Origin of the sequence: Citrobacter rodentium NBRC 105723 = DSM 16636 (assembly GCF_021278985.1) — a bacterium.
GTDB lineage: Bacteria > Pseudomonadota > Gammaproteobacteria > Enterobacterales > Enterobacteriaceae > Citrobacter_A > Citrobacter_A rodentium.
Genome location: NZ_CP082833.1, coordinates 5,106,624 through 5,164,294, shown reverse-complemented (window position 1 = coordinate 5,164,294; position 57,671 = coordinate 5,106,624). Strand labels below are relative to the sequence as shown.

The 57,671-nt window shown below is 57.2% G+C and carries 50 protein-coding genes (2 of these 50 cut by a window edge); 29 read left to right on the top strand and 21 right to left on the bottom strand.

Annotated elements, in window-relative coordinates; genetic code table 11:
- The 3 genes in view from K7R23_RS24570 to K7R23_RS24560 are tightly spaced (each overlapping or abutting the next) and all read left to right on the top strand, a layout consistent with a single transcriptional unit that may run on beyond the window.
- Positions 1-768 carry the 3' portion of a cytochrome ubiquinol oxidase subunit I gene (locus K7R23_RS24570; RefSeq protein ID WP_012904748.1) on the top strand. The gene continues 633 nt to the left of window position 1, outside the view, so 768 of the gene's 1,401 nt are visible here — the last part of the coding sequence; its start codon lies off the left edge, out of view; its stop codon occupies positions 766-768.
- On the top strand, positions 768-1,778 hold the full coding sequence (gene cydB, locus K7R23_RS24565) for a cytochrome d ubiquinol oxidase subunit II (RefSeq protein ID WP_012904749.1): 1,011 nt from the start codon (positions 768-770) through the stop codon (positions 1,776-1,778). Before K7R23_RS24570 ends, cydB begins: the two co-directional genes overlap by 1 nt.
- Complete coding sequence (locus K7R23_RS24560) at positions 1,778-1,909, top strand: DUF2474 domain-containing protein (protein WP_042622937.1); 132 nt, start codon at positions 1,778-1,780, stop codon at positions 1,907-1,909. Before cydB ends, K7R23_RS24560 begins: the two co-directional genes overlap by 1 nt.
- 53 nt (positions 1,910-1,962) lie before the next feature.
- Here K7R23_RS24560 and K7R23_RS24555 read toward each other — a convergent pair whose 3' ends face one another.
- Both K7R23_RS24555 and prpR read right to left on the bottom strand, forming a co-directional pair.
- Positions 1,963-4,617: an autotransporter outer membrane beta-barrel domain-containing protein gene (locus tag K7R23_RS24555; protein ID WP_012904750.1), complete on the bottom strand. Its 2,655-nt coding sequence runs from the start codon at positions 4,615-4,617 to the stop codon at positions 1,963-1,965.
- A gap of 505 nt (positions 4,618-5,122) precedes the next feature.
- Entirely contained in the window at positions 5,123-6,718 is a 1,596-nt protein-coding gene (gene prpR / locus K7R23_RS24550) for a propionate catabolism operon regulatory protein PrpR (RefSeq protein WP_024132505.1), read from the bottom strand.
- Positions 6,719-6,964: 246 nt separating this feature from the next.
- On the opposite strand from prpR, the gene prpB reads away from it, so the two are divergent.
- The 4 genes from prpB (at position 6,965) to prpE (ending at position 12,494) form a co-directional block, all read left to right on the top strand.
- Positions 6,965-7,849 carry a methylisocitrate lyase gene (gene prpB / locus K7R23_RS24545; protein ID WP_012904752.1) on the top strand — a complete coding sequence of 295 codons (885 nt, stop codon included), beginning with the start codon at positions 6,965-6,967 and terminating at the stop codon, positions 7,847-7,849.
- An 82-nt stretch (positions 7,850-7,931) separates the two neighbouring features.
- Positions 7,932-9,101, top strand: a complete 1,170-nt coding sequence (prpC, locus tag K7R23_RS24540) for a bifunctional 2-methylcitrate synthase/citrate synthase (protein ID WP_012904753.1) — start codon at positions 7,932-7,934, stop codon at positions 9,099-9,101.
- A gap of 36 nt (positions 9,102-9,137) precedes the next feature.
- Positions 9,138-10,589, top strand: coding sequence for a bifunctional 2-methylcitrate dehydratase/aconitate hydratase (locus tag K7R23_RS24535; RefSeq protein ID WP_012904754.1), 1,452 nt, complete (start codon positions 9,138-9,140; stop codon positions 10,587-10,589).
- Between the two features lie 18 nt (positions 10,590-10,607).
- The gene (prpE, locus tag K7R23_RS24530; RefSeq protein WP_012904755.1) at positions 10,608-12,494 is read left to right on the top strand and encodes a propionate--CoA ligase; all 1,887 of its coding nucleotides are present in this window, start codon (positions 10,608-10,610) and stop codon (positions 12,492-12,494) included.
- 271 nt (positions 12,495-12,765) lie between these two features.
- Here the strand turns inward: prpE and K7R23_RS24525 are convergent, their stop codons facing one another.
- From K7R23_RS24525 to K7R23_RS24505, 5 genes are all read right to left on the bottom strand, one after another.
- A complete protein-coding gene (locus K7R23_RS24525) occupies positions 12,766-14,019 on the bottom strand; it encodes an MFS transporter (protein WP_012904756.1) in 1,254 nt (417 codons plus the stop codon).
- Between the two features lie 51 nt (positions 14,020-14,070).
- Positions 14,071-17,154, bottom strand: a complete 3,084-nt coding sequence (locus K7R23_RS24520) for a beta-galactosidase (protein WP_012904757.1) — start codon at positions 17,152-17,154, stop codon at positions 14,071-14,073.
- 121 nt (positions 17,155-17,275) lie between these two features.
- Positions 17,276-18,358, bottom strand: a complete 1,083-nt coding sequence (locus tag K7R23_RS24515; RefSeq protein ID WP_024132507.1) for a LacI family DNA-binding transcriptional regulator — start codon at positions 18,356-18,358, stop codon at positions 17,276-17,278.
- 33 nt (positions 18,359-18,391) lie between these two features.
- On the bottom strand, positions 18,392-19,348 hold the full coding sequence (locus K7R23_RS24510) for a GlxA family transcriptional regulator (RefSeq protein ID WP_012904759.1): 957 nt from the start codon (positions 19,346-19,348) through the stop codon (positions 18,392-18,394).
- An 11-nt stretch (positions 19,349-19,359) separates the two neighbouring features.
- Complete coding sequence (locus K7R23_RS24505; protein WP_012904760.1) at positions 19,360-20,136, bottom strand: MBL fold metallo-hydrolase; 777 nt, start codon at positions 20,134-20,136, stop codon at positions 19,360-19,362.
- Between the two features lie 214 nt (positions 20,137-20,350).
- On the opposite strand from K7R23_RS24505, the gene K7R23_RS24500 reads away from it, so the two are divergent.
- Positions 20,351-20,857, top strand: coding sequence for a DUF2569 domain-containing protein (locus K7R23_RS24500; protein WP_012904761.1), 507 nt, complete (start codon positions 20,351-20,353; stop codon positions 20,855-20,857).
- A 298-nt stretch (positions 20,858-21,155) separates the two neighbouring features.
- Here the strand turns inward: K7R23_RS24500 and fbpC are convergent, their stop codons facing one another.
- From fbpC to K7R23_RS24470, 6 genes are all read right to left on the bottom strand, one after another.
- Entirely contained in the window at positions 21,156-22,202 is a 1,047-nt protein-coding gene (fbpC, locus tag K7R23_RS24495; RefSeq protein WP_012904762.1) for a ferric ABC transporter ATP-binding protein, read from the bottom strand.
- 11 nt (positions 22,203-22,213) lie between these two features.
- Positions 22,214-24,292, bottom strand: a complete 2,079-nt coding sequence (locus K7R23_RS24490) for an ABC transporter permease (RefSeq protein WP_012904763.1) — start codon at positions 24,290-24,292, stop codon at positions 22,214-22,216.
- Between the two features lie 77 nt (positions 24,293-24,369).
- Positions 24,370-25,401, bottom strand: coding sequence for an ABC transporter substrate-binding protein (locus K7R23_RS24485; RefSeq protein WP_012904764.1), 1,032 nt, complete (start codon positions 25,399-25,401; stop codon positions 24,370-24,372).
- Positions 25,398-26,726, bottom strand: coding sequence for an MFS transporter family glucose-6-phosphate receptor UhpC (gene uhpC / locus K7R23_RS24480; RefSeq protein ID WP_255201144.1), 1,329 nt, complete (start codon positions 26,724-26,726; stop codon positions 25,398-25,400). Before uhpC ends, K7R23_RS24485 begins: the two co-directional genes overlap by 4 nt.
- A 60-nt stretch (positions 26,727-26,786) precedes the next feature.
- Complete coding sequence (locus tag K7R23_RS24475) at positions 26,787-28,334, bottom strand: MASE1 domain-containing sensor histidine kinase (RefSeq protein WP_012904766.1); 1,548 nt, start codon at positions 28,332-28,334, stop codon at positions 26,787-26,789.
- Positions 28,334-28,963, bottom strand: coding sequence for a response regulator transcription factor (locus tag K7R23_RS24470; RefSeq protein ID WP_012904767.1), 630 nt, complete (start codon positions 28,961-28,963; stop codon positions 28,334-28,336). The genes K7R23_RS24475 and K7R23_RS24470 overlap by 1 nt, the downstream gene beginning before the upstream one ends.
- A 253-nt stretch (positions 28,964-29,216) precedes the next feature.
- On the opposite strand from K7R23_RS24470, the gene tauA reads away from it, so the two are divergent.
- Genes tauA through tauD form a run of 4 tightly spaced genes read left to right on the top strand, consistent with a single transcriptional unit; the run spans position 29,217 to position 32,635 of the window.
- Positions 29,217-30,179 (top strand): taurine ABC transporter substrate-binding protein, encoded by a 963-nt coding sequence (gene tauA, locus K7R23_RS24465; protein ID WP_012904768.1) that lies wholly within the window; start codon positions 29,217-29,219, stop codon positions 30,177-30,179.
- Between the two features lie 10 nt (positions 30,180-30,189).
- Complete coding sequence (gene tauB / locus K7R23_RS24460) at positions 30,190-30,957, top strand: taurine ABC transporter ATP-binding subunit (protein WP_012904769.1); 768 nt, start codon at positions 30,190-30,192, stop codon at positions 30,955-30,957.
- Entirely contained in the window at positions 30,954-31,787 is an 834-nt protein-coding gene (tauC, locus tag K7R23_RS24455) for a taurine ABC transporter permease TauC (protein ID WP_012904770.1), read from the top strand. The genes tauB and tauC overlap by 4 nt, the downstream gene beginning before the upstream one ends.
- Positions 31,784-32,635 carry a taurine dioxygenase gene (tauD, locus tag K7R23_RS24450; RefSeq protein WP_012904771.1) on the top strand — a complete coding sequence of 284 codons (852 nt, stop codon included), beginning with the start codon at positions 31,784-31,786 and terminating at the stop codon, positions 32,633-32,635. Before tauC ends, tauD begins: the two co-directional genes overlap by 4 nt.
- 69 nt (positions 32,636-32,704) lie before the next feature.
- Here tauD and hemB read toward each other — a convergent pair whose 3' ends face one another.
- On the bottom strand, positions 32,705-33,679 hold the full coding sequence (gene hemB / locus K7R23_RS24445; protein WP_012904772.1) for a porphobilinogen synthase: 975 nt from the start codon (positions 33,677-33,679) through the stop codon (positions 32,705-32,707).
- A 291-nt stretch (positions 33,680-33,970) separates the two neighbouring features.
- Between hemB and ehaB the strand changes: the two genes are divergently transcribed.
- Positions 33,971-36,892: an autotransporter adhesin EhaB gene (gene ehaB / locus K7R23_RS24440; RefSeq protein ID WP_012904773.1), complete on the top strand. Its 2,922-nt coding sequence runs from the start codon at positions 33,971-33,973 to the stop codon at positions 36,890-36,892.
- Positions 36,893-36,983: 91 nt separating this feature from the next.
- Positions 36,984-37,607, top strand: coding sequence for a helix-turn-helix domain-containing protein (locus K7R23_RS24435; RefSeq protein ID WP_024132508.1), 624 nt, complete (start codon positions 36,984-36,986; stop codon positions 37,605-37,607).
- Here K7R23_RS24435 and ampH read toward each other — a convergent pair whose 3' ends face one another.
- Positions 37,608-38,765 carry a D-alanyl-D-alanine-carboxypeptidase/endopeptidase AmpH gene (gene ampH, locus K7R23_RS24430; RefSeq protein ID WP_012904775.1) on the bottom strand — a complete coding sequence of 386 codons (1,158 nt, stop codon included), beginning with the start codon at positions 38,763-38,765 and terminating at the stop codon, positions 37,608-37,610.
- A gap of 341 nt (positions 38,766-39,106) precedes the next feature.
- Between ampH and sbmA the strand changes: the two genes are divergently transcribed.
- Positions 39,107-40,327: a peptide antibiotic transporter SbmA gene (gene sbmA / locus K7R23_RS24425; protein WP_012904776.1), complete on the top strand. Its 1,221-nt coding sequence runs from the start codon at positions 39,107-39,109 to the stop codon at positions 40,325-40,327.
- 14 nt (positions 40,328-40,341) lie between these two features.
- The gene (locus tag K7R23_RS24420; RefSeq protein WP_012904777.1) at positions 40,342-41,436 is read left to right on the top strand and encodes a DUF1615 domain-containing protein; all 1,095 of its coding nucleotides are present in this window, start codon (positions 40,342-40,344) and stop codon (positions 41,434-41,436) included.
- A gap of 39 nt (positions 41,437-41,475) precedes the next feature.
- On the opposite strand, the gene K7R23_RS24415 is transcribed toward K7R23_RS24420, so the two are convergent.
- Entirely contained in the window at positions 41,476-41,784 is a 309-nt protein-coding gene (locus K7R23_RS24415) for a YaiY family protein (protein ID WP_012904778.1), read from the bottom strand.
- A gap of 257 nt (positions 41,785-42,041) precedes the next feature.
- On the opposite strand from K7R23_RS24415, the gene K7R23_RS24410 reads away from it, so the two are divergent.
- Positions 42,042-42,257 (top strand): DUF2754 domain-containing protein, encoded by a 216-nt coding sequence (locus K7R23_RS24410; RefSeq protein ID WP_024132509.1) that lies wholly within the window; start codon positions 42,042-42,044, stop codon positions 42,255-42,257.
- A 254-nt stretch (positions 42,258-42,511) separates the two neighbouring features.
- Here the strand turns inward: K7R23_RS24410 and ddlA are convergent, their stop codons facing one another.
- Positions 42,512-43,606 (bottom strand): D-alanine--D-alanine ligase, encoded by a 1,095-nt coding sequence (gene ddlA, locus K7R23_RS24405; RefSeq protein WP_012904780.1) that lies wholly within the window; start codon positions 43,604-43,606, stop codon positions 42,512-42,514.
- Between the two features lie 86 nt (positions 43,607-43,692).
- Here ddlA and K7R23_RS24400 point away from each other — a divergent pair, with 86 nt between their 5' ends.
- The 6 genes from K7R23_RS24400 to adrA all read left to right on the top strand — a co-directional run bounded on the left by K7R23_RS24400 (position 43,693) and on the right by adrA (position 49,649).
- Positions 43,693-44,397: an extensin-like domain-containing protein gene (locus tag K7R23_RS24400; protein ID WP_012904781.1), complete on the top strand. Its 705-nt coding sequence runs from the start codon at positions 43,693-43,695 to the stop codon at positions 44,395-44,397.
- A 168-nt stretch (positions 44,398-44,565) separates the two neighbouring features.
- Entirely contained in the window at positions 44,566-45,771 is a 1,206-nt protein-coding gene (locus K7R23_RS24395) for a multidrug efflux MFS transporter (protein ID WP_012904782.1), read from the top strand.
- 253 nt (positions 45,772-46,024) lie between these two features.
- Entirely contained in the window at positions 46,025-46,285 is a 261-nt protein-coding gene (gene iraP, locus K7R23_RS24390; RefSeq protein ID WP_024132512.1) for an anti-adapter protein IraP, read from the top strand.
- A gap of 211 nt (positions 46,286-46,496) precedes the next feature.
- Positions 46,497-47,912, top strand: a complete 1,416-nt coding sequence (gene phoA / locus K7R23_RS24385; protein WP_012904784.1) for an alkaline phosphatase — start codon at positions 46,497-46,499, stop codon at positions 47,910-47,912.
- 177 nt (positions 47,913-48,089) lie between these two features.
- Positions 48,090-48,410 carry a phosphate starvation-inducible protein PsiF gene (gene psiF / locus K7R23_RS24380; RefSeq protein ID WP_012904785.1) on the top strand — a complete coding sequence of 107 codons (321 nt, stop codon included), beginning with the start codon at positions 48,090-48,092 and terminating at the stop codon, positions 48,408-48,410.
- Positions 48,411-48,548: 138 nt separating this feature from the next.
- On the top strand, positions 48,549-49,649 hold the full coding sequence (adrA, locus tag K7R23_RS24375; RefSeq protein ID WP_012904786.1) for a diguanylate cyclase AdrA: 1,101 nt from the start codon (positions 48,549-48,551) through the stop codon (positions 49,647-49,649).
- Between the two features lie 15 nt (positions 49,650-49,664).
- Here adrA and proC read toward each other — a convergent pair whose 3' ends face one another.
- A complete protein-coding gene (proC, locus tag K7R23_RS24370) occupies positions 49,665-50,474 on the bottom strand; it encodes a pyrroline-5-carboxylate reductase (RefSeq protein ID WP_012904787.1) in 810 nt (269 codons plus the stop codon).
- A gap of 148 nt (positions 50,475-50,622) precedes the next feature.
- Between proC and K7R23_RS24365 the strand changes: the two genes are divergently transcribed.
- The 5 genes from K7R23_RS24365 (at position 50,623) to ppnP (ending at position 53,318) form a co-directional block, all read left to right on the top strand.
- Positions 50,623-51,087, top strand: coding sequence for a YaiI/YqxD family protein (locus K7R23_RS24365; RefSeq protein WP_012904788.1), 465 nt, complete (start codon positions 50,623-50,625; stop codon positions 51,085-51,087).
- A 175-nt stretch (positions 51,088-51,262) separates the two neighbouring features.
- Positions 51,263-51,808: a shikimate kinase AroL gene (gene aroL / locus K7R23_RS24360; RefSeq protein ID WP_024132513.1), complete on the top strand. Its 546-nt coding sequence runs from the start codon at positions 51,263-51,265 to the stop codon at positions 51,806-51,808.
- Positions 51,809-51,835: 27 nt separating this feature from the next.
- Positions 51,836-52,027 carry a protein YaiA gene (yaiA, locus tag K7R23_RS24355; protein ID WP_012904790.1) on the top strand — a complete coding sequence of 64 codons (192 nt, stop codon included), beginning with the start codon at positions 51,836-51,838 and terminating at the stop codon, positions 52,025-52,027.
- A 258-nt stretch (positions 52,028-52,285) separates the two neighbouring features.
- Positions 52,286-52,963 (top strand): AroM family protein, encoded by a 678-nt coding sequence (locus K7R23_RS24350; protein WP_012904791.1) that lies wholly within the window; start codon positions 52,286-52,288, stop codon positions 52,961-52,963.
- 70 nt (positions 52,964-53,033) lie between these two features.
- Positions 53,034-53,318, top strand: coding sequence for a pyrimidine/purine nucleoside phosphorylase (gene ppnP / locus K7R23_RS24345; RefSeq protein WP_024132514.1), 285 nt, complete (start codon positions 53,034-53,036; stop codon positions 53,316-53,318).
- 53 nt (positions 53,319-53,371) lie between these two features.
- Here the strand turns inward: ppnP and rdgC are convergent, their stop codons facing one another.
- Positions 53,372-54,283: a recombination-associated protein RdgC gene (gene rdgC, locus K7R23_RS24340; protein WP_012904793.1), complete on the bottom strand. Its 912-nt coding sequence runs from the start codon at positions 54,281-54,283 to the stop codon at positions 53,372-53,374.
- A gap of 127 nt (positions 54,284-54,410) precedes the next feature.
- Between rdgC and mak the strand changes: the two genes are divergently transcribed.
- On the top strand, positions 54,411-55,319 hold the full coding sequence (gene mak, locus K7R23_RS24335; protein ID WP_012904794.1) for a fructokinase: 909 nt from the start codon (positions 54,411-54,413) through the stop codon (positions 55,317-55,319).
- Between the two features lie 33 nt (positions 55,320-55,352).
- Here mak and araJ read toward each other — a convergent pair whose 3' ends face one another.
- Together araJ and K7R23_RS24325 are read right to left on the bottom strand one after the other, a co-directional pair.
- Positions 55,353-56,501, bottom strand: a complete 1,149-nt coding sequence (gene araJ / locus K7R23_RS24330; RefSeq protein WP_012904795.1) for an MFS transporter AraJ — start codon at positions 56,499-56,501, stop codon at positions 55,353-55,355.
- Between the two features lie 482 nt (positions 56,502-56,983).
- Positions 56,984-57,671 carry the 3' portion of an IS110-like element ISCro5 family transposase gene (locus K7R23_RS24325; RefSeq protein WP_012904517.1) on the bottom strand. 323 nt of this gene lie beyond the right edge of the window, so 688 of the gene's 1,011 nt are visible here — the last part of the coding sequence; its start codon lies off the right edge, out of view; it ends in the stop codon at positions 56,984-56,986.

The following is a 57,671-nucleotide window of genomic DNA, read 5'->3' as shown; positions in this document are numbered from 1 at the left end:
ACGCCCGCCATCCGTAAAATGTTTTCGATGGCGCTGTGGATGGCCATGCTGGTGGCGCCGGTACAGGCGTTGATTGGCGATATGCACGGGCTGAATACCCTTGAGCATCAGCCGGTGAAAATCGCCGCCATTGAAGGGCACTGGGAAAACAGGCCGGACGAACCGACGCCGCTCACGCTGGTGGGCTGGCCGGATATGGAGGCTGAAGAAACGCGCTATGCGCTGGAGATCCCCGCCTTAGGCAGCCTGATCCTCACTCACAGCCTCGATAAACAGGTGCCTGCGCTGAAAGATTACCCGAAAGATGAACGCCCCAACTCAACCATTGTGTTCTGGTCGTTCCGCCTGATGGTCGGGATGGGCGTGCTGATGATTCTGCTGGGGCTCGCCAGCCTGTGGCTGCGCTATAAAAACCGGCTCTATCAGTCGCGTCCGTTTATGCATTTTGCCCTGTGGATGGGGCCATCGGGGCTTATCGCCATTCTTGCCGGTTGGGTGACGACGGAGGTCGGGCGGCAGCCGTGGGTGGTGTACGGCCTGCAGCGCACCCGCGACGCCGTATCGGCGCACAGCACCTTACAGATGAGCATCAGCCTGCTGGCCTTCTTCGTGGTCTATTCGCTGGTGTTCGGCGTCGGCTACCTTTATATGATCCGCCTGATCCAGAAGGGGCCGCAGCCGTTTGAGCCGCCGACTTCGGAAACCGATGGCCGACCGGCACGACCCATCTCCGCGGTAGGAGAACCGCTCGATCAGGAGAAACGCTGATGACACTCGATCTTTCTGTAATCTGGTTCGCCATCATCGTCTTCGCCACGCTGATGTATATCGTGATGGATGGCTTCGATCTGGGGATTGGCATCCTGTTTCCGTTTATTCGCGATAAGCACGACCGCGACGTGATGGTTAATTCGGTCGCCCCGGTCTGGGACGGCAACGAAACCTGGCTGGTGATGGGCGGCGCGGGGCTGTTTGGCGCCTTCCCGCTGGCCTACGCGGTTATTGCCGATGCGCTCACCATCCCGCTGCTGCTGATGCTGCTCGGGCTGATTTTTCGCGGCGTGGCCTTTGAGTTTCGCTTTAAGGCCACCGAGTCGCACCGCGATTTCTGGGATAAGTCGTTTATCGTCGGCTCCATCCTCGCCACCTTCTGTCAGGGGGTGGTGGTCGGGGCGGTAGTCAGCGGTTTTCAGGTGAGCGGCCGCGCCTTCAGCGGAACGCAGCTGGACTGGCTGACGCCGTTTAACCTGTTCTGCGGCCTGGGGCTGGTTATCACCTACGCCTTGCTGGGCGCCACCTGGTTGATTATTAAAAGCGAAGATCCGTTGCAAAGCCGGATGCGGCAGCTGTCCCGTCCGCTGCTGATTGTCCTGCTGCTGGTGATGGCGGTGGTCAGCCTGTGGACGCCGCTGACCCAGAGCGCGATCGCCGAACGCTGGTTCTCGTTACCGAACCTGTATTACTTCCTGCCGGTTCCGCTGTTAGTGATTGTTTTCAGCCTGTGGCTCTGGCGCAGCCTGCAACGTCCGGACACCCATACCCGCGCGTTTGTGCTGACGCTGGGGCTTATCTTCCTCGGCTTTAGCGGACTGGGAATCAGCATCTGGCCGCATATTATTCCGCCGGATATCACCCTGCATGAAGCCGCCGCGCCGCCGCAAAGCCAGGGCTTTATGCTGGTAGGGGCGCTGATTATCATCCCGATCATTCTGGCGTATACGTTCTGGAGCTACTACGTTTTCCGCGGGAAAGTCAGGCATGGGGAGGGCTATCACTGATGGCGAAAATCAGGAAATGGTCGCATCGCGTGGCGTGGCTGATTGCTATCTGGTGCGCCAGCGTCCTGCTGCTGGCGGTGGTCGGCGCGCTGTTCAGGCTGCTGATGACTTCAGCGGGCTTGCGCGCCTGAAGCGCAGGGACGAGGAAAGAAAAACCACCCGCGTTGCCGCGGGTGGCGTCGGTTCAGAAGGTATATTTCACACCCAGCATTCCCAGCGTATCGCTGTAACCCTCATCGCCAATCTGTTGGGCGACGTTGCCCCACAGCTGCAGGCGCGGGTTGATCTGGCCTTCAACGCCGACTTTCAGTTCGCCAACGTTACGTAAGCCTTTCACCTCTTCGTGGATATCATCCATCTTCACGCTGTAGTTATGGCTGTTGTAGATCCAGTTGGCTTCGACAAACGGCTGGAAGGTGCGCTGTTTGCCGTCATCAATCGCGTTATGACCCTGCATGTACGCTTTTACCCCAAGACGCGTTTGCAGGTTACCGTGAGTATCATCAACGACGCGGGTTCCATTTTTCTCGGTGTGGTTATCCGCCTTCACGTCCATCCAGGTGAGCTGGACTTTCGGTTGCAGCCAGTAACGGGTACGGCCATCGCTGCTGGCGCCGAGGCTGAAGGTATACCCGGTCTCTACAGAGGCGGTGATGCCGTCAGAATCATATTTTTCCGACGCCAGCGCCTCTCCGGAAACGGTGTTCTTGAACCAGTTGTACAGCATCCAGCTGTCGACGTAAGCGCCGGATTTATCCGCATCGTTGGCGTACCAGGTGCCGTAAACCCCGACGCTGTATCCGCTGATCTCCCCACGCGAGGTATAACCGGTCAGGCTGGCGCGGCTGCGGCTTTTGCCGTTGGCGTAGCCTGCCATCAGCCCCAGATGCCAGCGATCCAGACCGTCGAGGCTCCACTGCGCGATATCGCCGCCGAGCTGCATCACATAGCGGTTGCTCTGAGTGCTCACCTGGCCGGAACCGCCTTTGAAGCGATTATGTCCGCCAGTATGACGCATCCACAGGCTGGTCACTTTTTTCTCGCCGGTCAGCATATCGGTATACTGGGTTTCCCCCAGACGATCATGCAGCCGGGTGGTAAAGAGCGTGTTGGCGACAAGGGTGTTCGCCAGATAGCTGCCCGTTTCCGGGCGATACTGATGCGTATCATCCGCAGACGGCGGGAGCGGCGTATCGGGCTCTTCAGGCGGTAATGGCTCAGGCTGTAGCGGCTCAGGCTGTACGGGCTCCTCTGGCGGCAAAGGTTCCTCTGGTTTTACCGGTCCATGAGGCTGCTCAGGTTCAGTTGGCGGTACAACCGTTTTTAAGCTGCTCAGATACCAGTTCTGGTTATCACTCTTCTTAATATCATAATCATAAGCGCCCGCGACGATACGCCCCTCTTTGACAAAGCTGCCGTTGGACGCGCCTTCCACGTCGATAATGCGGATACCTTCAACCGTCTGCGCGCCGCCGCCGCCGGCGTTGGCGACGCTGACGCGGGTGACGCCCGCCGTATCGCCTTTCACCACCAGCTTATCGGTAGCGGAAGCGTCATCATCCAGCACGGTACGCATCGCCAGCAGAGCGTTATCACCGCTGTAATCGCCGTTAATGGTCAGCGTGGTGGGCGTAAACGGGCTGCCGTCCTGCGTATCACCTGAAAGCGTCGCGGTTCCCGCCAGCGAAAGCGAGTTGATGGTTTGCGAATAGCCATTGAGATCGAGATGCGCGCCGCTGTCCACCTGATAATCCGAATTCGCGCTCAGCGTATTATTCACGCCAGCGCGCAGCGTACCGTTGGCGACGTGGGTGGTTCCCCGGTAATTACTCGCTCCGGTAAGGGTGGTGGTGCCCGAACCGATATGGTTCACTTCGCCAGTACCGGTAATATTCGCGCCGAGCAGGAAATCGTCGCTGGAATGGTTGAAATTGAGCACCGCTGTGCTGACGCCATCGGTATTGCCAAGATGGATCCGCGGCGCGTTAATCGTTCCCGCCGCCTGTTCTGTCTCTCCCTGCGCGGCGCCAACGTTTAGAATACCGGTGCTGCCTGCTCCTACCGCCAGCCAGATCAGGTTGCCGGAATTGATCGTCGCACCGTTGCTGACGGTCAGAATACCGGTGGCGTCGTTTTTCGTGGTGGCGAATCCGCCAAGATAGATCCCCTGCGTGACGTCCAGCAGCGCATTTTCGCCAGCGACCAGCGTTTCGCCATAGCCCTTATAATTGGACAATTCGGTCACACCGACATAGCCAATGTTCATATGCTCGTTCAGGTACAGCGCGCCGCCGTTGGTGATGGTCAACTTTCCGTGTCCCTGATCGCCCACTACCGACCAGTTGGAGGAAACCGAAGAACCCGTTCCCTCGATTATCACTTCGCCTTCTGCGCCTGCGGCATGTTCACCAATGCGTAATTCATCAATTCCGCTGATGTGGCTACCGCTATTCACGAACAGCTTGCCGGAGCCGTTGTCAGTTCCCAGTACCAGATTCAGCCCTTTCAGTGTCCAGGACGCGCCGTTGACGAGGGTAACGTTACCCGACGCGGCATTGCCAATAATTCCCGCTCTGGTGGTTATACTCCGATTGTCGATAAGCAGCGTTCCGTTGCCGTTATAACCTACCCGCAGGCTGCTGAATTCATTCCATTTTGCATCTGTATTCTCATGCTCTGAAAGAGTGACATCCTCGTTAATGGTAACCGTATCAGTTATGCTCGCAGGTGGAGAAAAAGAGAGCAGATTGCCGTTATTTGCCGCTGCGCCTGCAGATAATGCCGCTGAAATTGCGATGGCTAACAGAGATGAGCGAAAAGAGATGAGCTGACTTTTCATATGACTCTTCCTTAAGTTTATCCGTCATGCTGATACATAAATAACCGTGACCAATCCTCTGGCTTTAGCCCTTAAGGCGTTATTTATGTCTGTTTGTTTCCGTCTTTTTCAATATTATGTATTGCGTAAAAAAGCGGTAATCGTTTTAATTGTGGGTTGAATAATGAATTGATAGTCAGAGTCTATTAAGATTTTTCTTAACTGAAAATACCTTAATCTTCGCTAATAAGTTTCGCTGCGGTGTTAAAATAAAACAGCTTAAGGCTGGCGCTATTTTTTTAAATTAATGGTCAAAAACAATAGGGTGAAATTTTAGTTAAGTTAATTAAGCGGCATAGTGTTGGTTTTTTATATAAAATAAATTTTTATTTTCCGGGGCGTGGATTAAGTAAAAGAACATTTATTTTTAAGATTTTTAGGGTCGTTATTTGAAGGCGAGTTGATAAAAATCAAATTTACATTTTGCGGTCGCTTAAGGGATCGCCTGATGCCTGGCAAAATTGCTTCACTGTTTTAACCGTCGCCAGAAAGTGGTCCTGCTGATCCCCAGATAGCGGGCGGCGGCGCGTTTATCGCCATTGAACTGCGCCAGCACCTCCTGCGGCGTGGCCGACGACGCCAGCGCGGGCGCGGTTTCCACCGCCGCCAGTTCCGGCAGCAGTTGGCGTAATAGATCCGCATCCAGCGGCGGCATGGGCTCAACGCTTAAAAACAGCGCCAGCCGTTCCATCATATTGCGCAGCTCGCGGATATTCCCCGGCCAGCGATAGCGCAGCAGCAGGGAGATATTCTGCGCCAGCCCCAGGCGTACGGATTCGGTAAACGGGACGTTGAGGAGGGCCAGCGACTGTTTTAAGTAGCCTTCCGCCAGCGAAGCGATATCCCCCGGACGCTCGCGCAGGGCGGGCAGGTTGAGGCGCAGTACGCTCAGGCGATAGAACAGATCGCGGCGGAACTGCCCCTGACTGACGGCCTCTTCCAGATTGCAGTGGGTGGCGCTGATCACCCGCACGTCAACCGCAACCGGGTGGTGACCGCCCACGCGGGTGACCTCTTTTTCTTCCAGCACGCGCAGCAGGCGGGTCTGCAAGGGCAGGGGCATTTCGCCAATCTCATCAAGGAACAGCGTCCCGCCGTGGGCGATTTCGAACAGTCCGGCGCGACCGCCGCGCCGGGAGCCGGTGAATGCCCCTTCCTCATAGCCAAACAGTTCCGCCTCAAGTAAGGATTCGGTAATTGCGCCACAGTTCACGGCGACGAACGGGGGAGAGGTTTGGTCGCTGCGCGGCTGCGAGCGGGGCGCGCACTCCCGGTGAATGGCCTGGGCCGCCAGCTCCTTGCCGGTGCCGGTTTCTCCCTGAATCAGTACGGCGGCGCGGGAGCGGGCGTACAGCATAATGGTATGGCGAATCTGCTCCATCTGCGCGGATTGCCCGGCAATATCACCCAGCCCGTAGCGGGTGCGAAGCGCCTGCGTCGGGGCGAAAGCGCCGTGGCGGCGCTGCGTCAGGCGGGATATATCCAGCGCATCGATAAATCCCTGCCGCACGCTGGCCGCCGAATAGATAAAAATTCCCTTCATTCCGGCTTCTTCCGCCAGTCCGGTGATAAGCCCCGCGCCGACCACCGCCTCAATACCGTTTGCTTTAAGTTCGTTAATTTGTCCGCGCGCGTCCTCTTCAGTGACGTAGCTGCGCTGCTCCAGCCGTAACCCAAACGTTTTTTGAAAGGCGACGAGAGCAGGTAGCGTTTCCTGATAGGTGATGACGCCAATCGACGCCGTCAGTTTTCCGGCCTTCGCCAGCGCGTGCAGCACGTCAAAACCGCTGGGCTTGATCAGAATCACCGGAATCGACAGGCGGCTTTTCAGATAGGCGCCGTTCGATCCCGCGGCGATGATGGCGTCGCAGCGCTCGGTCGCCAGCTTTTTGCGAATGTAGGTTACCGCCTTCTCAAAACCGAGCTGGATAGGGGTGATCGTCGCCAGGTGATCGAACTCGAGGCTGATATCGCGAAACAGATCGAACAGCCGCGTCACTGAGACGGTCCAGATCACCGGTTTGTCGTCACTCCCGCGCGGGGGAAGCTGCGAAGCCGCCATAACATCTCCACACGTGAACAGAGAGAATAATGGGTTTAGCCGTGTTTCAAAAATGTTGCAATGAAACGCCATGAAACCCTGTTTGAAACGTTAGCTGACACGCTTTTGTGGCGATTTCGCCAGTCCATCTTTGTATCTGTTTGTCGGCAAAGGTTTTTTGTAATTAAGCGCTTTAACGCTGCCGTTGGCACGGCCCTTGCTAAATAGCAGTTACCTAAGCAACAAATTGATAACAAGAGGATGGATATGTCTCTGGACTCTCCGGGTCAGGCGTTTCGCGCCGCCCTCAGCAAAGAAAACCCGTTACAGATTGTCGGCACGATCAACGCCAACCATGCGCTCCTGGCGCAGCGCGCCGGGTATCAGGCGATCTACCTTTCCGGCGGCGGCGTCGCGGCGGGGTCGCTCGGTCTGCCGGATCTGGGCATTTCCACTCTTGACGACGTGCTGACCGATATTCGCCGTATCACCGACGTCTGCCCGCTGCCGCTGCCGCTGCTGGTGGATGCCGACATTGGCTTTGGCGCCTCGGCGTTTAACGTTGCGCGCACCGTAAGGTCGATGATCAAAGCGGGCGCGGCGGCGTTGCATATCGAAGATCAGATCGGCGCCAAGCGCTGCGGCCATCGACCGAACAAAGCGATCGTTTCAAAAGAGGAGATGGTGGATCGCATCCGGGCGGCGGTGGATGCCCGTACCGATCCCCACTTCGTGATTATGGCGCGTACCGACGCGCTGGCGGTGGAAGGTCTGGAGGCGGCGCTCGACCGTGCGCAGGCCTACGTGGAAGCGGGAGCCGACATGCTGTTTCCGGAAGCCATCACTGAGCTGGCCATGTACCGCCAGTTTGCCGACGCGGTGAACGTACCGATTCTCGCCAATATCACCGAATTTGGCGCGACGCCGCTGTTTACCACCGACGAACTGCGCAGCGCCGGCGTGGCGATGGCGCTCTATCCGCTGTCGGCATTTCGCGCCATGAACCGCGCGGCGGAGAGGGTCTACAACGTGCTGCGTGAAGAAGGGACGCAAAAGAGCGTGATCGACATGATGCAGACCCGCAACGAGCTGTACGAGAGCATCAATTATTACCAGTACGAGGAGAGGCTGGACGCCTTGTATAAAAAATAGTCCCCAGGCATTGCCTGATGGCGGCTTCGCCTTATCAGGCCTACGACCATACCCTACACATGACAATAATGACGAGGACAATATGACAGACACGACGATCCTGCAAAACAACGCGCATGTCATTAAGCCTAAAAAATCCGTCGCGCTTTCCGGCGTTCCGGCTGGCAATACCGCGCTGTGTACCGTCGGCAAAAGCGGTAACGATCTCCACTACCGCGGCTACGATATTCTCGATCTCGCCCAACACTGCGAATTTGAGGAAGTGGCGTACCTGCTGATCCACGGCAAGTTACCCACCCGCGATGAGCTTCAGGCATATAAAGTCAAACTGAAAGCGCTGCGGGGATTACCGGCCAATGTGCGTACGGTGCTGGAAGCGCTGCCTGCCGCCTCGCATCCGATGGACGTGATACGCACCGGCGTATCGGCGCTGGGCTGCACGCTGCCGGAAAAAGAGGGGCACACCGTCTCCGGCGCGCGCGATATTGCCGACAAGCTGCTGGCCTCGCTCAGCTCGATCCTTCTCTACTGGTATCACTACAGCCACAACGGTGAACGCATCCAGCCGGAAACCGACGACGACTCCATCGGCGGCCATTTCCTGCACCTGCTGCACGGCGAAAAACCTTCGCAAAGCTGGGAGAAGGCGATGCACGTCTCGCTGGTGCTCTACGCCGAGCATGAGTTCAACGCCTCCACCTTTACCAGCCGGGTCATTGCGGGCACCGGCTCGGACGTCTATTCGGCGATTATCGGCGCGATAGGCGCGCTGCGCGGGCCGAAGCACGGCGGTGCTAACGAAGTATCGCTGGAAATTCAGCAGCGCTACGAAACGCCGGACGAAGCGGAAGCCGATATCCGCAGGCGCGTGGAAAATAAAGAGGTGGTGATTGGCTTCGGCCATCCGGTTTACACCCTCGCCGACCCGCGCCATCAGGTCATCAAGCGGGTAGCGAAGCAGCTTTCCGAAGAGGGCGGTTCATTGAAGATGTACAACATCGCCGACCGTCTGGAAACGGTGATGTGGGAAAGCAAAAAGATGTTCCCCAATCTCGACTGGTTCTCGGCGGTTTCCTACAACATGATGGGCGTTCCCACCGGGATGTTCACCCCGCTGTTCGTTATTGCCCGCGTCACCGGCTGGGCGGCGCACATTATCGAGCAGCGTCAGGACAACAAAATTATCCGGCCTTCCGCCAACTATACCGGTCCGGAAGATCGTCCGTTTGTCTCGCTGGACGAACGTCGCTGATTCACTCCCTCTGACCCGAAACGCAGGAACGCTTTTATGTCTGTACAAGAACTGAACATCCGTCCGCCATTTGACCGCGAAATCGTCGATATCGTCGATTATGTGCTGAACTATGACATCACCTCAACAGTGGCGTATGACACCGCTCATTACTGTCTGCTGGACACGCTCGGCTGCGGCCTGGAAGCGCTGGAATATCCGGCCTGTAAAAAGCTGATGGGGCCGATTGTTCCCGGCACCGTGGTGCCACACGGCGCGCGCGTGCCGGGCACGCAGTTTCAGCTCGATCCGGTGCAGGCGGCGTTTAACATCGGCGCGATGATCCGCTGGCTCGATTTCAACGATACCTGGCTTGCCGCCGAGTGGGGCCATCCGTCCGATAACCTTGGCGGCATCCTGGCGACAGCGGACTGGCTGTCGCGCAATGCCGTCGCCGCGGGTAAAGCGCCGCTGACTATGAAGCAGGTGCTCACCGGCATGATCAAAGCCCATGAGATTCAGGGCTGTATCGCGCTGGAGAACGCCTTTAACCGCGTCGGCCTGGATCACGTGCTGCTGGTGAAAGTGGCCTCCACCGCCGTGGTGGCCGAAATGCTGGGGCTGGAGCGCGATGAGATCCTCAACGCCGTTTCGCTGGCATGGGTCGACGGTCAGTCGCTGCGCACCTATCGCCATGCGCCCAACACCGGCACGCGGAAATCCTGGGCGGCGGGCGACGCCACCTCCCGCGCGGTGCGCCTGGCGCTGATGGCGAAAACCGGCGAGATGGGGTATCCGTCGGCGCTGACGGCGAAAACCTGGGGCTTCTATGACGTCTCGTTCAAAGGGGAAACCTTCCGCTTCCAGCGCCCTTACGGCTCCTACGTGATGGAAAACGTGCTGTTTAAAATCTCTTTCCCGGCGGAGTTTCACTCGCAGACCGCGGTGGAAGCGGCAATGACGCTGTATCAACAGATGCAGGCGGCGGGTAAGAGCGCGGCGGATATTGAGAAGGTGACCATTCGCACCCACGAAGCCTGCATTCGCATTATCGACAAAAAAGGCCCGCTGAATAACCCGGCGGACCGCGACCACTGCATTCAGTATATGGTCGCCATTCCGCTGCTGTTTGGCCGCTTAACGGCGGCGGATTATGAAGACGGCGTGGCGCAGGACAAACGCATCGACGCCCTGCGCGAGAAAATAGTCTGCGTTGAAGACTCGCAGTTTACCGCCGACTATCACGACCCGGAGAAACGCGCCATCGCCAACGCCATCACCGTGGCGTTCACCGACGGTACGGCGTTTGATGAAGTGGTGGTGGATTACCCCATCGGCCACGCCCGCCGTCGCGCCGACGGTATTCCAAAGCTTATCGAAAAATTCAAAATCAACCTGGCGCGCCAGTTCCCGATCCGCCAGCAGCAGCGCATTCTGGATGTCTCCCTGGACCGAACCCGCCTGGAGCAGATGCCGGTTAACGAGTATCTCGACCTCTATGTCATCTGAGTTCAACAGGAGAGCGTCATGTCTTTTAGCGAGTTTTACCAGCGTTCCATTACGCAGCCGGAAGCGTTCTGGGCCGAGCAGGCCCGGCGCATCGACTGGCAGAAGCCGTTTACCCGGACGCTGGATCATAGCCGTCCGCCGTTTGCCCGCTGGTTTTGCGGCGGCACCACCAACCTGTGTCATAACGCCGTCGATCGCTGGCTGGCGACGCAGCCGGAGGCGCTGGCGCTGATTGCCGTCTCTTCCGAAACCGAGGAGGAGCGCACCTTTACCTTCCGCCAGCTGCATGACGAAGTGAACGTGGTGGCGTCGATGCTGCTGTCGCTGGGCGTACGGCGCGGCGACCGGGTGCTGGTGTATATGCCGATGATTGCCGAAGCGCACATTACGCTGCTGGCCTGCGCGCGCATCGGCGCTATCCATTCGGTGGTGTTTGGCGGTTTTGCCTCGCACAGCGTGGCGGCGCGGATCGATGACGCCAGGCCGGTGCTGATCGTCTCGGCGGACGCCGGGGTGCGCGGCGGCAAAGTGCTGCCGTACAAAAAGCTGCTCGACGATGCCATTGCTCAGGCGCAGCATCAGCCGAAGCACGTGCTGCTGGTGGACAGAGGCCTGGCGAAGATGGCGCGGATCGCCGGGCGCGATCTCGATTTCGCCAGCCTGCGCCAGCAGCATTGCGGCGCGCGGACGCCGGTGGCGTGGCTGGAGTCTAACGAAACCTCCTGCATTCTTTACACCTCCGGCACCACCGGCAAACCGAAAGGCGTGCAGCGCGACGTTGGCGGCTACGCAGTGGCGCTGGCGACCTCAATGGACACTATTTTTGGCGGCAGGGCGGGCGGGGTATTTTTCTGCGCGTCGGACATCGGCTGGGTGGTCGGCCACTCGTACATCGTTTATGCGCCGCTGCTGGCGGGGATGGCGACCATTGTCTACGAGGGGTTGCCGACGTATCCGGACTGCGGCGTATGGTGGAAAATCGTTGAGAAATACCGGGTCAACCGGATGTTCTCCGCGCCGACCGCCATTCGCGTGCTGAAGAAGTTCCCCACCGCGCAGATCCGCAATCACGATCTCTCTTCGCTGGAGGTGCTGTATCTGGCCGGGGAGCCGCTGGATGAACCGACCGCCGCGTGGGTGACGCAGACGCTGGGGGTGCCGGTCATCGACAACTACTGGCAGACGGAGTCCGGCTGGCCGATTATGGCCCTTGCCCGTCAGCTTGACGACAGGCCGTCGCGCCTCGGCAGCCCCGGCGTGCCAATGTATGGCTATAACGTACAGTTGCTCAATGAAGTCACCGGCGAACCCTGCGGCGTGAACGAAAAAGGGATGGTGGTGATTGAAGGGCCGCTGCCGCCCGGCTGTATTCAGACTATCTGGGGCGACGACGAGCGGTTTGTTAAAACCTACTGGTCGCTGTTCAGCCGTCAGGTGTACGCCACCTTCGACTGGGGGATTCGCGACGCTGACGGCTATTATTTTATCCTCGGACGTACCGATGACGTGATAAACGTCGCCGGGCACCGGCTTGGCACCCGCGAGATTGAGGAGAGTATTTCCGGCTATCCCAACGTTGCCGAGGTGGCGGTGGTGGGGGTAAAAGATGCGCTGAAGGGGCAGGTGGCGGTGGCGTTTGTGATCCCGAAGCAGAGCGACAGTCTGGAAGATCGCGAGGCGGCGCATTCGGAAGAGGAGGCGATTATGGCGCTGGTGGACAGCCAGATCGGCCATTTTGGCCGCCCCGCCCACGTCTGGTTTGTTTCGCAGTTGCCGAAGACGCGATCCGGCAAGATGCTGCGGCGCACCATTCAGGCGATCTGCGAAGGGCGCGATCCCGGCGATCTCACCACCCTCGACGATCCCGCCGCGTTGCAGCAAATCCGCCGGGTTATTGAAGAGTAGCGTAATAAAATGCCCGGTGGCGCTGTCGCTTACCGGGCCTACGGTGGGAAAAGGTGGTAGGCCGGATAAGCCGCAACGCGGCGCCAACCGGCTTTATGCCCGGTGGCGCAGTCGCTTACCGGGCCTACGGTGAGAGAAGGTGGCAGGCCGGATAAGCCGCAGCGCGGCGCCATCCGGCGTTATGCCCGGTGGCGCTATCGCTTACCGGGCCTACGGTGAGAGAAGGTGGTAGGCCGGATAAGCCGCAGCGCGGCGCCATCCGGCATGGCGGTTACACGGCTTCGTTAGTCTGGCGACGTAAAAACGCCAGCGGTCCCGGTCCGCTTAAGGTGAACACCGAGATCAACGTAAAGCCCAGCGCGATCAGCCCCAGCACCAGATACGCGCCCTGGAAACCAATGCTTTCATACATATTGCCGGCAAATACCGACATAAAAATCATCGCCAGCTGTTTGAAGAAGCAGAAGCACACCAGGTAAATGGTGGCGGAGAAGCGCACCTCAAACTGGCTGGTGATGTATTTAAAGCAGCCGACAATCAGGAACGGCACTTCAAACATATGCAGCGTTTTGAGGATCACCACTTCCAGCGCCGAGCTGGCAAACGACGAGCCGATAATACGGACTGACATAATCGTTCCGGCCAGCAGCAGGGCATTTTTCCCGCCAATGCGGTTTACGATCAGCGGCGCGAAGAACATGATGCTGGCGTTCAGCAGTTCACCCATGGTGGTGACGTAGCCAAACACGCGCGTACCCTGTTCGCCGGTGGTAAAGAACGAGGTAAAGAAGTTGGCGAACTGCTGGTCAAACACATCGTAGGTACAGGAGACGCCGACCACGTACAGCGAAAGAAACCACAGTTTCGGCTGTCTGAACAGCTCCAGCGCCAGCTTCAGACTGAAAGCGGAATGGTTAGCGCCGACGGCATCGGCCACGGTGGCGGTCGATGAAGCGTCGGTTTTGGCGAAGAACAGCAGCAGCGCCAGAATCACCGCACAGCCGGAGCCCAGCCAGAAGACAAATTCATTATTGATGGTGAACATGATGCCGACGATTGACGCGCACAGCGCCCAGCCCACGCAGCCGAACATCCGCGCGCGGCCAAATTCAAAATTACTGCGGCGGCTGACTTTCTCAATATAGGCCTCAATGGCGGGCGCCCCGGCGTTATAAATAAAACCGAGATAGATGCCGCCGACAATGGAGCCAAGTAAAATATTAAACTGCAATAACGGCCCAAAAACGTAAATAAAGAACGGGGCGAACATCACCAGCATCCCGGTAATTATCCACAGCAGATGTTTACGCAGGCCGAGCTTGTCGGAGAGCAGCCCGAATACCGGCTGGAACAGCAGAGAGAACAGCGAAATACAGGCGAAGATGATGCCGGTGTCGCCTTTACTGATGTGGTTGATATCGTGTAACCAGATCGGGAAAAACGGGAAGTAGGCGCCCATAATGAAAAAATAAAAGAAGAAAAAAAAGCCGAACATCCAGAAGTTAGTATTTTTCAAATAATGCATGTGGATTTCCTTATGCGAATATCGGGCAGGCGCTGACCTGCCCGGTTTTTATTATTTCTGGCCCCAGACGATCTGGTAGTGGTAGCGTCCTGCGCTGAGCTGGTATTCCGGCGACACCGACGGACTCCAGGAGTCGTCGCCGCCCACGCCCATGTGGTAACCATCAATGTTCAGCCATGTGCCGTTTTCTTCCCGCAGCAGATGGCGGTGGCTGGTCTCCATCAGCTGCTTCTGACTATAGCGGCTGATATTGAACTGGAAGTCGCCGCGCCAGCGGTGCGCGCCATAGCACAGTTCGCGGGTGCCGCAGCGCAGGCCGTTTTCGCTCGGGAACACGTACGGCGTATACATCTCCGCAAGCGGCAGATCCCAGCGGTCAAAGCAGGCGGCGGAGAGGCGATCCGGATAGTTTTCATGCGGACCCAGCCCCAGCCAGTTCACCCGCTCCGCCACCTGGGCGAGCTGGCAGGAGAGGCCAACGCGCGCCGGATGCGGCGTGCCGCTGGCGACGTCCACATCGACCGTAATCGTCAGTTCGCCCTGTCCGTCAATGCGCCAGATTTTACGGCTGACAAACAGCGTTTCTCCCTGATACTGCCAGGCGTGAGCGGTGGTAATCAGCACCGCGTTGGAGAGCGTTTCCGCCTCGCACTGCAACAGCTGTGCTTCTGCGCGGTAGTGTCCGGCAGCCTTCCAGCGCTCGACCCAGGCGTTGGGATCGATACGGGTGACTTCGCTGATGCCGATGTCGTTATCCAGCGGCGCGCGGGTGAACTGGTCGGTGAGCGGGGTGAGAAGCTGCGCTGCGTCCGCAATCCAGTACTGCGACAACGTGCCCCGCTGGCGGCAGAACTGCCAGCGCTGCTGATTCACAACGACCTCAAAGGCTGCGTTTTCAACCTTCAGCTGCGGCGCGGCGGCGGCGCGCGGCGGGATGGTTACGCTGAGTTTTTCCGCAAGCGGCCACTGCTGCCAGGCGCTGATGTGTCCGGCGGGCGACCACGCGGTCGCCTGCGGCTGCTCCACGCGCACCGTCAGCCACAGCTGGCCCGCGGCGTCGGGAGCGGCAATGTCGGGCAGGGCGATAAGCTGGCGTCCCTGCGGTGCGATATCCAGCGCCGCTTCACCGGCGGCAACCGGGTTGCCGTCCAGGGTGATGGACCAGTGCAGGATCTCATTGTCGCTGTGGCGGAACAGATATTCGCTGGCGACCTCAATGCGCATCCCGTCGCCCGGCAGCAGGGTAAACTGGAAAAACTGCTGCGCGTGTTTCGCTTCATACAGCGAGGGGTGCGGCGTGCGGTCGGCAAACACCAGGCCGTCCATGCAGAACTGGCGATCGTTCGGCGTATCGCCAAAGTCGCCGCCGTAGGCCGACCACGGGTTGCCGTTTTCATCGTACTTAATCAGCGACTGATCGACCCAGTCCCAGACAAAGCCGCCCTGCAGACGCGGATACTGACGAAACGCCTGCCAGTATTTGGCGAATCCGCCGAGGCTGTTGCCCATCGCGTGGGCGTATTCACACAGGATCAGCGGGCGCTGCTCGCCCGGCATCGACAGCCATTTTTTGATCGACCATTTTGGCACCGCCGGGAACGGCTGATCCTGATCGACTCGGGCATACATCGGGCAGATGATATCCGTCGCCGCGCTGTTTGCGCCGCCGCCTTCGTACTGCACCGGGCGTGACGGATCTTCCGCCTTCAGCCAGCGGTAGAGCGCGTCGTGATTCGCGCCGTGACCGGACTCATTGCCCAGCGACCAGATAATAATGGCCGGATGATTACGGTCGCGCTGTACCATGCGCGTCACCCGCTGGCTCATGGCGGGCAGCCAGTCCGGATCGTCGCTGAGGCGGTTCATCGGCGTCATGCCGTGGGTTTCAATATTGGCTTCGTCTACCACGTACAGGCCGTAGCGGTCGCAGAGGGTGTACCACAGCGGATGGTTCGGGTAATGGGAACAGCGCACGGCGTTAAAGTTATTCTGCTTCATCAGCAGAATGTCCTGCACCATCGTCGCTTCGTCCATCACCTGACCGTTTTGCGGATGGTGCTCATGGCGGTTAGCGCCGCGAATCAGCAGCGGCTTGCCGTTGAGCAACAGCAGGCCATTTTCAATTTTGACCTCGCGGAAGCCAACGTCGCAGGCCTCCGCTTCAATCAGCGTGCCGTCGGCAGTGTGCAGCAGCGCCACCGCGCGGTACAGCCAGGGCGTTTCAGCGCTCCACAGCGACGGCTTATCGACCTTCAGGCGCAGGGAGACGCGGTCATGCCAGGCGCCGCGTTCGTCAATAATCTCGCTGCCCAACGGGGCGGTGCATTCACCGACCTGCGTTTCGCCGTCCCACAGCTGCACGGTCACGCGCAGCTCGTCACACAGCTCGCCGCGCAGTCTGACTTCGGCGGCCAGCTCCGCGCGGCTGAAATCATCGTTAAAGTGGGTGGCAATCCGCAGATCGCTGATTTGCGTAAGCGGTTTATGCAGGAGGGTGACGTCGCGGAAAATGCCGCTCATTCGCCACATGTCCTGATCTTCCAGATACGTGCCGTCGCACCAGCGCAGCACCATCACCGCCAGACGGTTTTCGCCGCTCGTCAGAAAAGCGCTGAGATCGAATTCAGAGGGCAGTCGGCTGTCCTGGCCGTAGCCGATCCAGCGTCCGTTGCACCATAAATGAAACGCCGAGTTCACGCCGTCAAAAATGATTCGCGTCTGGCCTTCCCGCAGCCAGGCGTCGTCAACGGTGAATGTGAGCGAGTAACAGCCGGTGGGATTGTCTGACGGCACAAAAGGCGGGTTTACCGGGATGGGGTAGGTGACGTTGGTATAGATCGGCGCGTCGTAACCGTACATCTGCCAGTTGGAGGGGAGCTGCACGCTGTCCGCCTGTTGCAGATCGTCAGTCAGCCAGCTCTCCGGTACCGCTTCCGGCGACGGAAACCAGGCAAATCGCCATTCGCCGTTCAGGCTGCGTTTGTGCGTAGCGTCCCGGCAGGCGCGGGCATCGTCGGCATTGCGCCAGCTGCTGAACGGCGGGTGCGCCTCCAGGCGATTGAGCTGCGTGACGCCGGGATTTTCCCAGTCGCGACGGGCCAGTACGGCGGCCAGTGAATCAGTATTGAGGTTCATGGTTCAGTCCTGTTAAAAATTGTTATCCGCTCACAATTTAAAACAACATACGAGCAGGGCGTTAACGCTGTAAAGGACGGGGACCTCAATGAGTGAAGTGACTCACACTATTGTTATGCGTTCACATCTTTGGTGAGAGCTGCGCAACCTGGCGGGCGAGGTGCAGCAGCGAATCGGCCAGCGCCTGTGGAGAGGCCGCTGGCGCATCAGCGCGCTGCACCGTTTTGCGCTTCACCAGGGTGACGGGCAAGAGTTGATTGCCGAAAGCGGATTCGCCCCCGGCGAGCTTCAGCAGACGCTCAACGCTGGCCTCGCCCAGCTGCGGGAAATCCTGTCTGATGGTGGTCAGCGGCGGGATATAGCAGGCGCTGTCCTCCGTATCGTCATAGCCAATGACGGAAATATCGACCCCGGGGCGCAGGCCGAACTCGCTGATAGCGCGCATTGCCCCCAGCGCCATCTGGTCGTTTGCCACCAGCAGGGCGCCGGGCTGCGCGCCGTCAGTCAGCATTTTCATGGTTTGCTGAAAACCGGACATCGCGCTCCAGTCGCCTTCGGCTTCGGCGACCGGTTGCCGCTGGTGATGCGCCAGATATTTATGCCAGCCTGCCAGCCTGAGCCGGGCGGAAACTGACGAATGCGGCCCGGCCAGCAGGGCGATACGTTGGTGTCCGTGTTCCACCAGATGCTCCACGGCGAGGCGCGCGCCGTCTGCATGGGAAAAAATAATGCTGTTCACCGGGGCGAGATCGGACACGTCGAGAAACAGTACCGGAACGTCGCCACACGCAGCCGCGACGGCGATAGCATCGTTTTCATCAAGCGGATAATTGATGATGAGGCCAGTTACCCGCTGCGTCAGGAGATTATGCACCGCCGCTTTGCAGGCTTCCGCGCCGTGGCGCTCTACCATTGAGATCACCACGCTGGCCCCCGAACGATCGGCGCGGGATTTAATCGCGGCGACGATTTGCGAAGGCGCATGGAGAGCGAGGTTGGCGGTGGCGACGCCAATCAGAGGCGTTTGTTTGCCCGCCAGCTGTTGGGCGATGCGGTTAGGGATGTAGTTCAGCTCCGCCATCGCGGCTTCGACTTTTTCACGGGTTCGGGCGGAAACGTGGCTGGCCTGATTTACCACGCGCGAGACGGTCTGATAAGAGACGCCCGCATGGTTTGCAACATCGTACAGCGTTACCGGTTTCACATTCATACCCCTGAATTCAAAACGTTCTGCGCGCTATGATGCCACACCGCGAAAGGTTTTTCGCCATTCTGTCGGGCTGACGCCGAAGTGAGATTTAAAATGCTGACGCCAGGTCACAGCAGACTGAAAGCCCGCTTCGCCGGCGATGCGTTCCACGGGAAGCTGGCTGGACTCCAGTAGCGTCTGGCTCAGGCGCAGACGTTCGCGAATCAGCCATTCGGCGACGCTACAGCCGGTTGCGTTCATAAAATGGCGGCTCAGGGTGCGGCGGCTCATCCTGACTCGCTGCGCAAGCGAGTTCAGATCGTGAGGTTCATGAAGATGCTGACGCAGATAATCCAGCAGAGCGTTAATTCGCTGGTCCCGGGTGCTTTCGGGCACCGGTCGGGCGATATACTGCGCCTGACCGCCTTCACGGTGCGGCGGGACCACCATCTTCCGGGCGATCTGATTCGCTACCACGCTGCCGAAGCGCTGGCGAATGATATACAGGCAGCAGTCGAGCGCCGCCGCGGTGCCCGCCGAGGTGATAATGCCCTCGTCGTCGACGTACAGCGCGTTGATATCTAATTTCGCCGCAGGAAAGCGGGCCTGAAATTCCTCTTCGAACGCCCAGTGGGTGGCGGCGCGTTTGCCCTCCAGCAGGCCCGCGTAGCCGAGAACAAAAGCGCCCAGACACAGGCCGACAATCTGTGCGCCGTTTTGCCGGGCCGCTCTCAGCGCCGCCAGCAATGTCTGCGGCGGACGCCGGTCGGTGTCGTCCCAGTAGGGAACAATCACTATCCCGGCGTCGTTGATCGCCTCATAGCCGTACGCGGCGTGCAGCGAAAAGCCCTCCTGCGAGCTGAGCGTCCCCGGCGCTTCGGCGCAGATTTTCACCGTAAAGCGTTTTTGCGCCGCCACTTTATCGCTAAACAGAATAGAGGGCACCGAGTAGTGAAACGGGCTGAAATTATCAACGGCGACAATGGCGACGGTTACGGGGCGCATAGCTTCCTCACTTAGAAGGTCAGGGTTTCCCCATCTTCCGGGACATGCACATATTCTGCAATCTGGTTGTCGCGGGCATACTCTCTGAGCGCCGCACGCGTCAGCAGGCAGTGGTTGATGGCTTCCATATGGGTCGCCACGATCTGCGCCTCCGGCAGGATAAAGTGCGTTTTCAGTACATCCTCTGCGCCCATTATAATTGGCCCGAAGCCGATAACGTGCGCGAAACCGGCATTCAGTACCACCACGTCCGGCTGATAGCGGGTCAGACTGGCTTCGACCTCGGCGCGCCAGATCGTATCGCCCGCCAGGTAGAGCGTTTTTTCCTGCGGATGGGTAAAGATCACGCCGCAGGCCTCGCCTAAGCGTTCCGCCATTTTCGGTATCGCGTACAGTCGGTCAGAACCGTGCTGACCGCCGGTTTTACGCAGCGTAACCTCGCCAAAGACGGTATTTTCCGCCAGCACGGTCAGCGCGGTAAACCCTTGCCCGCGCAGCGTTTGCGCATCCCGTGCGTTCTGCACGTAGATGGGTTTGTCTTTCGGTACGACCTTCGCGGCGACGTCATCCCAGTGATCGGCATGCAGATGGGTGACGATCAGGGCATCAGCCTGTAGCAGGCTGTCAATATCGCAGGGCAGTTCCACGGTTGGATTACGGATTTCTGCGCGCGCGGTGCCGGGAAAGCCGGGGTAAGCCCCCTTTGGCGCCAGCAGCGGATCGATGAGAAACGTTTTACCGCCATAGGTAATTAACTGCGTGGCGTTACGAATTTGTGTGATGTTCATGGCGCATGCTACATATAAGGGACAGTGATGACATCATAAAATGTGGCGCGGGAGCTGAATGTGGGCAAAGGGGCGAATAGCGATGGGATCGGGCCATTTTGCTCTTTCATCAGGCTGGCATGACCGGGAAGAAGCCGATAGTATGAAATTGCAAGGGACAACGTTTTGAACGATATAACAATAAATTTCAGATAAGAACAATAAGTGAGGTTTTATGAAATGGGGATGTATAAAGTGTGGCGTTGAAATACCGCAACACACAGAATATTGCAGCGAGTGTGAAGATAAACAGTTCACAAAGATTGGCGGCTTCCTTTACTTACCGCTGCTGGGGTTGTTTATCACCGCACTGTCACACCTGGTCGCGTCGTACGAGTCTTTCAAATACCTGGTCGATAATTTTTATCACTTATTCTTTGATGCTAAGTTATTCTTTATAGGGACTTTTACGATAAGTCTGGTAGTATTCCTGGCTGCCGCCTGGGTTATTTCTGTGTTTCTGCGAAAGAAAAAATCACTGCCAAAGTTGTATATCGGGCTGATGCTGTTGCTTATTGTGTTGACAGCGCTGAATACCTGGATGCTGTCTGTGCTGATCCCCGGAATATATATTGGATCGGAGGAGTTGGTTCCTTTGCTTCGGTTAATCATTTCCGCATGCATATGGATACCCTATTTTTTGAAATCCGTGAGGGTAAAGAGAACCTTTATCAACCCGTGAATATAGTCATAAATATATAAACCGTGCTGTAGGCCTGATAAGCGTAGCGCCATCAGGCGTTGACCGCCGGGTGGCGGCTCCGCCTTACCCGGCCTACGCAATGTGCCGTTGACTGCGGGGTGGCGGCTCCGCCTTACCCGGCCTACGCAATGTGCCGTTGACTGCGGGGTGGCGGCTCCGCCTTACCCGGCCTACGCAATGTGCCGTTGACTGCGGGGTGGCGGCTCCGCCTTACCCGGCCTACGCAATGTGCCGTTGACTGCCGGGTGGCGGCTTCGCCTTACCCGGCCAATATCAATCACGCCGCGTCGGCTAATACAAACATGCCGTACGGGTGGATCTCCAGATAATAGTGCTCGCCGACGTCCGGCTGCAGGCGCGTGGCGTTGACCTGCAATAAAATCTCCTGCCCGTGCCACTCCACCGTCACTTCATACTGCGGTCCCATATAGGCCACATGGCGGATTGTACAGCGCTGGCTCTCCTCGCCGCGGTCGCTTAAGGTGATCGCTTCCGGGCGCACGCCGACGGTGCCGCTTCCTTCGGCGACAAAATGCGCCGGTCGCGGCAGCCGGTAGCCGTAAATCTCCACCGCCTGCGCGCTGAAGGTCGCCGGAAAGAGGTTGGCGTCGCCCATAAAGCTCGCCATAAAGCGCGACGCGGGCTGACGATAAAGATCCTGCGGCGAGCCGATCTGCATAATATGTCCCTTGTTCATCACCAGCACCGTGTCGGAAACCGCAAAAGCCTCGCTCTGATCGTGGGTGACGTACAGCGACGTAATATTGAACTGCTTTTGCAGCTCGCGAATTTTATCGCGCATACTGCGCCGCAGGTTGGCATCCAGGTTACTCAGCGGCTCATCAAACAGCAGCACCTTCGGCTTGAGGATCAGCGCGCGCGCCAGCGCCACGCGCTGCTGCTGACCGCCGGAGATCTGATCGACATAGCGGTCTGCAAACCCTTCCAGATCGACCATCGCCAGCGCCTCTTTTACCCGCGCTTTCACTTCGGCGCGCGATACGCCAAGCATTTTCAACCCGTAGCCGACGTTGTCGCCCAGCGACATATGCGGAAACAGGGCGTAGGACTGAAACACCATGCAGATGTCACGCTGCTGAATAGAGCGATGGGTCACATCTTCGCCATCAATAAAAATCTGCCCGTCGCTCGGTTTCTCCAGACCGGCAACCAGCCGCAGAATGGTGGTTTTGCCACAGCCGGACGGGCCGAGCAGCGTCACCATCTGTCCCTGCGGGATGGTGAGGTTAATGTTGTCGATGACCGTGTTGCTGCCGAATCGTTTGCTGACGTTGCGCAGTTCAACAAAATTTTTCTGACTCATAGTGCGCTCCATTACGCCTGGTTTTTGGCTTTCGAACGGGAGATACGCGCTTCCCCGATCAGCCAGTCAAAGATGAAAATAATCGCCAGCATCACCACGATCAGGATTGAACCGTAGGCAATCGCCACGCCGTATTCGCCGTCTTCCACACGGTTTAAAATGTACGCTGTCGCGACCCTCGTATCCGGCGTCACGAGGAACACAATGGCGCTGACGGTGGTAATGGCGCGCACAAAGCTGTAGATCAGCGCCGAAAGGATTGCCGGACGCAGCAGCGGCAGCAGAATGTGCGTAATCGTGCGCAGGCTTCCGGCGCGCAGGCTGAGCGAGGCTTCATCCAGCGATTTGTCGATCTGCCCTAAGCCCGCAATCCCGGCGCGAATGCCCACCGGTACGTTACGCATCACCATCGAGATAATGACTATCGCCGCCGTGCCGGTGAGATAGACCGGCGCGCTGTTAAAGGCGAGAATGTACGACACCCCCGCCACGGTGCCGGGGACGGCAAAGCACAGCATGGTGGTGAACTCGATGGTCTTTTTGCCTTTGAACTGCTGGCGTACCACGATCCAGGCGATCAGCAGCCCGAAAGCGGCGGTGATCGGCGCAGCGATACCGGCGTACAGCAGGGTATCCAGCAGTGAAGGCCACGCCCCGTCGCTCATCCCCTGGCCGAACAGCTTGATGAAGTTATCCAGCGTCAGGGTGTAGTCAACGCCCCAGTTAACGGTAAAGCTGCCGTAGAAAATGCTGCCGTAGAGCAGGGCGTTAAAGGCGATCCACACCGCCAGGATGGCGATCACGCCCCACACCAGCGTTACCGGCAGCGGCTGAACGTCGCCGCGATACGATTTGCCGGAAACGGTGACGTAGGAACGTTTACCGATCCACATATACTGAATGCAGAACACCAGCAGCGAAAAAAGCAGCAGGAACGCGCCGAGGGTGCTGGCGGCCTGATAATCCAGCTGTGAACCGGTAATGTAGAAGTAGATTTGCGTCGCCAGCACGTCGAAGTTGCCGCCGAGCACCAGCGGGTTGCTGAAGTCGGCCAGCGACTGCACGATAACGATCAAAAACGCATTTGCCAGCGCCGGTTTGAGCAGCGGCACAAACACGCCGTTGAAGGTCTGCCAGCGGCTGGCGCGCAGGGTATAGGAGGCCTCTTCCAGCGACGGATGAATGGTTTTGATCGCCCCGTCGAGGATCATAAACGCCATCGGCGTGAAGGCCAGCACCTGCGCCAGCCAGATGCCGGTAAAGCCATACAGCCAGTTGGTGTTGCTCAGGCCGAACCACTCCACCATTAACTCGGTGACGTAGCCGGAGCGGCCCATCATCAGCGTCACGCCCAGACCCACGACAAACGGCGGAGTGACGATCGGCAGAATCGAGAAGATGCGGCCAATCACCGCGCCGCGCCGGGCGATGCGGGTGGTATAGATTGCCAGCACCAGGCCAAAGAAGGTGCAGCCGACGCCTACCGCCATCGACAGGGCGACAGAGTTAATGATGACCTGGATAATGTGCGCCTGCGACAGCACGGTCATAAACGCCAGCGGCGCGAACTCCCCCGCGTCGTTGGTGAACATCGGAATAAAGATGGCGATGCTCGGCCAGACGATAAACACGCCGATTAACGCGATGATGGCGACCAGCGAACCGATGACAAAGCGGTCGCCGCCGAGCCATTCGAGACGGGTCAGCGCCAGCGTCACTATCGCCCCCAGCGCCACAAACAGGACGATGGCGGCATAACCTAAGCCGCGGCCTTCCAAGGTGGCGCTGACCACCACAAACGCCATGCACAGCAACGCCCAGCCAGCGTCGAGGTAGTGGCGGCTACGCTGTTCCCGCCTGGCTTCGTGAAGCGGACGCGCCAGCAGCAGTCCCGGCAGCAGATACCACAGCCAGCTAACGTTAACGCCCGCCCAGCCGTAGGCGTCGAGGATCTCATCGCGCGTCGACTCCAGCAGACCGTAGTCCAGGCTCCAGCTTGGCAGCAGTGCGAACGCCAGCCAGCTCAGCAAAACCCAAAGGAATATGGCATCCCGTTTTTTCACGGGATGCAGAGCGAGTGTCTGTGACATAGGTGTTCCGGGTGTTGATGAATGTTGTAGGCCGGGTAAGGCAGCGCCGCCACCCGGCAATTACCGCGCGAGTGGACTTATTTGCCCATCTTCACGTCGCTGACCCATTTATTGATCAACGCCTTACGCACCTCCGTTGAGCCGTACTTGTCCATGTCGTAGTGGATCAGCTTCAGGCCGTCGAGCTTCAGCGAGTTCGGCGAGGTTTCGGCTGTGGTGTTCGACAGGATTTGATAGGACTTGCCTTTCTTCCACGCCAGCTCCTGCGCCTCTTTCGACAGCACCCAGTCAACGAACAGTCTGGCGTTATCGAGGTTGCGCGCGCCTTTCAGAATACTGACGCCGCCAATTTCGTAGCCGGTGCCTTCACACGGCGAGATCAGCTCCAGCGGCGCGCCCTGTTCTTTCTCCAGCGAGTAGTCATGCAGGAAGCCAATGCCGATGGCCGTTTCGCCGCGCGCGGCGTTACGCGCCGGGGCGATGCCGGATTTGGTGTATTGCGAGACGTTGGCGTTAAGCTGCTTCAGGTAATCAAAAGCCTGATCGTCGCCCCACAGCTGCACAAAGGTCGCCAGCGCGGTGTAGGCGGTGCCGGAGCTTTGCGGGTCGGCAATCTGGATTTCGCCTTTGTATTCCGGTTTTGTCAGATCCTTCCAGCATTTCGGCACCGGCAGGTTTTTCTCTTTCAGGCGCTCGGTGTTGACGCCAAAGCCGAGAATACCGACATACACCGCTGATGAATAATTCCCTTTCAGCTTCGCCGGGTCGCGGAAGTTCTCCATCACCTGCGCAAGCGCGGGCGATTTGTAGGGTTGCAGCAGGCCCATTTCCCCGGCCTGTGACTGCGGATCAAGCGTGCCGCCGTACCAGACGTCCGCCTGCGGGTTTTTCTTCTCGGCGTCCACTTTCGCCAGCGTGCTGCCGGAGCCGTTGCGGATAAATGACGTTTTCACGTCATATTTTTCGCCGAAGGCTTTGGTTTGCGCTTCGCACAATTCATTGGTGGCGCTGCAATAGACCACCAGACGGCCTTTCGCCTGCGCAGCGCCGGTGAGCGCCGCCAGCGCTACGGCAGAGGCAATCAGGGTAGAGGTAAAGGTCATTTTCATTGTTTTATCCTTTGACTGAGAGTGGCGCTGACGCCTGCCATCAGCAGGGGCATCAGCAGTAAACCCATAAGTACCGCGGCGATCGAGAGCAAACTGAACATTCCCGACCAGTCGTAGCGTTCAATAACCAGCGACAGAGGCCAGCCCGCCAGCGCGGCCCCCAGATAGGCGAACAGGCCGAGAAAACCGGTGATCGATCCCGCCGCCGCTTTATGCCCGCACTCCACGGCGGCAAGGCCAATCAGCATTTGCGGGCCGAAGACAAAGAAGCCCACCGTAAAAAAACAGGCCGCCAGCAGCGCGTAGTGATGGACCGGCGCCAGCCACAGCGCGGCGACGGAAACCATCAGCCCCAGCGTGAACAGCAGAATCATCGGCGCCCGCTGGCCGCTGAACAGCAAATCCGATCCCCAGCCGGCAAACAGCGCGCCGAGAAGACCGCCCACTTCGAACAGCATCACCGTGGCGTTGGCGCTCAGCAGATTGACGCCGTGGCTTTCGGTCAGCCAGATGTTGCCCCAGTCGTTAAGCGCGATGCGGATGAGATACACCAGCACGTAGGAGCCGCCCAACAGCCAGATCATGGGATTTCGCAACATCGTGATACGCAACATCCGCCATAGTCCCATCGGCGGGCTAAGCTGTTCCTGGCGCAGCTCCAGCGGGTCGTTACGCCATGCGCCAACTGACGGCAATCCCTCTTCCCGGGGCGTTCCTTTCAGCTGCAGCGTTAACCAGATCCCCAGCGCCATGCTGATAATCCCCGGTGTCAGCATCGCCGCCTGCCAGCCCCACCAGTGGGCGGCAAAGGCGCTGATCAGCGGGATAATCGCCCCGCCGATGTTGATCGACATATTCCAGCAGCCCCACCAGAAACCGCGCTCGTTGCGCGAGTACCAGTGGGTCAGCAGGCGGGCGCAGGGAGGCCATCCCCAGCCCTGAAAAAAACCGTTCAGCGTCCAGACGGCGAGCAGCAGCGTCAGCGACTCGCCAAAGGCGAACGCCACGTTCAGCACGCCGGTCGCGAACAACCCTGCGCCCATAAAACCGCGCTGTCCGTGGCTGTCATGCCATAGCCCGGCGGTAAATTTCGACAGGCCATAGCTCAGATAAAACAGCGAACCCAGCAGGCCGATATCGCCCTTGTCCAGCCCCAGATCCGTTTGCAGCGCCGGCAGCACATAGTTGACGCTTTTACGCGTCAGATAAAACGCCGCGTAGCCCGTCACCATGCACAGCAGCAGCGTCAGGCGCAGCGCCCGGTAGCGTTGATCGATTGCAGTTGTCTGACGTGCGTGCATAGCCATCTCCGTTTTGCTGACTATATGAAAGCGAATGCGAAAGGGGATGAGAGAAAGTCCGTAGCGGCTAAGACTTTTTCCTGGTTAGCCGTGGGTTTGTTGCAAATTTGTGGGCAAGTTAACAATTACCCGCGTGCCGTGCCGCGACTCCAGCGACAGTTCGCCGCCAAGCGCGCTGACGCGCTCGCGCATTCCCTGAATGCCGAAGCCGGGAAGTTGTCCATCGCCGATGCCTGTGCCGTTATCCTGCACTTCCAGGCGCAGCCGTTCTCCCTGCTGGCACAGGAGAATGGCGACCTCGCTGGCTTCGGCGTGTTTACAGACGTTATTGAGTAACTCCTGAAGCAGGCGATAGAGCGTAAAGCGCACCGTTTCGCTTTCCGGCGTGGCGGTCAGCCGATAGTCAAACCGGCAGCGGATGCCGCGCTCAGCAAAGGCAAATTCATTGAGCAAGTGATGCAGCGCTTCGTTAAACGACAGTTCGTCCAGCGCAGGCGGACGAAGCTGACGCAGCAGCTGGCGGGTGGAGTGGTGGATGCGGCGGGCAAGATCGTTGATTTGACTGGCGGCGGCCTGGGTTTGCGCCGGATCGCGCGCCCGCTTCACCAGCTGCGTCTGGATCTGAATGGCGGTAATATTCTGGCCGATTTCATCGTGCAGCTCGCGCGCCAGACTCTTTCGCGTATCCTCTTCGCTGTGGATCAGCTTTTCGGTCAGCGCCCGCCGCGCCGCCAGTTCCGCTTCCAGCCGTTGGCGATAGTGGTGCAGGTTTTGCGCCAGGTGCTGCTGGCGGCTGATGGCAATTCCCAGACCCATGCCCAGCAGCGCCTGGGTGGCGAGGAAAATTTCCAGTTCGATCAGATTACTGAACCCGACGCCGACCTGGCGGGCGATGGTGATCATCATGCTGCCGAGCAGGCCTGCGAGCACGCCGCCCTGCCAGCCGAATTTCCACGCCATTACCACGTTGGGCAGAAAAACCACGATCAGTAACAGGCGTTCAAGCTCCGGCGACAGCGTCAGCTGGGTGCCGATACCGATGATAAAAAACAGGCTGCACCAGATGATGAGCGAGGTGCGCAGCGGCGGGTTTTGGGTATCCTGCGCCAGCAGCTGATAACGGTGCTGCTGGCGCAGAAATTCGAAAATCAGATAGACGAACGGCGTCAGCAGTACGCCGCCGGTGAATGAGGCCAGGCCGGACAGCATCGCCGGGCTTTTCAGCAGCGGTGAAAGCAGGGCGGTATTGAGCAGTGACGCGACGGTGACCGCTGTCAGCAGCAGCGTCAGCCGCTGCCAGTACAGAGGAAAGCGCTGCCAGAAGCGTTGCGCTATGCTGGCGGGAAGCAGGCTGACCAGCGGCGCAGCCAGCAGGACGAGGAGATCGCCGCTCAGCAGCTGTTCGCTGCGCAGCCAGAGCAGCATCAGCATTGGCGGCAGCACCAGCGCCGGCCAGTAGCGGCGCGCAAGCAGGATCAGCAGCGCCAGATAGACGCCGTGCGGCAGGAACAGCGCCGCCTGCTGGCCGTTATGGGTCAGATAAAAGCCGAGCGTCCACAGCATCAGCCAGCCGGTTCCCCAGGCCAGTACGATAAACAGCGAGATCACGACATAACGAAGCGGATGCGACATTAATGCCCCACCAGCAGCTTATGGTCGAGGGCGAAATGCACCAGCTCGATGGTGCTGTGGCAGTTCAGTTTGCCAAGCACGTTGGCGCGATACACATGGACCGTTTTATGGCTGAGGTCGAGCTTAAAGGCGATCTCCTTAACGCTGTCGCCTTTGACCAGCAGATTAAACACTTCACGCTCTCGCGGAGTAAGCGCTTCCAGCTCCGGCGGCAGTTGCTCTCCGCCACGCAACGCCCGCAGCGCGTCGGCGCAGAGATAATGTCCCCCCAGGCCGACGGAGCGTACCGCCTGCACCAGCTCCTCCGGCCCGCAGCGCTTGGTCAGGTAGCCGCTGGCCCCGGCGGTCAGCGCGCTTTGTACAAAGGTGGGCGAATCATAGATGCTGAGAATAATGGCGCGAAACTGCGGCTTCTGCGCCCGCAGGCGCTTCAGCAGGCTCAGGCCGTTCTCATCCGGCATGGCGATATCCATCACCGCCACGCTAACGTCGTCGCGCAACAGCGCAGGCCACGCGTCCGCCGCGCGGCTGAACTGGCCCGCGACCTCAAGGTCCTCTTCGAGACTGAGTAATTGCGCAAAGCCGGAACGCACCACCACATGGTCGTCCACCAGCACCACACGTATCATAATTTTGCTCTCCTGCAGGATTATGTCTCTATGATGCCTGCCGCTGCTGCGCTGGCAATCAATCAGGTGTCGTTATGGAACGAATATAACAAAATGGTCATCTTCGGCTGTTTGCGCCGGACATGCGCAAATTCGCTAACCATTGCCGGTTTTTTTCTAAAAACGCTTTGCTATTAGCCAGAATTTTTAATTCCTTTATCAAATCTTTCGGCGACGAAATACTGCACCCATAACAAGACAAGGGAGCAGACAAATGGCACTTTCATCGCGTAATACACTTCTTGCCGCGCTGGCGTTTATCGCCTTTCAGGCGCAGGCGGTTAACGTCACCGTCGCGTATCAGACCTCCGCCGAACCGGCCAAGGTCGCCCAGGCGGATAACACCTTTGAGAAAGCGAGCGGGGCGACCGTGGCGTGGCGTAAATTCGACAGCGGCGCGAGCATCGTGCGCGCGCTGGCCTCCGGCGACGTGCAGATTGGCAATCTCGGCTCCAGCCCGCTGGCGGTCGCCGCCAGCCAGCAGGTGCCGATTGAAGTTTTCCTGCTCGCCTCAAAACTCGGTAATTCTGAAGCGCTGGTGGTGAAGAAAACGATCGGCAAACCGCAGGATCTGATCGGCAAGCGCATCGCGGTGCCGTTTATCTCCACCACCCACTACAGCCTGCTGGCGGCGCTGAAACACTGGGGGATCAAGCCCGGCCAGCTGGAGATTATCAACCTGCAGCCGCCGGCGATTATTGCCGCCTGGCAGCGCGGAGATATCGACGGCGCGTACGTCTGGGCGCCGGCGGTGAACGCGCTGGAAAAAGAGGGCAGGGTATTGACCGATTTGGCGATGGTCGGGGAGTGGGGCTCGCCGACGCTTGACGTCTGGGTGGTGCGTAAAGACTTCGCTGAACAGCATCCGGAGGTGGTGAAGGCCTTCGCCAAAAGCGCCCTTGACGCCCAGCAGTCTTACATCGCTAACCCCGACGACTGGCTGAAACAGCCGGAAAACATCAGCAAACTGTCGCGCTTAAGCGGCGTACCGGAAGCCGATGTCCCCGGACTGGTGAAAGGCAATACCTATCTCACGCCGCAGCAGCAGACCGCCGAGCTGAACGGGCCGGTGAATAAAGCGATTATCGATACCGCGCAATTTCTGAAAGAGCAGGGCAAAGTGCCCGCGGTGGCGAGCGACTACAGCCAGTACGTTACCGACCGCTTCGTGCAGTAAGGAGGCGCGGATGCTGCAACTCTCTCATCTGTATGCCGACTACGGCGGAAAACCGGCGCTGGAGGATATTAACCTGACGCTGGACAGCGGTGAGCTGCTGGTGGTGCTGGGGCCGTCCGGCTGCGGCAAAACGACCTTACTGAATCTGATCGCCGGGTTTGCGCCGTATCGCCACGGCACGATTCAACTGGCGGGGAAGCGCGTTGACGGGCCGGGCGCGGAGCGTGGGGTGGTCTTTCAGCATGAAGGGCTGCTGCCGTGGCGCAACGTGCAGGATAACGTCGCGTTTGGTCTGCAGCTGGCGGGCGTCGGTAAGGCGCAGCGCATTCACGTCGCGCAGGAGATGCTGAAAAAAGTGGGGCTGGAGGGCGCCGGCAAGCGCTTTATCTGGCAGCTTTCCGGCGGGCAGCGCCAGCGCGTCGGCATTGCCCGGGCGCTGGCGGCGAATCCGCAGCTGTTGCTGCTCGATGAGCCCTTCGGCGCGCTGGACGTCTTCACCCGCGAGCAGATGCAAACCCTGCTGCTGAGGCTGTGGCACGAGACGGGCAAACAGGTGCTGCTGATCACGCACGATATTGAAGAGGCGGTATTTATGGCTACCGAACTGGTCCTGCTCTCGCCGGGGCCAGGGCGCGTGCTGGAACGTCTGCCGCTCAATTTTGCCCGTCGCTTTGTGGCCGGGGAGAGCTGCCGCAGCATCAAGTCCGATCCGCAGTTTATCGATACCCGCGAATACGTATTAAACCGCGTGTTTGCCCAACGGGAGGCTTTCTCATGAGCGTGGCGATCAACGATAAACCGCGCCAGCGCGCGCTGAAGCTGAAATGGCGCTGGCCGTTATCCCGCCAGCTGACATTAAGCCTCGGCACGCTGGCGGTCATTGTGTCGGTATGGTGGGCGGTGGCGACGCTGCAACTGGTCAGCCCGCTGTTTTTGCCGCCGCCGGGACAGGTGCTGCAAAAGCTGTGGGTTATTGCCGGTCCGCAGGGATTTATGGACGCCACCCTGTGGCAGCATCTGGCGGCAAGCCTGACCCGCATTGTGCTGGCGCTGCTGGCGGCGGCGATCGTGGGGATTCCGGTGGGAATTGCGATGGGGCTGAGTCCCGCGATCCGCGGCGTTCTCGATCCGATCATTGAGCTGTATCGCCCGGTGCCGCCGCTGGCGTATCTGCCGCTGATGGTTATCTGGTTCGGCATTGGCGAAACCTCGAAGATCCTGCTGATCTATCTGGCGATTTTCGCTCCGGTGGCGATGTCGGCGCTGGCGGGCGTGAAAAGCGCGCAGCAGGTGCGGCTTCGCGCGGCGCAGTCGCTGGGGGCCAGTCGTTCGCAGGTGCTGTGGTTTGTGATCCTGCCGGGGGCGCTGCCGGAGATCCTCACCGGCTTACGCATTGGCCTCGGCGTCGGCTGGTCGACGCTGGTGGCGGCGGAGCTGATCGCCGCGACGCGGGGCTTAGGCTTTATGGTGCAGTCGGCAGGGGAGTTTCTGGCGACCGACGTGGTGCTGGCGGGGATCGCGGTGATTGCGGTTATCGCCTTTATGTTAGAACTGGGTCTGCGCGCGCTTCAGCGTCGCCTGACGCCCTGGCATGGAGAAGTCCAATGAGTGAACGTTTAAGCATTACCCCGCTGGGGCCGTACATTGGCGCGCTGATTAGCGGCGCGGATTTGAGCCGTCCGCTGAGCGATAATCAGTTTGAGCAGCTTTATCATGCGGTGCTGCGCCATCAGGTGGTGTTCCTGCGTGAACAGGTGATTACGCCGCAGCAGCAGCGTGCACTGGCCCTGCGCTTTGGCGACCTGCATATTCATCCGGTCTATCCTCATGCCGAAGGCGTGGAAGAGATTATCGTCCTGGATACGCACAATGATAATCCGCCGGATAACGACAACTGGCACACCGACGTCACTTTTATTGAGACGCCGCCCGCCGGGGCGATTCTGGCGGCCAAAGAGTTGCCCTCTACCGGCGGCGATACGCTGTGGACCAGCGGCATTGCCGCTTACGAGGCGCTATCAGCGCCTTTCCGCCAGCTGCTGAGCGGCCTGCGGGCGGAGCATGATTTCCGTAAATCCTTCCCGGAGCATAAGTATCGCGCAACGGAGGAGGAGCATCAGCGCTGGCGGGAAGCGGTGGCGAAACATCCGCCGCTGCTGCATCCGGTCGTGCGGACCCATCCGGTGAGCGGTAGGCAGGCGCTGTTTGTCAACGAAGGCTTTACCACCCGCATCGTCGATGTCACGGAGAAGGAGAGCGACGCGCTGCTCAGCTTCCTGTTCGCGCATATTACCAGACCGGAGTTTCAGGTACGCTGGCGCTGGCAGCCCAATGACGTGGCTGTCTGGGATAACCGCGTGACGCAGCACTACGCCAACGCCGATTATCTGCCGCAGCGGCGGATTATGCATCGGGCGACTATTCTCGGAGATAAGCCATTTTATCGGGCGGGATAAGGGAAGGCGGTGAAACAGAACAGGCCGGGTAGGGCGTAACCGCCTCCCCGGCAATAAATAACGAAGTGCTTAACGCAGAATTTTCTTTTCCGCCAGATCCAGCGCGAAGTAGCTGAAGATCAGATCCGCGCCCGCGCGTTTGATCGCCCCTAAGCTTTCCAGCACCACTTTTTCTTCATCAATGGCTCCCGCCATGGCGGCGAATTTGATCATCGCATACTCACCGCTGACCTGATAGGCCCCGAGCGGTAGCTCCGTGCGTTCGCGGATGTCGCGCAGCACGTCAAGATAGGCGCCAGCCGGTTTTACCATCAGGCAGTCCGCGCCCTGCGCTTCGTCGAGCAGGGATTCGCGAATGGCTTCGCGACGGTTCATCGGGTTCATCTGGTAGGTTTTACGATCGCCTTTCAGCGCGGTGCCCGCCGCCTCCCGAAACGGACCATAAAAAGAAGAGGCGAATTTGGTAGAATAGGACATGATAGCCGTATCGGTAAAACCGGCGGCGTCCAGCGCCTGACGAATCGCCTGCACTTGCCCGTCCATTGCCGCGGAAGGCGCGATGAAATCAGCCCCGGCCGCGGCTGCGACGACGGCCTGCTTGCCGAGATTGGCCAGCGTTGCGTCGTTATCGACGCCGTGCTCGCACAGGACGCCGCAGTGACCGTGAGAAGTATATTCACAAAAGCAGGTATCTGACATTACAATCATGTCCGGCACGGTCTGTTTGCAGATGCGTGACATCCGGGCGACCAGACCGTCCTCTTTCCAGGCATCGCTGCCGGTTTCATCGGTATGGTGAGAGATACCAAAGGTCATGACGGAGCGGATACCGGCGCTGGCGATGCGTTCGATCTCGCGCGCCAGATGCTTTTCCGGAATGCGCATGATGCCGGGCATTGCCTCGATAGCTTTGTAATCGTCGAGTTCTTCTTCAACAAAGATCGGCAACACCAGGTCGTTTAAGCTGAGTGTTGTCTCTTCAAACATGGCGCGCAGCGCAGCGGATTTGCGCAGGCGACGTGGGCGTTGGATTAAGTCTGTCATGGGATGCCTGATGTTTGTGAAAGTGAAATAGCAGTATACCCTGAATCTTCTGACATGTGTTTTACTAATGTTGTCTTTATGATTGTTTTTCTCTTATAATAAATACAAATATCTCTTCATTCTTAATATATTATTCTTTTTATTATTATTGTCCGAATCCGGACGGAACGGAAAGAATAATTGAACCTTTCTTTTGAGACGACGCATAATCCCTCCTGCAAAACAAAATTGTTTTCGCTGCATTAATAATTGATGGATCAACACTATTACGTCCCTGAGGAGGGATGACAAATGCACTCCTGGAAAAAGAAACTCGTAGTCTCACAATTAGCATTGGCTTGCACTCTGGCAATCACTTCTCAGGCAAATGCTTCAACGGATATTTCCGGCACCACGTATAATACGTTCACGCACTATGATAATAGCACCCACGCGGATGGCGTTTATTTTGAAGGTTACGTTGGCTGGAATAACTACGCGACCAATAGCGTATACAACGGCAATATCTATCCGGTAATCAAGAATTCAACCGTTAACGGCGTGATTTCGACTTATTATCTGGATGATGGTCTGGCGACCAACGCCAATGACAACAGCCTGACAATCAAAAACAGCACCATTCATGGCATGATCACGTCTGAATGCATGACCACAGACTGTGTGAACCGTGATACCGGTTATGTGTACGATCGTCTGGCGCTGACCGTTGATAACTCCACCATCGACGACAATTACGAACACTATACCTATAACGGCACCTACACTGACGGCACTGCCGATACGCATATTTTTGATGTTTATAATCTGGGCGTAGCAGTTACGTTGGATCAGGAAGTTGACCTGGTTATCAAAAATAACTCTCACGTAGCGGGTATTAGCCTGATTCAGGGCTATGAGTGGGAAGATACTGATGATAATACCGTCAGCACCGGGGTAAACAGCAGCAAAGTATTTACCAATAAGATTACCGTAGCCGATTCTACCGTGACTTCCGGTTCATGGTCGGATGAAGGTACTTCCGGATGGTTCGGTAACAATAATAACGCCAGCGACTACAACGGCTCTGGTTATAGTGCGGATGACGTGGCCTTAGAGGTTTACGCGAATCCGTTTGCAGACAACGCCATGCAGACCACCGCAACGTTCAGCAACTCTACGCTGATGGGCGACGTTGTTTTCGCCAGCAATTTTGACGAAAACTTCTTCCCGAACGGCGCAGACAGCTATCGCGACACCGATACCAACGTTGACACGAACGGTTGGGATGGCACCGACCGTCTCGATCTGACGCTGAACAACGGCAGTAAGTGGGTGGGTGCGGCGATGTCCGTACATCAGGTTGATACCGATGGCGATGGCGTTTATGACAGCATCGAAACAGGAACGGAAGCGACCTCTACGCTGATTGATATCGCCGCCAACAGCCTGTGGCCGTGGTCAACCTACGGCGTTGATAACAGCGATACCGCCTATGATGAAAATGGTCATGTAGTGGGTAATGAGGTCTATCAGAGCGGTCTGTTCAACGTAACGCTGAACAACGGTTCGCAATGGGATACCACAAAATCCTCATTGATTGATACCCTGAATATTAATAGCGGATCAATTGTTAATGTTGCTGACTCTACGCTGATTTCTGATACCATCGATCTGACTGGCGGCGCTGCGCTGAACATCAACGAAGATGGTCATGTCGCCACCGACAAGCTGACTGTTAATAACAGTACCGTAACCATTGCTGATGATGTTTCTGCTGGCTGGGGCGTAAACGATGCGGCTCTGTATGCCAATACCATCAACGTCACTAACAACGGTGTTCTGGATGTGGGCAACAGCACCGCGTATGCGCTGCAGGCTGATACCCTGAATCTGACCAGCTACACGGATGCGAATGGTCACGTTAATGCCGGTGTGTTTAACGTTCACAGCAACAGCTTTGTGCTGGATGCCGACCTGACGAACGACCGGACATGGGATACCACTAAGTCCAACTATGGCTACGGTATCATCGCCATGAACTCCGATGGTCACCTGACCATTAACGGTAACGGCGATGCTTACAGCGCCGATCTGGCGGAAGTTGATAACGCTGGCGACGGCGTAGCGGCGGCAACCGGTAACTATAAAGTACGTATCGACAACGCCACTGGCGAAGGTTCCGTTGCGGATTACAAAGGTAAAGAGCTGATCTATGTAAACGATAAGAACAGCACTGCCACCTTCTCCGCCGCGAACAAAGCGGACCTGGGCGCATTTACCTATCAGGCGCGTCAGGAAGGCAACACTGTCGTTCTGCAACAGATGCAGCTGACTGACTATGCGAACATGGCGCTGAGCATCCCGTCTGCTAACAGCAATATCTGGAATCTGCAGCAGGATACCGTTGGCACGCGTCTGACCAACGCCCGTCACGGTCTGGCGGATAACGGCGGCGCATGGGTGAGCTACTTCGGCGGTAACTTTAACGGCGACAATGGCACCATCAAATACGATCAGGATGTTAACGGCATTATGGTCGGTGTCGATACCAAAATTGACGGCAACAACGCGAAGTGGATTGTCGGTGCGGCAGCAGGCTTTGCCAAAGGTGATATGAGCGACCGTACAGGTCAGGTGGATCAGGACAGCCAGTCTGCTTACATCTACTCTTCTGCACGCTTTGCAAACGACGTCTTTGTCGATGGCAACCTGAGCTACTCCCACTTCAACAACGATCTGACCGCGAACATGAGCAACGGTCAGTATGTGGATGGCAACACCTCTGCTGATGCCTGGGGCTTTGGTCTGAAACTGGGCTATGACTGGAAACTGGGCGATGCGGGTTACCTGACGCCGTACGGCAGCGTATCTGGTCTGTTCCAGTCCGGCGACGACTACCGTCTGAGCAACAACCTGCGGGTTGACGGACAGTCTTACGACAGCATCCGTTATGAACTGGGCGTAGATGCGGGTTACACCTTCACCTACAGCGACGATCAGGCGATGACGCCGTACTTCAAGCTGGCCTACGTGTATGACGATGCGAACAACGATGCTCACGTAAACGGTGATTCCATCGATAACGGCACCGAAGGTTCTGCAGTTCGTGTGGGTCTGGGCACGCAGTTCAGCTTTACGAAAAACTTCAGCGCTTATACTGACGTTAACTACCTCGGCGGCGGCGATGTTGATCAGGACTGGTCTGCTAACCTCGGCGTTAAATATACCTGGTAATCTTTCCCTGGCGGAAATGATTTAAGCGTATTTGAACTGGTAAAAAATGCCCATCAAGGATCTGATGGGCATTACTGCAAGGAAAGCAAGTATGTTATCTTTAGACAAGCCGCTTAAAGAGTTTGCTCTTCTTAATAAATGCTTATCAAAATACGGTACGCGTTTCGAAATTCCCCGTCAAAAAGAATGTCTTTTTTCCGAAAATATCGCCCATGACAATACTATTGTGATTCAGGAAGGTCTTATTTCACTAAGACGTCAGGAACAGGTTCTGGTGGGTATTGGGCAGGCGCCGGTTATCTTAGGCCTTGATAATGGCGTAATGAAAAATGAAGTTCAATACGATATTTTCACTGAAGGGGCATGTTCAGGATATTATCTCCCCTCAACGAAAACTGTCGAAGTTATTGAGGAGTGTCAGTTATGGCGTGAAGCGTGTTACTGGATAACCTGGCTCAACCGATTTCTTGAATTGCGTGACCGACAGCTGATTGGCAATAATTCTTATGAACAGATCCGCTCCACGCTTATTACCATGAATGAGTGGGAGGAGGCGCTACGCTCCCGCATTGGCGTCATGAACTACATCCATCAGCGCACCCGTATCTCCCGCTCCGTTGTGGCAGAAGTGCTTGCCGCGTTACGTAAGGGCGGCTATATCGAAATGAATAAAGGCAAACTGGTAAAAATTAACCGTTTGCCCTATGAGTATTGATCAGGAGGCGGGAACCGCCAGCGGTCTGTTTTCGCTCAGTTCAACCACCAGATCGTTAATTCCGTCACTCATATTCTTAAAACGCGTAAGCGGAGAGCGTGTCACGACCACGAACGCGCCGACGTTTTGCTGCGGGATCATCGCCATGTAGGTAATGAAGCCACCGCCGCCGCCGGTTTTTTGAATAATCCCCGGACGACCGTTTTTCGGTGCCATATAGACCCAGCCCAGCCCCAGCGCATCGGCCTTGCCTGGAACATCCATCCCCGTGACCCGCGTTAACTGCGCGCGCTGATAGATCAGCGTCTGCATCCTGTCAGCCTGATTGCTGCGATGATAAAAGTCAGAAGAAAGATACTGCTGCATCCAGCGCATCATATCGCCTGGCGTCGAATACACCCCGCCGCTGCCAATCGCCGCCAGCGTGTTATTGCACGGGCTGGCCCCTTTTTCCGCCACCATCAGCCGCTTACACTGATCGGGCGACGGCGTAAAAGTGGTGTCCTTCATTCCCAGAGGGCGGGTGATTTTTTCCGCAAAAAGCTGGCTATAAGGTTTGCCGGCGGCGTTAGCCAGCGCATCCGCCAGCAGGTCGTAGGCCAGATTCGAATAAGAGGCCTGCGAGCCAGGGGCCGCTTTCAGGGTGGCATCAGAAAGGTACGTCCAGCGCTGCTCCCGGGTCGGCCAGACGAAAACCGGACGCTTGGGCGCGCCGCCGGGCTGTTCGCGGGGCAGGGCGCTGGTGTGCGTCGCCAGGTGGACTAAGGTGATGGGTTTCCCCTGATACGAAGGAACGTATGCGCCGGGCGGCGCATATTTACTCAGCGGATCGTCCAGCCTGACGGTTCCCTGATCGAGCAGCTTCACCAGCATTTCACTGGTCATCAGCTTGGTGATTGAGGCAATACGAATGACCGAATCGAGCTGTGGGCGGACGTTATTGCCCGGGCGGGTTTCGCCGAAGCTGCGAAAGACGCGCTGATTGCCGTCGATAACGACCAGCGCCATCCCCGTCGCACCGCTGCCATAAAAAATGTGGTTAGCGTAGCGTTCAACGATATCGGAAGCGAAAACCGGTTCGGCAATCGGCTGCGCCGCCTGGACTGAGGTCAATGACGCCGCGCAGAGCACGGCAGAAAAAAGCAGACTACGTTTCAACGGTGGTGTCCATGAGTCAGATGAAGTTAAAAAACTGTTGGTATTTATACTCCGGCGTCGCCTTTTTCAAAGCGCTAATTAAAGCAAGGATAGTTATAAAAACGTAACGGCGCGTAAATGTGCCGTTTTTTAAGGCCAGAGAAAGCCCATTTTTGTGATCCTGAGCGTATAGTAGCCGTCGATTTTGACCCGGCGATTGTAATGGGTCGAAACAATTCCTTCTGAACGGTCTGCGAACTAAGATGCGCCGTTCTGGTCACACAGGGCGGTTTCGCTGATGGTGACCTTTTTATTTTCAGCACAGCAGTTGTCATAACCATAAGAAGTTAGCAGGAGAGCATATGTTCAAGTCTTTTTTCCCAAAGCCGGGCCCTTTTTTTCTCTCGGCGCTGATTTGGGCCGTCATTGCCATCATTTTCTGGCAGGCGGGCGGAGGAGCCAGGCTGGCGCATCTGTCCGGCGCGTCGGGCGATGCGCCCATTAGCGCCGCGCGCTTCTGGTCGCCAGGCTACCTGATTTTCTACGCTTATTATGCGCTGTGCGTCGGCGCGTTCGCTCTCTTCTGGTTTACCTACAGTCCGCACCGCTGGCAGTACTGGTCGATTACCGGCACCGCGCTGATTATTTTTGTCACCTGGTTTCTGGTTGAGGTCGGCGTGGCGGTCAACGCCTGGTACGCTCCGTTCTACGATTTAATTCAGCAAGCGCTCACTTCGCCGCATAAGGTGACGATGGCGCAGTTTTACAACGGACTCGGCATCTTTCTTGGCATCGCGCTGATTGCCGTGGTGATAAGCGTACTGAACAATTTCTTCGTCAGCCACTATGTATTCCGCTGGCGTACGGCAATGAACGAATATTACATGGCCCACTGGCAGCATCTTCGCCATATCGAAGGCGCCGCGCAGCGTGTGCAGGAAGATACCATGCGTTTTGCCTCGACGCTGGAAAACATGGGCGTGAGTTTTATTAACGCCATCATGACCTTAGTCGCCTTCCTGCCGGTGCTGATTACGCTGTCGGCGCATGTGCCGGAGCTGCCGGTTGTCGGGCATGTGCCGTATAGCCTGGTGATGGCGGCGATTGTCTGGTCGCTGATAGGAACCGGCCTGCTGGCGGTGGTCGGCATTAAGCTGCCGGGGCTGGAGTTTAAAAATCAGCGCGTCGAAGCGGCTTACCGTAAAGAGCTGGTTTATGGCGAAGACGATGCCAGCCGCGCCGCGCCGCCGACCGTGCGCGAACTGTTCAGCGCGGTGCGCCAGAACTACTTTCGCCTCTATTTTCACTACATGTATTTCAATATCGCGCGCATTTTATACCTGCAGGCGGATAACGTTTTCGGCCTGTTCCTGCTGTTTCCGTCGATTGTCGCCGGTACGCTTACGCTCGGTCTGATGACGCAAATTACCAACGTTTTTGGTCAGGTGCGTGGGGCGTTTCAGTATCTGATAAACTCATGGACTACGCTGGTGGAGCTGATGTCAATTTACAAACGTCTGCGTAGCTTTGAACATACGCTGGACGACAAGGAGATTCAGGTTGTCACCCACACTCTTGGTTAACATAAGGAAACGTTATGGCGGCGGCGTCTCGTCTTTATCCTTTATCATTACTGGCCGGGCTGGTGCTTGTCGGATGTAGTACCCGCACGGCGCAGCCGTTAAAACAGGGGGAGAAACCCGTCGACGTGGCGAGCGTGGTGCGCCAGAAAATGCCGGCCAGCGTTAAAGACCGGGACGACTGGGCCAACGACCTCGCAAAAACCTTTGAGAGCCAGAAAATCGCCCCGACGGTAGAAAACGTCTGTTCGGTGCTGGCGGTAGCCCAGCAGGAGTCCGGCTATACCGCCGATCCGGTGGTGCCGGGATTAAGCAAAATCGCCTGGCAGGAGATCGACCGCCGCGCTGAACGTATGCATATCCCGGTTTTTCTGGTACATACCGCGCTGAAAATCACCTCGCCGAACGGTAAAAGCTACAGCGAACGCCTTGATAAGGTGAGAACGGAAAAGCAGCTCAGCGCGATATTCGATGATTTTATCAATATGGTGCCGATGGGGCAGACGCTGTTTGGTTCGCTCAATCCGGTACATACGGGCGGACCGATGCAGGTCAGCATTGCCTTCGCCGAGCAGCACGCCAGAGGTTATCCGTGGAAGATGGAGGGAACGGTGCGTCAGGAAGTGTTCACTCGTCGCGGCGGGCTGTGGTTCGGAACGTACCATCTGCTGAACTATCCGGCAAACTACAGCGCGCCGATATTCCGCTTTGCCGATTTTAATGCCGGCTGGTATGCCAGCCGCAATGCCGCATTCCAGAATGCGGTTAGCAAAGCCAGCGGCGTGAAGCTGGCGCTGGACGGCGATTTAATCATGTACGGGAGTAAGGACGCCGGTAAAACCGAGCTGGCGGTGCGTAAGCTGGCGGACAAGCTGGATCTCAGCGAGAGCGCTATCCGTCGGCAGCTGGAAAAAGGGGACAGCCTGGCGTTTGAAGAGACGGCGCTGTACGAAAGAGTGTATGCCCTGGCTGAAAAGAAAACCGGCAAGAAGCTGCCGCGTGAAATGCTGCCGGGAATACAGCTGGAAAGCCCGAAAATTACCCGCAACCTGACCACCGCCTGGTTTGCCAAACGGGTCGACGATCGGCGCGCGAAGTGTATGGGGCGATAACGGCGAATCGGGTGAGTCAGCGCTCACCCGCAAATGCAATCAGTGATGGCGGTGACGCCAGTGCAGGAAGGCGGCGATAACGCCGAAAATCAGGCTGCCGACCAGGAACGGCACCAGACCGAAAATCGTGCCAACACCGAGGCCGATTTCCACGCGCGGACGTCCGGTTTCCTGTACCTGCATCAGATGCTCATAAACGCCCGGCGCATGGACCAGCAGATTCAGGATCTGCGCGCCGGCCCAAAAACAAAACAGTACGAACACCGCATAGGCGATGTTGCCAGGGGTGGAGGAGGTTTCACGATGTTTCCCGTTAAACAGGGATTTTGAGAGTGTGAAATCAGCCATATATGACCTCCGCGAGATATTCTGCCTTCTGTCCGGCACATGCCAGGGACATAGTGTGAGTCTGACAGGTCATCACGTTTGTCAATATCAGAATGATGGTAATTTCAGCCTGGGAGGAGTCCTGGAATGCAGATTTTTGCTGCTTGTCACAAATCTGTTACTTTGAGTTAAATTAGGCAACATTTAAGAAATTCCGCAGATCGCGCAGACGTATTTCCGGTAATATGCCAGCATGTTTTTTCCGTTCGGGAGCCGTTATGAATTTGCCTGTAAAAATCCGCCGTGACTGGCACTATTACGCCTTTGCCATCGGGCTAATTTTCATCCTGAACGGTATTGTCGGGCTGCTGGGTTTTGACGCTAAAGGCTGGCAAACCTATGCCGTAGGGGCGGTGACATGGGTAATCAGCTTCTGGCTGGCGGGGCTGATTATCCGCCGTCGGGTGGAAGAGGATGAAACTGCGCAGGAGTGATAAGCCGCCGAACGCCGGATGGCGGCGTAAACGCCTTATCCGGCCTACGATATGTCCAGGCCTGATAGCGGCCCGGGCTGTAGGCCTGATAAGCGCAGCGCCATCAGGCAATAGCCGAATCGCGACCCGGGCAGCCGCCGAACGCCGGATGGCGGCGTAAACGCCTTATCCGGCCTACGATATGTCCAGGCCTGATAGCGGCCCGGGCTGTAGGCCTGATAAGCGTCAGCGCCATCAGGCAATGAGTGCATGGCTTAGATTGTCGTTTTCAGCGCGTTATCCGCAGCGTGTCGCTCCAGCGCCAGTTCAATCAAACGGCTGATCAGATCGGTATAGCTTAACCCGCTGGCCTGCCAGAGTTTCGGGTACATACTGATGTTGGTAAAGCCCGGCAGCGTGTTGATCTCATTGATCACCACTTCATTTTCCGCGGTCAAAAAGACATCGACGCGCGCCATACCGGCACAGCCCAGCGTCTGGTAAGCCTGGATGGCAATATCACGGATCTTGTCGTTGATCTGCGGATCGATCGTCGCAGGCACCACCACTTTCGCACCGTTATCGTCGATGTATTTGGTGTCGTAAGCGTAAAAATCGCTGTTCAGCACGATTTCGCCGCAGGTACTGGCCTGTGGACGATCGTTACCCAGCACCGCGCATTCAATTTCGCGCCCGACGATCCCTTGTTCTACCACTACCTTATGATCGAATTCGAACGCCAGCGCGACGGCCTGGGCGTACTGCGCCTCGTTGGTCACTTTACTGACACCGACGGAAGAGCCCTGGTTGGCTGGCTTCACGAACAGCGGCAGGCCGAGACGCGCTTTTATATCGGCAAAGCTAAAAGTATGGCGATTGGCCCGGCTGAGAGTCACGAATGGCGCAATATTCAGCCCGGTGTCGCGCAGCAGGCGTTTAGTCACATCTTTGTCCATGCAAGCCGCCGAGCCCAGCACATCGGAACCGACGAACGGCAGATTCGCCACCCGCAGCATCCCCTGTAGCGAACCATCTTCGCCCAGCGTACCGTGGACGATTGGGAATATCACATCCACTGTCGGCAGGGGCGTGGCGGTCCGGGCATCAATAAGCTGGTGTTCATGTTGACCCGGCACCTGGGCAAGACGGGTGGCGGAAGGACGCAGCGCAATGTGCGCGGGATCGTCCGCGTTGAGCAGGTAGTTGGCCGCATCGCTGACGTGCCACTGCCCCTGTTTATCAATACCTAACAGCACAACCTCAAAGCGGGTCTTGTCGATGGCATCGACAATATTTTTTGCCGATTGCAAAGACACCTCATGTTCCGCTGATTTCCCGCCAAATACGATTCCTACCCGCAATTTCGCCATCTTAAAAAACCCATTCCATCAAACGCAAAGCGTATACATTACCACGACAATAAGAGCGATTCGCGGGCTTCTGCCATAATGTCAGAGTGAAACGCAAAGGAGGGGGCGTGAAAGGTAAAGGCTGGCTGGTCATTATTCTGTTGGGCGCGGCGTGTGGCGTGGGATACCGCTATCTGCCGTCATATTACAATCCGTTTGCTCCGCTGGAGCTCGCCGATCCGCCAGGCTGGCTTACCCAATTTAAGCTGCGGCAGCTGACGCCGGAACGCTGTCATGCGCTGCTGGAACAGGCTAATCAGCAGAAGTTAATCTCCTCACAGCCGGTGGCCGACAGCGCAGGCGAATGTCCGTTAACCGACGTTGTGCGCGTCAGGGATTTCGGCGTCGTTAAACTGAGCAGCAGTTTTCTCGCCTCCTGTCCCCTGGCGCTCAGCTCGGCGCTGTTCGTGGAGCAGCAGGCGAGGCCGTTGACCGAACGGTTTATGGCCAGCAGGCTGGTGCGTATCGATCACCTCGGCAGCTTCGCCTGTCGCAATATTTATCATCGCCCGGATGCGCGCCGTAGCGAACACGCCAGCGCGCAGGCGCTGGACATCAGCGGTTTTCGCCTTGCCGACGGGCGGCGCATCAGCGTGCTGCATGGCTGGAAACAGGAAGTCAGCGCGCCCTGGCTACGCGCGCTGCTCAACGCGAGCTGTCAATACTATGGCAACGGCTTAGGCCCGGAGTATAACGCCGCTCATGCCAACCATTTTCATCTCGGGATGCGCGGCTACGGGCTCTGCCGCTAAGCATAAAACCCTGTTATCGGAGGGGGTTCATTGTGATATATTTCACAAATCTGATGAACGGGGAGATAAAATGGCAAACTGGTGTCAATCGCATCTCCTGAACCATTCAACTGACGCATTATTGCTAAACTATGCCGCGTTTTCAGCCAGTTATCTCAATGAGCGTTTATGGAATCCTGGAAAGTTAATCTCATTTCCGTCTGGTTCGGCTGCTTTTTTACCGGCCTGGCAATCAGTCAAATCCTGCCCTTTTTACCGCTGTATATTTCGCAGTTAGGCGTCTCCTCTCATGAAGCGCTCTCCATGTGGTCCGGTCTTACCTTCAGCGTCACCTTTTTAATCTCCGCGATTGTGTCGCCATTATGGGGCAGCCTTGCGGACCGTAAAGGACGCAAGCTGATGCTGTTGCGCGCCTCGCTTGGCATGGCGATTGCCATTCTGCTCCAGGCCTTCGCCACCAACGTCTGGCAGCTTTTTCTGCTGCGGGGCATTATGGGCTTAACCTCCGGCTATATCCCTAATGCGATGGCGCTGGTGGCGTCGCAGGTGCCGCGCGAACGAAGCGGGTGGGCGCTCAGCACGCTGGCGACGGCGCAAATCAGCGGCGTGATTGGCGGTCCGCTGATGGGCGGATTTATTGCCGACCATGTCGGCCTGCGCCCGGTCTTTTTTATCACCGCGATGCTGCTGGTGGTGAGCTTTCTGGTAACGCTCTTTTTAATTAAAGAGGGCGCGCGCCCGACGCTGAAAAAAAGCGAACGTCTGAGCGGCAAGGCAGTCTTTGCTTCGCTGCCGTATCCGGCGCTGATAATCAGCCTCTTTTTCACCACGCTGGTGATCCAACTGTGTAATGGCTCCATCAGCCCGATCCTGGCGCTGTTCATTAAGTCGATGGCGCCAGACAGTAATAACATCGCCTTTCTCAGCGGACTGATCGCCTCTGTGCCGGGTATTTCGGCGCTTATCTCCGCGCCGCGCCTGGGGAAACTTGGCGACCGCATCGGCACCGAAAGAATTTTGTTGGCGACGCTTATCTGCGCGGTAGTGCTGTTTTTTGCCATGTCCTGGGTAACGACGCCATTACAGCTCGGGATATTGCGTTTTCTGCTTGGCTTTGCCGATGGCGCTATGCTGCCCGCGGTACAAACCCTGCTGGTCAAATATTCCAGCGATCAAATTACCGGACGTATTTTCGGCTATAACCAGTCGTTTATGTATCTCGGCAACGTCGCAGGCCCGCTGATGGGCGCGACGGTATCGGCGATGGCCGGCTTCCGCTGGGTATTTATCGCCACTGCTATTATTGTTCTGATAAACGTGTTGCAGTTAACGTTAACGCTGCGTCGGCGGCGAAAACGTAGCGCAACGGTATGAATTAATAACAGAAAATGACTTAAGATAAATCCGGCGTTGTTTATCATAACTAAAGATTATGGTTGAAGGTGATAATTGAACGCCGGTTTTTTTATTCAGGCAACTCTTCTTTGCTGAGAAACGTTTCGCTTGCGTTAATTTGTGATTATTTACGCAAAGTCTTTCCTTTCTTATAAAAATACTACTTCATACATCTATGCAGCATGAGTTCATAGTGATAACGTCCTGTTTCACAGGAGAAGGGAATAGAGTCATGAAAAATCTCATTGCTGAGTTGTTGCTTAAGCTTGCCCAGAAAGAAGAAGAGTCGAAAGAACTGGTTGCTCAGGTAGAAGCCTTAGAGATTATCGTCACGGCGATGTTACGTAATATGGCGCAAAATGAGCAGGATACCTTGATTCAGCAGGTGGAAGGGGCGCTTGACGGCGTAAAGCCGGATGCCAGCATTCCTGATGACGATAGGGAACTGCTGCGCCAGTACGTACAAAAACTGTTAAAACATCCTCGTTATTAGTGCTATATCCGCCATATTTCACGTTGCAGGTGCGTTGACTGACTCCGTTACGGGGTTTGTAGCGCGCCTGAAGAGGCGCTTTTTATCATCGCTCCGCATCCTGAAATATTCCGGGAATTATCAACGCTAAACTGTCATCAACCTGTCATATCAGTCACCTATAGTCGCTTTGTTTTTTATTTTAACTGTATTTATACATGGAGAAAATAAAGTGAAACAAAGCGCTATGATTTTTGCCTTGCTGCCTTTGCTGTTGGCTCCGGCCAGTCAGGCGGACACCACAACAATATCCGTGCTGGATAATCGTGCGGCGCAGGGCGATATTACTACGCCCGGCGGCGCGCGCCGATTAACCGGCGATCAAACGGCGGCGCTGCGTGAATCGCTAAATGATAAACCGGCGAAAAATATTATTCTGCTGATCGGCGACGGAATGGGAGATTCTGAAATAACCGCCGCACGAAATTATGCCGAAGGCGCCGGCGGCTTTTTTAAAGGTATTGATGCCCTGCCGCTGACCGGACAATATACCCACTATGCGCTGAATAAAAAAACCGGCAAACCAGATTACGTGACCGATTCCGCCGCCTCAGCCACCGCGTGGTCCACAGGGGTGAAAACCTACAACGGCGCGCTGGGGGTCGATATTCATGAAAAAGATCATCTGACCATTCTCGAAATGGCGAAGGCCGCAGGTCTGGCTACCGGCAACGTCTCGACCGCGGAGTTGCAGGACGCCACCCCGGCAGCGCTGATTGCCCATGTCACCTCGCGCAAATGCTATGGCCCGACGGCGACCAGCGAAAAATGTCCGACAAACGCGCTGGAAAAGGGCGGCAAAGGCTCGATTACTGAACAGCTCCTGAACGCGCGGGCGGACGTCACCCTGGGCGGCGGCGCGAAAACCTTCGCCGAGACGGCAACCGCCGGCGAGTGGCAGGGGAAAACGCTGCGTGAGCAGGCGCAGATGCGCGGCTACCAGTTAGTCGGCGATGCCGCCTCTTTAGCGGCGATCGACGAAGCGAATCAGGACAAACCGCTGCTGGGACTGTTCGCAGAGGGGAATATGCCGGTGCGCTGGGAAGGGCCGAAGGCCTCGTACCACGGCAATATTGATAAACCTGCCGTGACCTGTACGCCAAATCCGAAACGCAATGACGCGATTCCCACGCTGGCGCAGATGACCGACAAAGCCATCGAACTGTTGAGCAAAAATGAGCGGGGCTTCTTTTTACAGGTGGAAGGCGCGTCTATCGATAAGCAGGATCACGCCGCGAACCCGTGCGGACAGATTGGCGAGACGGTGGATCTTGATGAAGCCGTACAGAGGGCGCTGGCCTTTGCGAAGAAAGACGGCAATACGCTGGTGATCGTTACCGCCGATCATGCTCATGCCAGCCAGATCGTGGCGCCCGAAACGAAAGCGCCGGGGCTGACGCAGGCGCTGAACACCAAAGATGGCGCGGTGATGGTCATCAGCTACGGCAACTCGGAAGAAGATTCCCAGGAGCATACCGGCAGCCAGCTGCGCATCGCCGCTTACGGGCCGCATGCGGCGAACGTGGTCGGGCTGACCGATCAAACCGATCTGTTCTACACCATGAAAGCGGCGCTGGGCCTGAAGTAATGCCGCCTCTGGCAGAATTACTTTCTCTGGCGGGTGGTTTTTTTCCGCTTAGCGACCAGACTTAATGGCATCAGTACGAGCATCCGTTTCCGGATCGTTGCTATGCCAGACGGCCCCGCGCCTGCTGGCATTTCACGAATCAATCGTCTGAGATCTGGCTCAAAAAAGGATGGTGCTATGAAAATTACATTATTAGTAACGTTGTTATTTGGTCTTGTCTTTTTAACGACAGTCGGCGCTGCCGAGAAAACCTTAACCCCGCAACAGCAGCGCATGACCACCTGTAATCAGCAGGCGACGGCGCAGACGCTGAAAGGGGATGCCCGTAAGACGTATATGAGTGATTGCCTTAAAAACAGCCAGTCAGCCCCCGGCGAAAAGAGCCTCACCCCGCAACAGCAAAAAATGCGTGAGTGCAACAGCCAGGCGACGCAGCAGTCGCTGAAGGGCGACGATCGCAGTAAGTTTATGAGCGCCTGTCTGAAGAAAGCGGCCTGAAACGGGCATGCATCTGATGGCCTGATCGCTTAGTGCTAACGGGTGAGCTGAGAGATAAGCTCACCCGAAATTTCATACTTCCCCTGCCGGTCCCCTCTCTATAATTGGGAAAATGTTTCAGAATGTTCCCAAAAAATAATGAATGATGAAAATTTTTACAAACGCGCCGTCGCGGTGGATGAGACTTCATCTTTAACGCCGCCACACGACCTCCAGCGTTCCGGCCTGCGGTTTGCCCGGCGCGTCAGAGCGCCGCGCGCGGTAGCGCTGGGTGGGATGTTCTTTCCCATTGCCGCCGCCCTCGTCACCCATCCCGTGGCGGGCGGCTGGTGGCTGCTGCTGGTCGGCTGGGCGTTTGTCTGGCCGCATCTCGCCTGGCAGATCGCCAGCCGGGCGATCGATCCGCGGGGGCAGGAGTTTAATAACCTGAAAGCCGATGCGATCCTCGCCGGTATGTGGGTTGGGCTGATGGGGATGAACGCGCTGCCCTCCGCCGCGCTGCTGATGATCGTAAGTATGAACCTGATGGGCGCGGGCGGCTTACGGCTGTCGGTTATCGGCTTGTCTATGATGGCCGTCGCCTGTCTGGTGACCCTGCAATTGACCGGCGGCTCGCTTATCCTGATGAGCATCCCGCTGGTAGGCTGGCTGACATTGCCGGTGATGGTGATTTATCCCCTGCTGTTTGCCCGGCTGAGTTATCAGATTGCCACCCGGCTGGCGGAGCACAAGCGACGGCTACAGATTATGAGTTCGCGGGACGGGATGACCGGCGTCTATAACCGACGGCACTGGGAACAGCTGCTGCGTAACGAGTTTGAACTGTGTCGTCGGCAACATCGCGAATGCACGCTGCTGATCATTGATATCGACCATTTTAAGGATATCAACGACACCTGGGGCCACGACGTCGGCGATGAAGCCATTCAGGCGCTGACCCGACAGCTGCGGACAACCCTGCGAAGCAGCGATGTGATAGGGCGGTTTGGCGGCGACGAGTTCGCGGTGATCATGTGCGGGACGCCCGCCGAAAGCGCGATTGCCGCCATGTCCAGGGTCCACGAGGGTTTACGCGCTTTACGGCTGGCCTGCGCTCCGCAGGTGATTTTGCACATCAGCGTGGGCGTCGCGCCGTTAACGCCGCAGTTCGGCCACTACCGCGAATGGCTTAAGTCCGCCGATCTGGCGCTGTATAAAGCAAAGAACGCCGGACGTAACCGCACCGAAGTGGCGGCGTAACGTCCGGTTGAATAGTCAGGACTTACTGAGCTTTTCTGACTTCTCCATGCACTTCGCCATTGCTTCAATGACCGCCGCGCGGAATCCGCGCTCTTCCAGTACCCGCACCGCTTCAATCGTCGTACCGCCAGGTGAACAGACCATGTCTTTCAGCGCGCCCGGATGTTCCCCGGTTTCCAGTACCATCTTCGCGGAGCCCATCACCGCCTGCGCGGCGAATTTATAAGCCTGCGCGCGCGGCATTCCGCCCAGGACGGCGGCATCGGCCATTGCCTCGATAAACATAAAAACGTAGGCAGGCGCAGAGCCGCTGACCCCGACAACCGGGTGGATCATCGATTCGGCAATCACCTCCGCTTCGCCGAAGCAGCGGAAAATATTCAGCACGTCGGCGGTATCTTCCGGCGTCACCAGCGCGTTCGGCGTTATGGAGGTCATACCGGCGTTCACCAGCGACGGCGTGTTTGGCATCGCGCGGACGATTTTGCGATCGTGCCCCAGCGCGCGGGCTAACTGATCGAGCGTGACGCCCGCGGCGATAGACACCACCAGCGACTCTTTATTCAGGCTGGAGGTGATATCGCTGAGCACTTTGATCATAATGGCTGGCTTCACCGCGCCAAACACAATGTCGGCAATTTGCGCCACTTCCTGCGCGGACTGCGCCGCGTTAATGCCGTACTGGTCATGCAGCGCGGCGACCTTTTTAGGTGAAGGGGTGTATACCCAAATCTGAGCGGGGAGCACCTGGCCGCTGGCAATCAGGCCGCCGAGGATCGCCTTACCCATATTGCCGCAGCCGATAAAACCGATTTTCTTATCCATCTCGTCACTCCCTATGCGTGATCATCGTTGTTTTGATTGATGAAGCCTAGCTTAACGCGGAATGAAAGGCGCATGAAGGGCAAACAGCACTTTGCCGCCGGGCCAAAGCGCGAGACAATAACGGATTGTGCCAAAGACGGGAAAGACTATGACCATCTGGGTGGACGCCGATGCGTGTCCGAATGTGATTAAAGAGATCCTTTTTCGCGCCGCCGGGCGTATGCAGTTGCCGCTGATTCTGGTCGCCAACCAGAGCCTGCGCGTACCGCCGTCGCCGTTTATTCGTACCCTGCGCGTTCCTGCCGGTTTCGACGTGGCCGATAATGAAATCGTGCGCCAGTGCGCGGCGGGCGATCTGGTGATCACGGCGGATATTCCGCTGGCCGCAGAAGTGCTGGCGAAAGGGGCGGCAGCGCTCAATCCGCGCGGCGAACGCTACAGCGAAGCGACGATCCGCGAGCGCCTGACGATGCGCGATTTTATGGAAACCCTGCGCGCCAGCGGCGTCCAGACGGGCGGGCCGGACAGCCTCTCTGCGCGCGATCGTCAGCATTTTGCCGCCGAGCTGGAGAAATGGTGGCTGGAAGCCAAGCGCAGAAAAGAAAATATGTAATTTATTTTTTACAGTTTTTTCCCGGCTGTTTCTTGTTATAGTCGGAGTATATTGATATTTTCATCGGCAGTGGAATGATATCTTTACACTTAACGTTGTACTAGTTTAGTGGTATGATTATTACATTAACGCTATTTGATCCCGCAGCTATGCGGTTTTCCGGGGAATGCCCACAATGAGACAACCGCTTTATCTTGTTGGTCCGCGCGGCTGTGGAAAGACAACGGTTGGCATGGCGCTGGCGGCGGCGATCGACTGCCGCTTTGTCGATACCGACCAATGGTTGCAGTCACAGGCGCAAATGACGGTGGCGGAAATTGTCGAACGCGAAGGCTGGCAGGGGTTCCGCGCCAGAGAAACGGCGGCGCTGGAAGCGGTCACCGCCTCTGCGACGGTGGTGGCGACCGGCGGCGGGATTATCCTGACGCCCGTTAACCGTCATTTTATGCGCGAGCACGGGACCGTCATTTATCTGCGCGCGCCGGTGTCGATTCTGGTAAACCGGCTTGCCGCTTCGCCGGAAGAAGCGCTACGACCGGCCCTTACCGGTAAACCGCTCAGTGAAGAGGTGGCGGAAGTTCTGCAACAGCGTGACGCGCTGTATCGCGAGGCGGCGCATTTCATCGTTGACGCCACCGGTTCGCCCGACCAGGTGATTTCTGAAATTCGCCATGCGCTGGCGCAGACCGTGCAGCGTAAACAAGGCGGTGTCTATACTTAAGGCTCATCCAGAGAAGAAGGAAGAACCATGCCGACCAGACCACCTTACCCACGGGAAGCGTATATCGTCACCATTGAAAAAGGGGCGCCGGGACAGACAGTAACCTGGTATCAGCTGCGTGCCGATCATCCGAAACCCGACTCGTTAATCAGCGAGCATCCTACCGCTGAAGAGGCGATGGATGCGAAGAAACGTTACGAAGATCCTGAAAAAAGTTGATATACACGCCGCTCGGAAGGGAGTCTGAGTTGTCAATAAACTGAAGCCACATCACAAATTTCGCAGATAATACTTTTTGTTAAACGCAGAACATTAAACGATAACAAGCTATTACTGGAGCTATCTGGAATCTTTACATAATGCTTCGCCCGGCGCCTGCTACGCTTTTTTGCATTTGAGATTTGCACAAGGCAAATGTCGGTCGTGGCGTAAAGCATTTGTCCGGTATAAACGACGAATATAAAGAAGGTGGAAAAAATGAGTGCGTCGTTGGCTATCCTCACTATTGGCGTTGTACCGACAAGCGAAGTCCTGCCGCTGCTGACTGAGTACATCGACGAACAGCATATTACCCATCACAGCCTGCTTGGCAAAATGAGCCGCGAAGATGTTCTGGCGGATTATGCGCTCGAAGCGGGTGAAGAGCCTCTTTTAACCCTGCTCAATGACAACGAACTGGCTTTTGTCTCAAAGAAAAAAGTTGAACGCGATCTGCAAAGCATTATCGAAGTGCTGGATAATCAGGGATACGACGTTATTTTGCTGATGAGTACGGCGAACATCCAGAATATGACCGCGCGAAACAGCATCTTACTTGAGCCACGGCGGATTATCCCCCCGTTGGTAGCTTCGATAGTCGAAGGACATCAGGTCGGAGTGATTGTCCCGCTGGTGGAGTTAATGCCCACCCAGGCGGAAAAATGGCAGGTGCTGCCGTCGCCGCCGGTCTATGCGCTGGCTAATCCGGTGCATGGAAGTGCGCAGCAGCTCATTGATGCCGGAAAGGAACTGCTGGAGCAAGGGGCGGACGTCATCATGCTGGATTGCCTCGGATTTCATCAGTATCACCGGGATGTGCTGCAAAAAGCGCTGGATGTTCCGGTTTTGCTGTCTAATGTCCTGATTGCGCGGCTGGCCGCAGAGCTGTTGGTTTAATTTTACGTGACAGATCAAAGGTCCGGACCCTATAGTGGAAATGAATTTAACCACCAGACAGGGTCAGTTTATGCTTCAAAGTAACGAGTACTTTTCCGGCAAAGTGAAATCGATCGGCTTTACCAGCAGCAGCACTGGCCGTGCCAGTGTCGGCGTGATGCTGGAGGGTGAATACACCTTCAGCACCGCGGAGCCGGAGGAGATGACCGTCGTGAGCGGCGCGCTGAACGTGCTGCTGCCGGGAGCCACTGAGTGGCAGGTGTACGCCGCGGGAGAGGTATTCAACGTGCCGGGACACAGCGAATTTCATTTACAGGTCGCAGAGCCGACCTCCTATCTTTGCCGCTACCTGTAAGCGAAAACGCCGGATGGCGATGCGAAAGCGTCTAATCCGGCCTTCATTCGAACTTAGCGCTGCGCTTCTCCGCCAAGACCTTCCACCAGATTCTGGATCAGCGCCGCCAGTTCCCCGGTCATCAGAATAAAGTCGGCGTCAAAGCGCTGGGCGAAATCTTCCCGGTCGATATCCTCGTTCTGATCGCGCAGCTCATCGCTGAATTTCAGGCGCTTAATCGAACCATCATCGCAAACCAGAAACTGAATACGCTGTTGCCAGTCGAGCGCCAGTTTGGTCACCACTTTACCGGCTTCAATATGGACGGCGATTTCGTCGCTGACCAGGTCCTGCTTTTTGGCGCGGATAACGCCGCCGTCTTCCAGCATCGCCTTCAGTTCGGCTTCATCCAGCAGCTGGAAGCCCTGCGCGACGCTACCGGAACGCACCCACTCGGTGAGCGTCAGTTCGATTGGATTTTCCAGCGCCAGCGGCACTACCGGCAGCGAGCCGAGGCTTTTACGTAGCAGCGCCAGCGTATCTTCCGCTTTTTTCGCGCTGGCGCAGTCCACCATGATCAGCCCGTTTACCGTGTCGATCCACATCATCGTCTGGCTGAAGCGGCTGAAGGCGCGCGGCAGCAGCGAATGCAGCACTTCATCTTTCAGCGAATCTTTCTCGGTTTTCTTCAGCTTGCGCGCCTGTTCGGCTTCCAGTTTGGCGATTTTCGCCTCCAGCGCCTGTTTGATTACCGGCGAAGGCAGGATCTTCTCCTCTTTGCGCGCGCAAATCAGGATCTGGCCGTTGTGAGCATGGGTCAACGCATCGCTGTGCGATCCCATCGGCGGCACCCAGCCCATTTTCGCCATATCCTGGCTGCCGCATGGGGTAAAGGTCATTGAGGCTAACTGTTTTTCCATCTCCTCGGCACGCAGCGAAATATCGCGGCTAAGACGGTAAACCATTAAATTTTTGAACCACAGCATGATAATTTCCACGGCCTTGTCGTTAAATGCAGCGCGTATAGTAGCGAATTGTCGGCAGCCTTGCATTGCTTAAGCGAACGTCCGACTCTACTCTGTTGATCTTGCCTAAAAAAATAAGGAGCAACGTGTGCGTATAGGTATTGACTTAGGCGGCACCAAAACGGAAGTGATCGCCCTCGGCGAAAGCGGGGAGCAGCTGTTCCGCCATCGCCTGCCGACGCCGCGAAACGATTACCGTCAAACCATCGAAACCATTGCGACGCTGGTGGAGATGGCGGAAAAAGCCACCGGCCAGACGGGGACGGTGGGGATGGGCATTCCCGGTTCCCTTTCCCCTTATACCGGCGTGGTCAAGAATGCCAACTCCACCTGGCTTAACGGTCAGCCGTTCGACCGCGATGTGAGCGCGCGTCTGCAACGCGAGGTGCGGCTGGCGAACGACGCCAACTGCCTGGCGGTATCTGAAGCCGTCGATGGCGCCGCCGCCGGGGCGCAAACCGTATTTGCGGTGATTATTGGCACCGGCTGCGGCGCGGGTGTGGCGCTGAACGGTCGCGCGCACGCTGGCGGTAACGGTACGGCGGGCGAGTGGGGGCACAATCCGCTGCCGTGGATGGATGACGATGAGCTGCGCTACCGCGAAGAAGTGCCGTGCTACTGCGGTAAACAGGGCTGCATTGAAACCTTTATCTCCGGCACCGGATTCGCCACCGACTATCAGCGCCTGAGCGGTAATTCGCTTACCGGCAATGAGATTATGCGCCGGGTGGAGGAGCAGGATCCGCTGGCGGAACTGGCGCTTGGCCGCTATGAGCTGCGGCTGGCGAAATCGCTCGCTCACGTGGTGAATATACTCGACCCGGATGTCATTGTGCTCGGCGGCGGGATGAGCAATGTTGACCGCCTGTACAACACCCTGCCGGCGCTGATCGGGCAGTTTGTCTTTGGCGGCGAATGCGAAACGCCGGTGCGCAAAGCGCTGCACGGCGACTCCAGCGGCGTACGCGGCGCAGCGTGGCTGTGGCCGCAGCGGTGATTTGCCATGCGGATAAGCGCAACGGGCCGCGGGCTACTGTCTGTCCTGAATACGCCCGTAGATGAGCAATGACGCCATGGCGGTAAACGACAGCAGGGCGGCGGGCAGCGCCACGTAGTTACAGGCAAAGCCCAACGTCAGCATCATTCCGCCGCAATAGGCGCCAATGGCGCTGCCGAGATTAAACGCGATTTGGCCGCCCGCTGCGCCCAGCAGCTCGCCGCCTCTGGCGTTTTGCAGCAGCAGGATCTGCAGCGGCGCGGAAAGGGCGAACAGCCCCGCGCAGCAGATAAAGGCGACGGTCAGCGAGGCGACCCGGTAGCCGCCGACGAAAAAGAGCAGCAGCAGGCACAGGACGATGACAAAATCGGTGGTTGCGGCGATGGCGAGCGGGGAGAAACGACCGGACAGCCGCCCGCTGAGCAGGTTTCCCAGCACCATTCCCAGGCCGACCAGCATCATAATGAACGTCATGACCGTTTCCGGGAAGCCGGAGACGAAAATCATGTATGGCTTTATGTAGCTGAACCACGCGAAAACGCCGGCGTTACCGGTGAGGGTGGCGGCAAAAATCAGCCACGGCGCCGGGCTTTTGAGAAAATGGAACTGCTCGCGCAGCTTTCCCTTTCTTTCGTCGCGCAGATCCGGCACCCACAACAGAATCGAGACGATCACCGCGATATTAAAGACGGCAATCAGCAGAAAGGTATAGCGCCAGCTGAACTGGTGGCTGAGGAAGGTGCCGAGCGGAATGCCGATCAGGTTCGCCACGGTCATACCGGCGACCATCCCCGCCACGGCGGCGGTGACTTTTCCGGGGCGTACCAGTTTCGACAAAATAATTGCCCCCACGCCAAAAAAAGCGCCATGCGGAAAGCCGGAAACCAGCCTGCCGATCGCCAGCATGGGATAGGACGAAGAGAGGGTAAACATGGCGTTGCCGATAACGCACAACGTCACCAGAAACAGCAGAATACGTTTCAGGGAAAAGCGGCCGGAGAGCAGGGCGATAACCGGCGCGCCCACCACCACGCCAAGCGCGTAATACGAAATCATATGCCCGGCGGCGGGGATTGTGATGCCAACGTCGCGCGCCAGTTCCGTTAAGACGCCCATAATGCCGAATTCGGCCATGCCGAGCCCGAAGGTGCCCAGCGCTAAAGAGAAAATAACCTTTTTCATGTCACCTGCCGAAGTCATGCGCTGGTTAAAGCGCAACGGCTAAAAATTCGATCCTGTAACCTGATAGCTTGCGGATATGCCGGTTGGATTACCATTCCCTATCCGTCTCAGAGTATTGACGATCGTGCTATCTCCGTTAGCGTAGGCCCGATAAGAGAAGCACCATCGGGCGGGAAATGCCGGATGGCGGCGAACGCCTTATCCGTATATGGACACCTCCCGTTATGCAAGCCACTAATCATGTTTTGTGTAACGGGAGTAAGATGCTTTCGTATATCCGGCCTTTCTTTCGGCACCGTCGTGCCCGGCCATGATGTTATCTGCACACCTGGTTCCATTCGGCCTGACGGCTTTGCTTCGCAGGGAGCCTTCGGATAAACCGGAGTTTTCAGGTGTCGGTCTTACCTGTTACACATTTGTGCTTAATGACTCTGCAATCTCACGACAGGATTATTCTTTTCTCTCACTCTTACCGTTTCGTTCTACATCACGCGATATTCTTCTTCCCGACTCAGCACGGCCCACGCGATACGGGCATTTTTGTTCGCCATGGCGACCGTTGCGACATTCCTGTTACGTCTTTCTGCCACTGACTGCAGCCACTGGCTTCGACGGTCTTCCTTGTTACCGCAGGCATTCAGTACTGCACGCGCTCCGTGGATCAGCAGCGTTCGCAGGTAGCTGTCACCCCGCTTACTGATGTGACCCAGCCGGTTTTTTCCGCCGCTTGAGTGCTGCCCGGGAACCAGCCCCAGCCAGGCCGCCATTTCACGTCCGTTTTTAAACTGTCTTGCATTACCCACTGCTGCAACCAGCGCGCTGGCGGTTACCGGGCCAATCCCGCTGATCTCCTGAAGCCGCCTGATACGGTCATCGTCCTGCGCCAGCTGTTTAAGCCGCCGGTCATAACGCGCCAGTCGGTCATCCAGTATCTGCAATTCCTCCGCTAACTCGCACAGCAGACGGATAAAGCGGTTATCCCATTGTTCCTGCTGAGAAAGTATCTCCGGCAGTGCTCGTCTGAGCGCGGCAAGCCCGACAGGAAGCACAAGGCCAAACTCGCCCAGCATGCCGCGTATCTCGTTGCTGAGCGCCGTTCTGTCGCGAAGCAGGCGGGCACGAACCCGGTGCTCTGCCTGCATGCTCTGTTGCGCTTCAGATTTAACGGCA

What these genes read in the sequence shown, in the direction of transcription:
- cydB (WP_012904749.1), top strand. Translation starts at nt 768, where the DNA reads ATGACACTCGATCTTTCTGTAATCTGGTTCGCCATCATCGTCTTCGCC.
- K7R23_RS24560 (WP_042622937.1), top strand. Translation starts at nt 1,778, where the DNA reads ATGGCGAAAATCAGGAAATGGTCGCATCGCGTGGCGTGGCTGATTGCT.
- K7R23_RS24555 (WP_012904750.1), bottom strand. Translation starts at nt 4,617, where the DNA reads ATGAAAAGTCAGCTCATCTCTTTTCGCTCATCTCTGTTAGCCATCGCA.
- prpR (WP_024132505.1), bottom strand. Translation starts at nt 6,718, where the DNA reads ATGGCGGCTTCGCAGCTTCCCCCGCGCGGGAGTGACGACAAACCGGTG.
- prpB (WP_012904752.1), top strand. Translation starts at nt 6,965, where the DNA reads ATGTCTCTGGACTCTCCGGGTCAGGCGTTTCGCGCCGCCCTCAGCAAA.
- prpC (WP_012904753.1), top strand. Translation starts at nt 7,932, where the DNA reads ATGACAGACACGACGATCCTGCAAAACAACGCGCATGTCATTAAGCCT.
- K7R23_RS24535 (WP_012904754.1), top strand. Translation starts at nt 9,138, where the DNA reads ATGTCTGTACAAGAACTGAACATCCGTCCGCCATTTGACCGCGAAATC.
- prpE (WP_012904755.1), top strand. Translation starts at nt 10,608, where the DNA reads ATGTCTTTTAGCGAGTTTTACCAGCGTTCCATTACGCAGCCGGAAGCG.
- K7R23_RS24525 (WP_012904756.1), bottom strand. Translation starts at nt 14,019, where the DNA reads ATGCATTATTTGAAAAATACTAACTTCTGGATGTTCGGCTTTTTTTTC.
- K7R23_RS24520 (WP_012904757.1), bottom strand. Translation starts at nt 17,154, where the DNA reads ATGAACCTCAATACTGATTCACTGGCCGCCGTACTGGCCCGTCGCGAC.
- K7R23_RS24510 (WP_012904759.1), bottom strand. Translation starts at nt 19,348, where the DNA reads ATGCGCCCCGTAACCGTCGCCATTGTCGCCGTTGATAATTTCAGCCCG.
- K7R23_RS24505 (WP_012904760.1), bottom strand. Translation starts at nt 20,136, where the DNA reads ATGAACATCACACAAATTCGTAACGCCACGCAGTTAATTACCTATGGC.
- K7R23_RS24500 (WP_012904761.1), top strand. Translation starts at nt 20,351, where the DNA reads ATGAAATGGGGATGTATAAAGTGTGGCGTTGAAATACCGCAACACACA.
- fbpC (WP_012904762.1), bottom strand. Translation starts at nt 22,202, where the DNA reads ATGAGTCAGAAAAATTTTGTTGAACTGCGCAACGTCAGCAAACGATTC.
- K7R23_RS24490 (WP_012904763.1), bottom strand. Translation starts at nt 24,292, where the DNA reads ATGTCACAGACACTCGCTCTGCATCCCGTGAAAAAACGGGATGCCATA.
- K7R23_RS24485 (WP_012904764.1), bottom strand. Translation starts at nt 25,401, where the DNA reads ATGAAAATGACCTTTACCTCTACCCTGATTGCCTCTGCCGTAGCGCTG.
- K7R23_RS24475 (WP_012904766.1), bottom strand. Translation starts at nt 28,334, where the DNA reads ATGTCGCATCCGCTTCGTTATGTCGTGATCTCGCTGTTTATCGTACTG.
- K7R23_RS24470 (WP_012904767.1), bottom strand. Translation starts at nt 28,963, where the DNA reads ATGATACGTGTGGTGCTGGTGGACGACCATGTGGTGGTGCGTTCCGGC.
- tauA (WP_012904768.1), top strand. Translation starts at nt 29,217, where the DNA reads ATGGCACTTTCATCGCGTAATACACTTCTTGCCGCGCTGGCGTTTATC.
- tauB (WP_012904769.1), top strand. Translation starts at nt 30,190, where the DNA reads ATGCTGCAACTCTCTCATCTGTATGCCGACTACGGCGGAAAACCGGCG.
- tauC (WP_012904770.1), top strand. Translation starts at nt 30,954, where the DNA reads ATGAGCGTGGCGATCAACGATAAACCGCGCCAGCGCGCGCTGAAGCTG.
- tauD (WP_012904771.1), top strand. Translation starts at nt 31,784, where the DNA reads ATGAGTGAACGTTTAAGCATTACCCCGCTGGGGCCGTACATTGGCGCG.
- hemB (WP_012904772.1), bottom strand. Translation starts at nt 33,679, where the DNA reads ATGACAGACTTAATCCAACGCCCACGTCGCCTGCGCAAATCCGCTGCG.
- ehaB (WP_012904773.1), top strand. Translation starts at nt 33,971, where the DNA reads ATGCACTCCTGGAAAAAGAAACTCGTAGTCTCACAATTAGCATTGGCT.
- K7R23_RS24435 (WP_024132508.1), top strand. Translation starts at nt 36,984, where the DNA reads ATGTTATCTTTAGACAAGCCGCTTAAAGAGTTTGCTCTTCTTAATAAA.
- sbmA (WP_012904776.1), top strand. Translation starts at nt 39,107, where the DNA reads ATGTTCAAGTCTTTTTTCCCAAAGCCGGGCCCTTTTTTTCTCTCGGCG.
- K7R23_RS24420 (WP_012904777.1), top strand. Translation starts at nt 40,342, where the DNA reads ATGGCGGCGGCGTCTCGTCTTTATCCTTTATCATTACTGGCCGGGCTG.
- K7R23_RS24415 (WP_012904778.1), bottom strand. Translation starts at nt 41,784, where the DNA reads ATGGCTGATTTCACACTCTCAAAATCCCTGTTTAACGGGAAACATCGT.
- K7R23_RS24410 (WP_024132509.1), top strand. Translation starts at nt 42,042, where the DNA reads ATGAATTTGCCTGTAAAAATCCGCCGTGACTGGCACTATTACGCCTTT.
- ddlA (WP_012904780.1), bottom strand. Translation starts at nt 43,606, where the DNA reads ATGGCGAAATTGCGGGTAGGAATCGTATTTGGCGGGAAATCAGCGGAA.
- K7R23_RS24395 (WP_012904782.1), top strand. Translation starts at nt 44,566, where the DNA reads ATGGAATCCTGGAAAGTTAATCTCATTTCCGTCTGGTTCGGCTGCTTT.
- iraP (WP_024132512.1), top strand. Translation starts at nt 46,025, where the DNA reads ATGAAAAATCTCATTGCTGAGTTGTTGCTTAAGCTTGCCCAGAAAGAA.
- psiF (WP_012904785.1), top strand. Translation starts at nt 48,090, where the DNA reads ATGAAAATTACATTATTAGTAACGTTGTTATTTGGTCTTGTCTTTTTA.
- adrA (WP_012904786.1), top strand. Translation starts at nt 48,549, where the DNA reads ATGAATGATGAAAATTTTTACAAACGCGCCGTCGCGGTGGATGAGACT.
- proC (WP_012904787.1), bottom strand. Translation starts at nt 50,474, where the DNA reads ATGGATAAGAAAATCGGTTTTATCGGCTGCGGCAATATGGGTAAGGCG.
- K7R23_RS24365 (WP_012904788.1), top strand. Translation starts at nt 50,623, where the DNA reads ATGACCATCTGGGTGGACGCCGATGCGTGTCCGAATGTGATTAAAGAG.
- aroL (WP_024132513.1), top strand. Translation starts at nt 51,263, where the DNA reads ATGAGACAACCGCTTTATCTTGTTGGTCCGCGCGGCTGTGGAAAGACA.
- yaiA (WP_012904790.1), top strand. Translation starts at nt 51,836, where the DNA reads ATGCCGACCAGACCACCTTACCCACGGGAAGCGTATATCGTCACCATT.
- K7R23_RS24350 (WP_012904791.1), top strand. Translation starts at nt 52,286, where the DNA reads ATGAGTGCGTCGTTGGCTATCCTCACTATTGGCGTTGTACCGACAAGC.
- ppnP (WP_024132514.1), top strand. Translation starts at nt 53,034, where the DNA reads ATGCTTCAAAGTAACGAGTACTTTTCCGGCAAAGTGAAATCGATCGGC.
- rdgC (WP_012904793.1), bottom strand. Translation starts at nt 54,283, where the DNA reads ATGCTGTGGTTCAAAAATTTAATGGTTTACCGTCTTAGCCGCGATATT.
- araJ (WP_012904795.1), bottom strand. Translation starts at nt 56,501, where the DNA reads ATGAAAAAGGTTATTTTCTCTTTAGCGCTGGGCACCTTCGGGCTCGGC.